The 45,013-nt window shown below is 69.8% G+C and carries 40 protein-coding genes and 2 pseudogenes; 20 read left to right on the forward strand and 22 right to left on the reverse strand.

Annotated features, from left to right (window positions below; all coding sequences use genetic code 11):
• Positions 1 to 221: 221 nt before the first annotated feature.
• The 11 genes and pseudogenes from AB0K21_RS41965 to AB0K21_RS42015 all read right to left on the reverse strand — a co-directional run bounded on the left by AB0K21_RS41965 (position 222) and on the right by AB0K21_RS42015 (position 13,174).
• Entirely contained in the window at positions 222 to 1,124 is a 903-nt protein-coding gene (locus AB0K21_RS41965) for a recombinase family protein (protein WP_355558759.1), read from the reverse strand.
• Positions 1,117 to 1,470 (reverse strand): hypothetical protein, encoded by a 354-nt coding sequence (locus AB0K21_RS41970; protein ID WP_364158315.1) that lies wholly within the window; start codon positions 1,468 to 1,470, stop codon positions 1,117 to 1,119. The genes AB0K21_RS41965 and AB0K21_RS41970 overlap by 8 nt, the downstream gene beginning before the upstream one ends.
• Positions 1,471 to 1,739: 269 nt before the next feature.
• Positions 1,740 to 3,131, reverse strand: a complete 1,392-nt coding sequence (locus AB0K21_RS41975) for a hypothetical protein (RefSeq protein ID WP_364158318.1) — start codon at positions 3,129 to 3,131, stop codon at positions 1,740 to 1,742.
• A 123-nt stretch (positions 3,132 to 3,254) separates the two neighbouring features.
• Positions 3,255 to 4,088, reverse strand: coding sequence for a hypothetical protein (locus AB0K21_RS41980; RefSeq protein ID WP_364158321.1), 834 nt, complete (start codon positions 4,086 to 4,088; stop codon positions 3,255 to 3,257).
• Positions 4,088 to 4,642, reverse strand: a complete 555-nt coding sequence (locus AB0K21_RS41985; protein ID WP_364158324.1) for an RNA polymerase sigma factor — start codon at positions 4,640 to 4,642, stop codon at positions 4,088 to 4,090. The genes AB0K21_RS41980 and AB0K21_RS41985 overlap by 1 nt, the downstream gene beginning before the upstream one ends.
• A gap of 165 nt (positions 4,643 to 4,807) precedes the next feature.
• Positions 4,808 to 5,209, reverse strand: a pseudogene (locus AB0K21_RS41990) (Tn3 family transposase); the annotation flags it as partial.
• 119 nt (positions 5,210 to 5,328) lie between these two features.
• Entirely contained in the window at positions 5,329 to 5,919 is a 591-nt protein-coding gene (locus AB0K21_RS41995; RefSeq protein WP_364158327.1) for a group II intron maturase-specific domain-containing protein, read from the reverse strand.
• Positions 5,920 to 5,990: 71 nt separating this feature from the next.
• On the reverse strand, positions 5,991 to 7,274 hold the full coding sequence (gene ltrA / locus AB0K21_RS42000) for a group II intron reverse transcriptase/maturase (RefSeq protein ID WP_364158330.1): 1,284 nt from the start codon (positions 7,272 to 7,274) through the stop codon (positions 5,991 to 5,993).
• Between the two features lie 552 nt (positions 7,275 to 7,826).
• The gene (locus tag AB0K21_RS42005) at positions 7,827 to 8,744 is read right to left on the reverse strand and encodes a reverse transcriptase domain-containing protein (RefSeq protein ID WP_364158333.1); all 918 of its coding nucleotides are present in this window, start codon (positions 8,742 to 8,744) and stop codon (positions 7,827 to 7,829) included.
• A 496-nt stretch (positions 8,745 to 9,240) separates the two neighbouring features.
• A complete protein-coding gene (locus AB0K21_RS42010) occupies positions 9,241 to 11,982 on the reverse strand; it encodes a Tn3 family transposase (RefSeq protein WP_364158336.1) in 2,742 nt (913 codons plus the stop codon).
• A 46-nt stretch (positions 11,983 to 12,028) separates the two neighbouring features.
• Positions 12,029 to 13,174, reverse strand: coding sequence for an alpha/beta hydrolase (locus AB0K21_RS42015; RefSeq protein ID WP_364158339.1), 1,146 nt, complete (start codon positions 13,172 to 13,174; stop codon positions 12,029 to 12,031).
• A gap of 453 nt (positions 13,175 to 13,627) precedes the next feature.
• Between AB0K21_RS42015 and AB0K21_RS42020 the strand changes: the two genes are divergently transcribed.
• Both AB0K21_RS42020 and AB0K21_RS42025 read left to right on the forward strand, forming a co-directional pair.
• Positions 13,628 to 14,704, forward strand: a complete 1,077-nt coding sequence (locus AB0K21_RS42020) for an RNA-guided endonuclease TnpB family protein (protein WP_364158342.1) — start codon at positions 13,628 to 13,630, stop codon at positions 14,702 to 14,704.
• A 502-nt stretch (positions 14,705 to 15,206) separates the two neighbouring features.
• Positions 15,207 to 15,701: pseudogene (locus AB0K21_RS42025) on the forward strand (ATP-binding cassette domain-containing protein); the annotation flags it as partial.
• A 27-nt stretch (positions 15,702 to 15,728) separates the two neighbouring features.
• Here the strand turns inward: AB0K21_RS42025 and AB0K21_RS42030 are convergent.
• Positions 15,729 to 16,202 (reverse strand): hypothetical protein, encoded by a 474-nt coding sequence (locus tag AB0K21_RS42030; protein ID WP_343963104.1) that lies wholly within the window; start codon positions 16,200 to 16,202, stop codon positions 15,729 to 15,731.
• A gap of 104 nt (positions 16,203 to 16,306) precedes the next feature.
• Between AB0K21_RS42030 and AB0K21_RS42035 the strand changes: the two genes are divergently transcribed.
• Positions 16,307 to 16,861, forward strand: coding sequence for an MFS transporter (locus AB0K21_RS42035; protein WP_343963105.1), 555 nt, complete (start codon positions 16,307 to 16,309; stop codon positions 16,859 to 16,861).
• Between the two features lie 41 nt (positions 16,862 to 16,902).
• Complete coding sequence (locus AB0K21_RS42040; protein WP_343963106.1) at positions 16,903 to 17,646, forward strand: YcnI family protein; 744 nt, start codon at positions 16,903 to 16,905, stop codon at positions 17,644 to 17,646.
• A gap of 87 nt (positions 17,647 to 17,733) precedes the next feature.
• Here AB0K21_RS42040 and AB0K21_RS42045 read toward each other — a convergent pair whose 3' ends face one another.
• Genes AB0K21_RS42045 through AB0K21_RS42055 form a run of 3 tightly spaced genes read right to left on the reverse strand, consistent with a single transcriptional unit; the run spans position 17,734 to position 20,847 of the window.
• Positions 17,734 to 18,693, reverse strand: coding sequence for an ABC transporter permease (locus AB0K21_RS42045; RefSeq protein ID WP_343963107.1), 960 nt, complete (start codon positions 18,691 to 18,693; stop codon positions 17,734 to 17,736).
• On the reverse strand, positions 18,680 to 19,708 hold the full coding sequence (locus AB0K21_RS42050) for an ABC transporter ATP-binding protein (protein ID WP_343963108.1): 1,029 nt from the start codon (positions 19,706 to 19,708) through the stop codon (positions 18,680 to 18,682). The genes AB0K21_RS42045 and AB0K21_RS42050 overlap by 14 nt, the downstream gene beginning before the upstream one ends.
• Positions 19,705 to 20,847, reverse strand: a complete 1,143-nt coding sequence (locus AB0K21_RS42055; protein ID WP_343963109.1) for a DUF2092 domain-containing protein — start codon at positions 20,845 to 20,847, stop codon at positions 19,705 to 19,707. Before AB0K21_RS42055 ends, AB0K21_RS42050 begins: the two co-directional genes overlap by 4 nt.
• 193 nt (positions 20,848 to 21,040) lie before the next feature.
• Here AB0K21_RS42055 and AB0K21_RS42060 point away from each other — a divergent pair, with 193 nt between their 5' ends.
• From AB0K21_RS42060 to AB0K21_RS42075, 4 genes are all read left to right on the forward strand, one after another.
• Positions 21,041 to 21,715, forward strand: a complete 675-nt coding sequence (locus AB0K21_RS42060; RefSeq protein ID WP_030909203.1) for a response regulator transcription factor — start codon at positions 21,041 to 21,043, stop codon at positions 21,713 to 21,715.
• Between the two features lie 13 nt (positions 21,716 to 21,728).
• Positions 21,729 to 23,165 carry an ATP-binding protein gene (locus tag AB0K21_RS42065; protein WP_343963110.1) on the forward strand — a complete coding sequence of 479 codons (1,437 nt, stop codon included), beginning with the start codon at positions 21,729 to 21,731 and terminating at the stop codon, positions 23,163 to 23,165.
• A 59-nt stretch (positions 23,166 to 23,224) separates the two neighbouring features.
• Positions 23,225 to 23,863 carry a TetR/AcrR family transcriptional regulator gene (locus AB0K21_RS42070; RefSeq protein ID WP_343963112.1) on the forward strand — a complete coding sequence of 213 codons (639 nt, stop codon included), beginning with the start codon at positions 23,225 to 23,227 and terminating at the stop codon, positions 23,861 to 23,863.
• Positions 23,864 to 23,996: 133 nt separating this feature from the next.
• Positions 23,997 to 25,415, forward strand: coding sequence for an aspartate aminotransferase family protein (locus tag AB0K21_RS42075; RefSeq protein ID WP_343963114.1), 1,419 nt, complete (start codon positions 23,997 to 23,999; stop codon positions 25,413 to 25,415).
• Positions 25,416 to 25,425: 10 nt separating this feature from the next.
• Here AB0K21_RS42075 and folP read toward each other — a convergent pair whose 3' ends face one another.
• Positions 25,426 to 26,259, reverse strand: coding sequence for a dihydropteroate synthase (folP, locus tag AB0K21_RS42080; protein WP_343963116.1), 834 nt, complete (start codon positions 26,257 to 26,259; stop codon positions 25,426 to 25,428).
• Positions 26,260 to 26,354: 95 nt separating this feature from the next.
• A complete protein-coding gene (locus tag AB0K21_RS42085; RefSeq protein WP_343963118.1) occupies positions 26,355 to 27,224 on the reverse strand; it encodes a LysR family transcriptional regulator in 870 nt (289 codons plus the stop codon).
• A 741-nt stretch (positions 27,225 to 27,965) separates the two neighbouring features.
• Between AB0K21_RS42085 and AB0K21_RS42090 the strand changes: the two genes are divergently transcribed.
• Entirely contained in the window at positions 27,966 to 29,615 is a 1,650-nt protein-coding gene (locus tag AB0K21_RS42090) for an LCP family protein (RefSeq protein WP_343963120.1), read from the forward strand.
• Positions 29,616 to 29,723: 108 nt separating this feature from the next.
• Here the strand turns inward: AB0K21_RS42090 and AB0K21_RS42095 are convergent, their stop codons facing one another.
• Positions 29,724 to 31,778, reverse strand: coding sequence for a spermidine synthase (locus AB0K21_RS42095; protein ID WP_343963122.1), 2,055 nt, complete (start codon positions 31,776 to 31,778; stop codon positions 29,724 to 29,726).
• A gap of 170 nt (positions 31,779 to 31,948) precedes the next feature.
• Here AB0K21_RS42095 and AB0K21_RS42100 point away from each other — a divergent pair, with 170 nt between their 5' ends.
• From AB0K21_RS42100 to AB0K21_RS42110, 3 genes are all read left to right on the forward strand, one after another.
• Positions 31,949 to 33,307 carry a S8 family serine peptidase gene (locus AB0K21_RS42100; protein WP_364158355.1) on the forward strand — a complete coding sequence of 453 codons (1,359 nt, stop codon included), beginning with the start codon at positions 31,949 to 31,951 and terminating at the stop codon, positions 33,305 to 33,307.
• Positions 33,308 to 33,596: 289 nt separating this feature from the next.
• A complete protein-coding gene (locus tag AB0K21_RS42105; RefSeq protein WP_343963126.1) occupies positions 33,597 to 34,088 on the forward strand; it encodes a nitroreductase family deazaflavin-dependent oxidoreductase in 492 nt (163 codons plus the stop codon).
• Positions 34,089 to 34,169: 81 nt separating this feature from the next.
• The gene (locus tag AB0K21_RS42110) at positions 34,170 to 34,403 is read left to right on the forward strand and encodes a hypothetical protein (protein WP_343963128.1); all 234 of its coding nucleotides are present in this window, start codon (positions 34,170 to 34,172) and stop codon (positions 34,401 to 34,403) included.
• Positions 34,404 to 34,520: 117 nt separating this feature from the next.
• Here AB0K21_RS42110 and AB0K21_RS42115 read toward each other — a convergent pair whose 3' ends face one another.
• The gene (locus tag AB0K21_RS42115) at positions 34,521 to 35,264 is read right to left on the reverse strand and encodes an ABC transporter permease (protein WP_343963129.1); all 744 of its coding nucleotides are present in this window, start codon (positions 35,262 to 35,264) and stop codon (positions 34,521 to 34,523) included.
• Positions 35,261 to 36,103, reverse strand: coding sequence for an ATP-binding cassette domain-containing protein (locus tag AB0K21_RS42120; RefSeq protein ID WP_343963130.1), 843 nt, complete (start codon positions 36,101 to 36,103; stop codon positions 35,261 to 35,263). The genes AB0K21_RS42115 and AB0K21_RS42120 overlap by 4 nt, the downstream gene beginning before the upstream one ends.
• Positions 36,104 to 36,179: 76 nt before the next feature.
• Between AB0K21_RS42120 and AB0K21_RS42125 the strand changes: the two genes are divergently transcribed.
• Together AB0K21_RS42125 and AB0K21_RS42130 are read left to right on the forward strand one after the other, a co-directional pair.
• On the forward strand, positions 36,180 to 36,830 hold the full coding sequence (locus AB0K21_RS42125; RefSeq protein ID WP_364158360.1) for a TetR/AcrR family transcriptional regulator: 651 nt from the start codon (positions 36,180 to 36,182) through the stop codon (positions 36,828 to 36,830).
• Positions 36,831 to 36,922: 92 nt separating this feature from the next.
• Entirely contained in the window at positions 36,923 to 37,864 is a 942-nt protein-coding gene (locus tag AB0K21_RS42130) for an ion transporter (RefSeq protein ID WP_343963133.1), read from the forward strand.
• An 11-nt stretch (positions 37,865 to 37,875) separates the two neighbouring features.
• Here the strand turns inward: AB0K21_RS42130 and rpsD are convergent, their stop codons facing one another.
• Positions 37,876 to 38,490 (reverse strand): 30S ribosomal protein S4, encoded by a 615-nt coding sequence (gene rpsD, locus AB0K21_RS42135; RefSeq protein ID WP_364158364.1) that lies wholly within the window; start codon positions 38,488 to 38,490, stop codon positions 37,876 to 37,878.
• An 88-nt stretch (positions 38,491 to 38,578) separates the two neighbouring features.
• On the opposite strand from rpsD, the gene AB0K21_RS42140 reads away from it, so the two are divergent.
• The gene (locus tag AB0K21_RS42140) at positions 38,579 to 39,304 is read left to right on the forward strand and encodes a DUF2470 domain-containing protein (RefSeq protein WP_364158367.1); all 726 of its coding nucleotides are present in this window, start codon (positions 38,579 to 38,581) and stop codon (positions 39,302 to 39,304) included.
• A gap of 451 nt (positions 39,305 to 39,755) precedes the next feature.
• Positions 39,756 to 39,950, forward strand: a complete 195-nt coding sequence (locus tag AB0K21_RS42145) for a CsbD family protein (RefSeq protein ID WP_030909134.1) — start codon at positions 39,756 to 39,758, stop codon at positions 39,948 to 39,950.
• Positions 39,951 to 40,038: 88 nt separating this feature from the next.
• Here AB0K21_RS42145 and AB0K21_RS42150 read toward each other — a convergent pair whose 3' ends face one another.
• Positions 40,039 to 40,344 carry a hypothetical protein gene (locus tag AB0K21_RS42150; protein WP_343963136.1) on the reverse strand — a complete coding sequence of 102 codons (306 nt, stop codon included), beginning with the start codon at positions 40,342 to 40,344 and terminating at the stop codon, positions 40,039 to 40,041.
• A gap of 97 nt (positions 40,345 to 40,441) precedes the next feature.
• Here AB0K21_RS42150 and AB0K21_RS42155 point away from each other — a divergent pair, with 97 nt between their 5' ends.
• The 4 genes from AB0K21_RS42155 to AB0K21_RS42170 all read left to right on the forward strand — a co-directional run.
• Entirely contained in the window at positions 40,442 to 40,807 is a 366-nt protein-coding gene (locus AB0K21_RS42155; RefSeq protein ID WP_343963137.1) for a hypothetical protein, read from the forward strand.
• 422 nt (positions 40,808 to 41,229) lie between these two features.
• On the forward strand, positions 41,230 to 41,496 hold the full coding sequence (locus AB0K21_RS42160) for a hypothetical protein (protein WP_343963138.1): 267 nt from the start codon (positions 41,230 to 41,232) through the stop codon (positions 41,494 to 41,496).
• 298 nt (positions 41,497 to 41,794) lie between these two features.
• On the forward strand, positions 41,795 to 43,327 hold the full coding sequence (locus tag AB0K21_RS42165) for a S1 family peptidase (protein ID WP_364158372.1): 1,533 nt from the start codon (positions 41,795 to 41,797) through the stop codon (positions 43,325 to 43,327).
• Positions 43,328 to 43,699: 372 nt separating this feature from the next.
• On the forward strand, positions 43,700 to 45,013 hold a 1,314-nt coding region (locus AB0K21_RS42170; RefSeq protein ID WP_364158375.1), incomplete at its 3' end, for a S1 family peptidase.

Raw genomic sequence — 45,013 nt, forward strand, 5'->3', positions numbered from 1 at the left:
ATACCGGCCCACGCGAGTTACGGCTTGACGTGATTTATCCTGGCACGTTGGCCGCTCCCTCGCGACGGAACGACGGCTCGGAGTCGCGTTGGCCGCGCTGGCCGTGCCCCCGAACGCGCGGACATATCGACGGGGGACATCGCCCCGAGGTGCCGGTAGCGGACAGGGCAAACGTTGCGAATGACGACGATCAGGCCCTACGGGTGTGGCTGGCGCTGTGATCATTGCCGATCGGCTGGCGCGCTGGTGCCGGTGACGCGGGCGGTGAAGACACGGTGCGCTTTGCGCTCGGACGGCCCGGCGCCCTCGGCGAACGCGGCGCTCTGCGCCAGCGCGGTCTGGTGGAGGGTGAGCGGGGCGGTGAGACGAACGGAGTAGCCGCTACCGCGGCGGACGATCTGCCCGGCGGAGAGGGCCTGGCGGATGGACTGGTCGCCGGCGACGCGCAGATGGTCGACCAGCAAGCCGGGAAGGTCGAGGGTCACGTTCGTGTCCGGGTTGTCGGCGCCTGGTTCAGCGAGCTGGCTGGGGAGGTCGCGAGCGCCCGCGGTGTCCAAGATGCGGCGGATGGTCTTGGGGGCGACCCGGTGCTGGCGGGCCAGGGCCTTGACGGCGGCGCCCTGACGGTAGGCGTTGACGACGTCAGCCGCCTTGTCCGGGGCGAGCGCCGCGGGTCGGCCGAGGGTCTTGCCGCCGGCCTCGGCGGCGGCGACGCCTTCGCGGGTGTTCTCGCTGATCATGTCGCGCTGGAACTCCAGCACGGCGGCCAGGACGGAGACCATCATCTTGGTGCCGGGGTCGTCGCTGGCCAGGTCGATGCCGGACAGCAGCCCGGACTCCACACGCAGGCGCAAGCCTCGGCGGATGAGCACGGGGCGTAGGACCAAGATGTCGGCGACGGAGCGGAACAGGCGGGCGGCGTCGGCGATGCGGATGGTGTCGCCGACGGCGGCCTCGTGCAGCAGCTTGGTGAACCCGGCCCGGTCGAGGGAGAGCTGGCGGCTGGAGGTGGCGGGGTCTTCGTAGACGGGGGCACCGGTAGCCAGCAGGACGGCCAGGGCGTGCCGCTGGCGGGCGTCGGTCTGCTTGTCGGTGGAGTGCCGCAAGTAGATGCGGTCAGCCACGTCCGGCGTCCCCAAGGCGCTCGCTGGTGAAGGCACGAGCGATGAGCAGGGCCCGGCGCGCGCCGGTGGGGGCGTAGTCGCTCTGATCGCGGGTGTCGTCGCGCGCGTCCAGCTCGACCGGCCCGTCGGCCTCGTTGGCCCGGTCGAGCTGCAGGGCTTCGCGGTCCAGGAAGTCGGCGACCTCATCCAGGAACGCCCCGCCCCGCGCGCGCATGGTCGCTACGACGGCGCGGATCTCGCCGAGCTCCGCGCGGACCCGGGCGACGCGCTGCCCGTGGCGGGTGACGTCCGCCGTGGTATAGGGGATCTCCTGATCGTTCCAGTCGGTCTGCTTCAACAGGGCCATCGTGTTCCTCTTCGAGGTGAGCCAGGGGCGTCCGGTGAGTCGCTCCACTCCACCTTAGGGGGCGAAAAAGGGAGGCGTAAGCCTGGATCGGCTCCCATTGGATCGGCGCGCTGTTTCCACAGGTGACGATCGCGTCCTGATCGGATCCTGGCACGGGGGCGGAATCGTTCAATTCCGCCCCCTGCTGCGTTGACCTGACTTCAGCTTCGAGTGGGTGGGTTGAGCGGTCATCTTGCGGAGTTCCTGTCGTGGTACTGCCTGCAGGGCGTTCACCTCCTCCAGATTCCTGACGAAGGGGATTGCTCACCCACTCGGAAAGCGAGGGCGGCAGTCAGGCAGGCGACGGGTATGACAGGCAGCACGTACCGGTGGTCGAAGTCCAAAACCGCGACCGGGCCGATCAGCAGGCCCATCGCCACGGCCCACGGCAGCAGCGCCACGCGGGGCCGCCGGGCCGCGGCGGCCCCGCCCAGGAGAAGGATCAGGCCCAGAAACGGGCCGCGCAGGTAGGCGGCGTACTGGTAGGCGATGAGGAAATCCGCGTACGGGGAGACCGACGACAGGCCGCGGATGTCCGGGTCGTACTCCCGTTTCACCTTGCCGATCAGCGGCTGGTCGGGCAGCTCCCAGTGCCCGCTCTTGAAGCCGAACGCCGGGGTGGTGCGGTCGGGGTGCGGGATCGGGGTCCAGGAGAAGGCGATGGCGGTGTCGCGTGCGACGTCGCCCAGATAGTCCAGCGGCTGGGCGAGGATCGCCTCGATCGCGAACGAGCGGGCCAGGTCGTTATGCGTGAAGCGGTCGCCGGGCAGCAGGTTGAGCGAGGCTCCAGGTGCCCACACGTACTCGGAGGCCGCGTCCACCTTCGTCCCGTTGGGGCACAGGCGCGCGAGATCGGGCGGCGGCTGGATGCGGGCACAGTCGGCGAACGTCATCGTGCGGGCCCACAGGGCGACCCCATCGGCGCCGCTGATGGCGAAACGGCCGTGGTGCTGGGCGTACCAGGCGGCGTACCCGGCCAGGGGCACCGCACCGGCCAGAACCAGCGCAGCCAGTGGCCGCCAGCCCACGCGCCGCACAGCCAGTACGAGCACGACGAGCAGGAGCAATGGCAGCGCGATCGTCCTGGTCAGCGCGGCTGCGGCGAACAGCAGGCCCGCTCCGGCGGCGGCGCGCACGGACAACCGCGGCGACCACATCAATACGGCCAGCCCGGCCACGATCAGGAAGATGAACTGCGTGTCGGACAGGACAGCATGCTCGAGGCGCAGGAAGGAGGCGTCGAACAGCAGCGGCACCGCCGCCGACGCCGCCACCCAGCCGGGCGCCGCCCTGCGGCGCAGCACCGCATAGAGCAGCATGCCGGTGCCCAGGCCGATGACGTGCTGGACGGCCGCGACCAACTCCACGCTGTGGAACGGCAGCAGCGCCCGCAGCAGCAGCGGGTAGCCGATCGGGTGGAACGTCGCCGACGGAACCGGGTGCACTGCGGTGTCGAGGTAGGTGAAGGAGTCGTACCAGTAAAGCGTGACGGGACGGTAGCCGAGCATCGTCACCACCCGCAACACGGCAGCCAGGAGCAGCAACGCGGCGAAGACGCGGTGGTCGGCGAGGGCGGCTAGGCGGCGCTGCGAAGGCAGCGCCACGCGAGTGTCGGTGAGCACGCGAAATCCGATCGTGGGGGCATGACAGGAGTCCGCGCATGCCGAGGACAACACATGGCGGTAATGGTGGCGCGCGCTCAGTAGCGCGCGCCCTGGGTGGAAGCTCTCAGTGTCAGGCCGGGATCAACAGCGAGACTGCGGCACCAGGTTGCGCTGGGTGCTGGGCTCGGCACCGACCAGGAGAAGGGCCTGGCCGTCGGCGCTCATGACGCCGTCGTGCACGTACCAGTCGCTGGGGGCGGAGGGGCCCGAGGGCTTGCCGTAGGAGATGTACGACGGTGTGACGCCCCGCTCGCGCAGCAGGACCGAGATCTCGGTGACGCTCTTGTTGACGTAGTCCACGCAGTGCAGAGGCTCGCCGGGCAGGGCGATGCCGGGCGGCATCTTGTACCTCTCGCCGGGCAGGGCCCGTCTGCCGAGACTGATCTCGGCCTTCTTGTCGAAGTCGACCGGCACCTTCAGGCCGACAGGGCAGCTGGCGAACCGCTCGCACGACCCCGGGGCGTCGATTGTGGTGATCGGGCCGTCGCCGGGTACCGGTTTGCCGGATCTCAACCGGTCAATGTTGTTGATCACGACTATTTGGCCCGTCAGGCTCGCGGAGGTCGGTACCAGGTCGAGCGTGATGTCCAGGCCTCTGGCCCACAGCTCCCGCTGGTACATCTCGGGCTCGGCCAGCAGGTCCTTCACCGTGATCACGTAGTGGTCGTCCACCAGTTCGATGTCGAGCGCGGCGGAGGCGGGCGCCTGAGCGACGCCGAAGGACAGCAGGGCCGCCAGCGTGGCCAGCACCGGCACGGCCGCCCACCGGCACAGCCGTGGAAGGGCGAACCAACTGCGGCGGCGCTCGGGGATGGGGACAGAGGTGATCTCCTCGAGTAGCTCCCTGGCGATCGGCGTCGTGCCAGGACCGGGATCAGGCGCGATGCCGGCCACCAGGCGGTCGATCTCGTGCATCACATAACCCCCTTCGTCATCGCGACGGCACGCAAGCCGATGCGGGCCATGTCGACGCCGGCCGCGTCCAGGTGTCTGGCCAGCCGTTTGCGGGCCCGATGCAGCCGCAGTCGGGCGTTGGCCCGCGAGCACCCCACGACGGTGGCGATCTCGTCGGCGCTCAGCCCCTCCCAGCCGGCCAGCGCGAGGATCTCCCGGTCGTCGGCGCTCAGCCGCGCGAACGCTTCCTGCACGCCCGCCAGGCTTTCGCCGGCCTCGGTGCGCTCCGCCCACACGGCGAGCTGGTGACCGAGCCGCTCCACCAGCTCGCTGCGGCGCGACTCGGCGCGGCGGCCGTTGGCCAGCACCCGGCGGGCCACGCCGAAAAGCCACAGGCGCGCGTCCCGCCCCTTGGGGATGTCGTCCAGCCGACGCCAGGCCGTGGCGAACGTCTCAGCGAGGGCATCGGCGGCATCCTCGTGAGAGTCGGTACGTCGTCGGACATAGGCAAGGATATCGGTATAGCTGGCAACGTAAATCACCTCGAAGCGCTGCTTGCGGTCATGGTGGGTCACGCTGCCTTCTCTCATCCGAAAGATCCGACACCCCGTACCTGTCCGGACCCGCCAGATAGTTTCACCCCGATTTCCCTCCAAAATTGGATGTCCCGCATGTCGGTCACCGCGATCTTCAGGATCTCGTGCGGGCGTGCGGGCGACCAGATAACGATCGGACCCGCTCTACAGGATGTCTTCCTCCCAATCCGGCTCATCGGGGTCGCGCAGTTGCCGGACGCCAGCGGGACCAAGGTCGGGCTGGGCGAAGGAGTAGGTGCCGATCACGTTGATGTGCTGGCGGACGAACGGCGACAGCCGCGCGATGTCTTCCTCGGCCAGCGGGTAGCCCTCGGCTTTGAGGTGGTCGAGAGCGCGGTCCATGTAGAAGGTGTTCCACAGCGTGACGCAGTTGAGCACCAGGCCGAGGGCGCCGAGCTGGTCTTCCATGCCCTTGTAGTAGCGCTGGTAGATCTCGCCTTTCCTGCCGTGGAAGATCTTCCCCGCCAGTGCATGGCGGGACTCTTGCAGGTTGCGTACGCCCTTGATGTCGCGTCGGTAGGGCTCTTCCACGGCGTAGGTGAGGATGGTTGGGTCGGACCGGGGCGCGGTGTCAGCCTCGCGGCTGATCCGTTTCCCCGGCCCGCCCGCCGCACCCGACGTGCCAATCTCTCGGCATCGGGCGCTCCACGTGCCTTACCCGCTGGTCAGCCACCGATCCCGGTGGCTGCGGGCCTCGGAGTCCACGGAGTCGGGATGGTGCTCTCGCGGTAGCGGTAGCGGGTCACTTTGACGCTGGATGCGCCGGTGAAGACGACCCCGTTGTGGACGATCGTCCAGGTTCCCGGTCGGCAGAACCGGCGGCGCAGTTCACTCCAACTGAGCCGGGAGTGTTTATGGTGGATCCACTTGGCGAGGCGATGCCACGCATGGTCGTCCACCGCATGGAACACCTGTTTCGACACCCCGTACCTGAAGTAGTTCGCCCAGCCCTGCATCATCCTGTTCAAGCTGATCAGTAGCTTGTCGAGGTCCAGGTGCAGGGTTGACCTGTTCAGCTTCTTCTTCACCTTGTCCTTGATCGACTGGATCGCCTTCTTGGACGGTTTGGTGTAGACGAAGTACTTCTGCGTTCCTCTTTTCCGCTGCCTGCGGATGGTGAATCCGAGGAAGTCGAGGCCATCGTCCACGTGAACGACACGGGTTTTCTCCGGTGACAGGCGCAGCCCCAGCGGGGCCAGCACGCCTGCCACCTCCTCGCGCAGTGCCTCGGCGCAGTGTCGATCGCCCGACACCATCACGACGAGGTGAGTAGCCGGAGGGGATTTCACCCTCCGGCTCTCTCAGAACCGGACGTGAACCTCTCGACTCATCCGGCTCCCATTGCCCAGCCGTCGGGACGTGCGCCGAGCCGCCAGTGCGCGAACAGCCGTGGAGATCGCCGGGCGATCTCGGCCAGCCATGCCATCGCGCGCCGTTCTCGGCGTTTGAGCCGTTTGTACTTCCGGCCGGCCCACCGCACCAGGTGGTTGTTGAGCCGCCGGAGGAAGTAGAGCAACCGAGACTTGTAGAAGCGCCCGTAATAGTTGATCCACCCCTGCACGATGCTGTTGAACATCAGAGCAAGGTCGTCCAGAGATTTGTCACTGCGCCGGGCCATGTGCCAAGAACGGATCTCCGCGCCCATCGCCTTCATCGCCTCGGTGCTGACCGCGGGCAAGAACGACACGAAGTGCTTGCCGTACTTGTTCTTGGCCAGCCTGGGCCCGAACTCATACCCCAGGAACGTGAACCGGGTGTGCTCAGCCGAGCCCTTGCGGTCCGCGTCCTTGCAGTAGACGATGCGTGTCTTATCCGGATGCAACTCCAGACCGACCCGCGCCAGGCGATCAGAGATCGCGTCCCGCACGAAACGGGCCTGGCGTTCGCTGCCGCAGTGCACCACCACGTCATCGCAATACCGCTCGAATGCGATGGCCGGGAACTCCCGGACCATCCAGGCATCGAGCGCGTAATGCATGAACAGGTTGGCGAGCAACGGTGAGATCGCCGAACCCTGTGGGGTCCCGCGATCCCGGGAGACCAGCGTGCCGTCCCGCCGCTGCAGCGGGGCTTTCAGCCACCGCTCCACATACAGCAGGATCCACCTCTGGTCCGGTGAGATGTGGTGGGCGACCGCCTTGAGCACGAGGTCCCAGGACACGGTGTCGAAGAACGCCCGGATGTCCAGATCGATCACCCAGTTCGCACGCCAGCACCGCCGGCGACACGTTCCGACCGCATCCAGCGCGGATTTGCCCGGCCGATAGCCGTAGGAGTCCGGATGGAAGATCGGCTCGACCTTCGGCTCCAGGTACATCCTGACCACGGTTTGGGCGACCCGGTCGGCGACGGTCGGCACGCCCAGGACCCGAACCCCTTTTCCTCCCGCTTTGGGGATCTCCACCGCTTTCACCGGCGGCGGGAAATACGAACCCGAGGAGAGCCGATTCCAGATCTTATAGAGATTCCGGTCCCGGTCCTGCTCGAACTCCTCGATCGACTGCTCGTCGACGCCCGCCGCCCCTTTGTTGGCCTTCACTCTCTGAAACGCTTCCCAGACCTTCCATTTATCGATCCGAAACGGCTTGTCCTGCTGCTTTGGCTCACTCACCTGGCTCCTCCCGGCCCTGCCGGTTGACCACCAAGCGAACCCGGGCAACCCGGCCCCTTCGCTCCGCCCGCGTTACCGGGTATTTTCGCTACTACGAGCCGGTCCGTCCCTGCGCCCCGCACCGGTACTCGGCCCCTTGCAGTTTCCGCTGCTTGGGGTGCTCCCTTCGGCCGAGCGCTCCAACACGCGCCCGACACCGCCAGGGCGGTAGGTTCCCACGTTCCATACCGGTGCCTGAACCGAGCTCGCGCCACCTTTACGCCGGACACCACCTGGCCAATAAGCAGGCACCCGCCAGATTCGTCCCGGGGCAACAACTGGACCCCGGTTTCGATGTCGTCGATACGCTTTCGACGCTTCATCAGTGGTTCACTCACGTTCGCCTTCTCGGTTCATACCTGACGCCTCTTACGACGCCTTTTCCGCAACGCTCACCACCATGGCTTTTAACCGCAGCAGCTTGCGGTGGTTTGGAACCTCCCCCTGCAGGGCGATTCCGGAGGGCCTACCTCCATCACCGGCACAGCGCCGCTTCCGAAAGTCAGCGATCTTCTACATCACAACCTCCATCAGCGTTCGTGGCGCACAATCATCCGCATAGCGGACGATCCGCCAGTTGCCCAGACCTTTTCTTTTGCGAGTTCGCCGCCGCTTGTCGGTGCTCATCATCTCCCGCCATTGCCGGTCGAAATGTTCGTCCAGCGCCGACAGGGCGATGTTGGCCAGCAGCGGGGAGAGAATCCCGCCCTGGGGTGTTCCCGCCACGGTCTCGTCCGCTTCGCCAAGGGCCGTCATGACCCCGGACTTGAGGAACGCCCTCACCAGCGCACACACCCGCTTGTCCTTGATCCGGCCCCGCAGGCGGCTCATCAGCGCCGTGTGATCGATCTCGTCGAAACACGCCGTGATGTCCGCCTCCAGCACCCAGTGGTAGTTCCGAGGGCTGGAGGCGAGGAAATGAATCTCGGAGATGGCGTCGTGTGCTCGCCGGTTGGGGCGAAACCCATACGAACACGGCAGGAAATCCGCCTCGAAGATGGGTTCGAGCACCGCTTTGAGACTGGCCTGGACCACCCGGTCGGCGACCGTGGGGATCCCCAACTTGCGGAGCTTGCCGCCCGACTTGGGAATCACCACCTGCCGCACTTCGACCGGCTCGAACTCGCCCGATTTCAGCGCGCTGCGAATGCCGTCCAGGAACTCTTCCACCCCGATCCGGGTTTCGATATAGGCCACCGTGACCCTGTCGATCCCCGGCGTTCTTGCCCCGGCGTTGGATGCGACACGCTCCCACGCATGCACCAGGAATGCCGGGTCATGGACGAGGTTGAACAGGTCGCCGAAGCGGTGGGAGGAGTCCTCTCCCGCCCAGCGATGTAACTTGATCTGCATCCTCCGTACCGCGAGATACGCCGAATCGGGGTCCGGCCGTCTCACGGCGCCGGAATTCACCGGCGCGTCTTCGGACATTGCACTCTTCTCCTTAACTGGCACGCTGCCGTCCTTCCCCCTGTACCGGGCTCTCCCCGGCTCCGAGTACTACGACGGCTCCGCCCCGTCCGCGCCTTCGGCAGGCGTCGCGCCTATCCCCACCCGATCCCTCCGGCTGAGGGGCGGATGTGGACCGTACGCGGACGGTTCCCACGTTCACTGCTGTTCGGTCATGGGGTTAGGCACCCGGCTCTGCCCCTGCGGCCTCGCCACGGTTACGCCGTAGTCCTTCACCGTGGCCTCCCAGCTCAGACCTCCAATGCCCAGCCGGGAGTTCTCCGCCCTTCCAGGCGGATGCGCACCGCCACCCAGCCCATATCCGCCGGATTGGAGCTGGTTCAAAATGAAGAGGCTTAATGACACCGGTTCCTCGCGTATACCTTCCCCTCTCGTTCACCGGACCCGGCCCATCCGGCAGTGCTGGACCGACCCGACTTTGTCGAGGCTGCTCCCACCCTCCCCGGCGACCCCCGGCTCAGGCTGCCTCCAACTTCACCTCGCCGCTACGACGGCGAAGCGACGGCGGTCTTTCACCTCCGTCCGAACAGAACAGCGCCTCGTGGCGCACTGCAGGGTCTTGAAAGATCCGGCCGTAGGAGGCGATCGCCTCCCCGAGCGGGGTCGGGTTACCGTCGCGTTGGATCATGCGCATCAGGTCGTAGGCGCGGATCTCGCCGGTGTAGATCGACACCACGACGCGCAGGATGTCGCCCCAGTGGCGTCTGATCTTGTCCAGGTCGATCTTCCCGCGCGCGAACCAGGACAGGCTGCCGTAGTCGGCGTCTTGGATGCGCCAGCCCTTCTGGTCGGGGATGTCGGCCAGTGCGGGCCGGTACTGCATGCCCAGCAAGTGGACCAGGCCGAAGACGACGTCGCTGTAGGAGCCGGTGTCAGTCACCAAGACCTCCGGGCGCGGCCCACCATCACGCCGGAACGCCACGTCGATCATGTGGAGGGAATCGCGCACGGTGCCGGTGACGACCTTCGCCCCAAGCCCCACCCCACGGTCATTGATCATGTTGAGCCAGGTGACCCCTCGTGAGCGGCCAAAAAACTTCTTGTTCGGGCGGGTGTGGATCGAGGGCACCGGGACCACGAATCGCATCCCGTCGATCGCCGCGACCAGCCCGCCACCGAGCACCTGGGCAAAACCGATCTTGCCCTGCTCGTCGATGAGCGGGCCGTTGGCCAGGGTGTAGGTCTCGGCCGACAGGTAGTTCTGCGCCACGTGCGACAGCCGGCCACGCTCCAGCGCGGGCGTCCCGGCTTTCACCACCGGCGCGTACCCGATGTTCAGCGCCTGGGCCGTCAGGCAGGCCGCGACCGAGATGGGGAAGTCGGCCAGCTTGCTCACCCCGCCGGCGACTGAGACGAACGCGGCCTCGAACGCCGGAACCCGGCCCATCACCTCCAGCAGCAGCTCGGGCAAGTCGACCCGCGGCAGCATCGCGAGGATCCGCTTGCGCAGGTCGATCAGGGACGGTGGCTCCGGCAGGGCGGTCAGCTTGGCTACGTGCAGCCGTCCCTCCGCGTCCACGCTCACGTCCACCCCGTCGCACCCGGCCCGGCCCGCGACATCGTTGAGCGCAAGATGCAGTACCAGCGCGTGCTCGGCGAGCAATTGCCCAGGGTCCTCAGGCAGCTGAAGATCCACCAGCGCAGGCCCTTTGGCCGCCTCCCATCGCGCGCCGTCCAGCAGCTGCCCGCGTGGATCCCGCCAGCGTGCCGAGGCCTCGGCGTAGACGTCACGGCGCTTGAGGTGGCGGTGGAACTGGGTGAGCACGCACATGGCGTAGGCGTTCTTGTCCACGGTGCTGCCGTTCGGCAGGCGCTTGAACACCAACCGCTTCCAGGACCCGGTCACCAGCGCGGGATCGATGTCGGCATCGGTGACCTTCTTCTTGTGGCCGTCCAGCAGCCGAGACAGCTGTTTCATCGCCGCCAGCGCCCGCGCGCCTTCGGCGTTGGACCCGAACTCGATCACCGTGGTCAGCGTCTTGAGGAACCCCGACGCGGTCGCGATCCGGGAGGCCAGCAGCGCCCGCATCTCGCCGTCGGAGTCGGCGTCGGGCGGCGGCACCATCTCGGTCACCGCCGCGACCGCCTCCCGCAACTCCCGCCTGGGCACGATGGCGTCGATGACCTCCCACACCTGATCCAGCCGGAGTTCCTCGCCGTACTCGCTGACCTCCAGCAGCATCTCCACCGCCGCGGCGAGCGTGGCCGAGTGCTTGGCCAGCTTCGGATGCCGGCGGGCCCGCTCCTTGTTGGTCGCGCTCTCGGCCTTGCCGAGCAGCTCGGTGGTGACCAGTAGATCCAGCATCTCCAGGCAGTCGTCGACCGCCTTGCCCTCCAGGTAGATCACCGTGGCCAGCAACGTGGCGAGCTGGCGGGAAGGGCCGTGGCGGCGCAGGGTGGTCGCCGTGGCCTGCATGCCGTAGCGGGCCAGGTCCACCATCCGCCGGTGCAGCATCTGCGGTGGCAGCATCATCGCCCCCAGCCTGACCCCGAGGATCTCCGCGGCACGCTCCAGCGCCTTCTCCAGGTTCCTGCCCGAGGGCACCGCCGGGCCCTTGCGCCAGCGCTCCAGGTCCGAGGAACGTCGGCCCTTGGGCACCTCCAGCAGCATCTCCAGGATCACCCGCTGCCGCGGCGACAGCACCCCGCGCAGCGTGTCATAGAGACGGTCGGTGGCCTCATCCCGCACCCGGGCGACCAGCCGGGCCAGCGTGTTCACACCCGGGAGCAGCACCTTGTTGGTGCGCAGCCACGTCACCCCGTCATAGAAGATCGTCTTCTTGCCGTCGCCGGTGTTCCACGCCCGCGCGCTCGCCCACACGATGAAATCCGCTTCCGCCTGGGAGAACTCCTTCAGCGCGTACGCCTTGCGGATCGCCTCCTGGTGCTCGAACGGCGTGCTGCGCCGCTCGGTGTACTGGCTGATCTGCGAGACATCCTCGACACCGAGTTGCTCGCCGAGGTACACCAGCACCTCGTCGGGCACGTCCAGCGGGTCGGTCAGAAAGCGCCCGACGTAGCGGGCTGTCGTCAGCTGGAGGGCGAAACCGAGGCGGGCGTGTGTCCCACGCCGTTCGGCGATCAGCGCCCGATCCGCGTCGTCCAGATAGAAGAACCGCTCCAGCTCCGCCTGCGACGGAGCACCCGAGAAGCGGCCGTACGCGGCCGCCTCACCATCACTCAAGAACTCAACCGGCATAGACGCCGAAGGTAGGGCAGGCCAGGCAAGCAGGACGAGCGGAAGATCAAATAGTTAGCCGAGGGCACCCACTAACGGGACTTTTCGTTCGGATGCTCGTCATGCCCCGCGCCTGCGGGATCCCCGGAGTACAGGCGTCCTCCACGGGAAGCCCGGACACGGAAAGATCCGGAGCCGTGAGGTCCTGGTCGGCGAGGTCCCGGTCGAGTACGTCCCGAGGGAGGGCCTCTCCGGCAGGCCGGTGCTCCTGCGCGGCGGCGAGGAAGCGGGCGATGTGCGAGTAGACCTTGCGCGCCTCGGGGACGATGTCGGCGAGGATGGCGAAGACATGCGGCATACGAGGCCACTCCTCGTACATGACCGGCACTCCGGCCGCGCGGGCCCGCTCGACCACCCGCCGGCCCTCGTCACGCAGGACCTCGGTGGAGCCGGTGACGACCATCAGCGGCGGCAGGCCGGTGTAGTCGCCGAGGACCGGGGAGAGCAGGGGGTCATGGGGGTCGAGACCGGCCGTCCAGCGGCGGGCGAGCCAGTCGACGCGGCCGGCCGGGATCATCGGATCGAGCATCCGGTTGACCCTGCGGGGCGCACCGGTGAGATCCGTCCACGGCGACAGGCACACCGCGGCGGCCGGCAGCGGCATGCCCTGGTCGCGAAGCGCCAGCAGCGTGGCCAGGGTGAGGTGGCCGCCGGCCGAGTCCCCGCCGAAGACGATGTCGGCGGGGTCGTAACCCTGCCCCAGGAGACACCGGTAGGCGGCGATCGCGTCCGCGAGCGCCTCGGCCGGCCTGTGGACCGGCCCCTGGCGGTAGTCGACCGCCAGCACCGGCCGCCGGGTCGCGGCCGACAGGCGCCAGGTGATCGACCGGTGGGTGACCGGGGAGCAGACGAAGTAGCCCCCGCCGTGGAAGTAGAGCAGGACCTTGCGCTCGTCGAGCTCCTCGCCCGCGCGGACCCACTCTCCCGGACACGGCCCGGCCTCGTCGGGTGTCACGCGCACATGGACGGGCAGGCGGAGCGGAACCCGGCCCGCCAGAGCCACGATGCGCGAGGCCGCGACGAAACCGATGTCGGTTCTCAGCAACAGCTGGGAGGCGGGTTTGAAGGTGCCGCGCATGATCGCGTTGAGGGCCGCGGCCTGCCAGCTGAAGGGGTAGGCCGGACTGACGTCCACATTTATCTCATAACGCATGGGGGACCTCCACAAAAGGACATTCCCCTCAGAACATGCTTCTACTGGCGATTGTACATATCGACCAGATTGCAACTATGTATCGCACCGGTATCCAGCACACCGGGGGACATGACCGAATCCACGCGACATCCCAGCGAAAGCCCGCCATCGGACCGGGCCACCACGCGCCGCCCGGATCCCGTGACCGGCTCGCACCCGCTCATCGCCAAAAATCCATTGCCCCTCCCCGGACCACCCAGGAGGATGGGAGGACCGTTCTGACGCCCACCGGGAGGCAGCCTTCCTGCTCTACGCGCGTATCGCTGGGTACGGCTTCCGCCGCCACTCCACCTACCGCGCCGCCGCCGGAGCCTTCACCTGAACTACAGCGTGGAGGCACCGTCGTTCACGGCGGGGAGGAAACGCGGGAAAACGGTGCCGTCCGGTAGCGGTGAGTGACAGGATCGGTGCGTGCTGGTGACGGAGCTGCTGAAACTTGCGCCCTCCCCCGAACAGGGGCGGGCCCTGCTGGCGACGATGCGTGCCTGTAACGCCGCCGCGACCAGGGCCGCCGAGGTCGCATTCGCTCACCGCACCGCGAACAAGATCGCCCTGCAAAGGCTCGTCTACGCCGAGCTGCGCCACGAGTTCGGGCTGTCGGCGCAGATGACCGTTCGCTCCATCGCCAAGGCCTGCGAGGCCTACAAACGCGACAAGACCATCAAACCGGTCTTCCGGGAGTTGGGGGCGGTCGCCTACGACCCGCGCATCCTCACCTGGAAAGGCTCCGAGGCGGTCAGTCTCCTCACGGTGAGCGGCCGGGTCGTCGTCCCTGTCCTCTACCGGGGCCGGTGGCTACAGAGTGCGGGGGCGACCTTGCGGGGGCAGGCGGATCTCGTCTACCGCGACGGGGTGTTCTTCCTCGCCGTGGTCGTCGAGGTCCCCGAACCGTCACGGCAGGAGGAGCCGCAAGGGTGGCTGGGGGTGGATCTGGGGATCGTCAACCTCGCCACCGACTCCACCGGTGAGCCCTACAGCGGCAAAGGGGTGCGGGCGGCGCGGCGGCGCAACGCCCGGCTGCGAGCCAAGCTCCAGGCCAAGGGCACCAAATCGGCCAAGCGGTTGCTGAAGAGGCGCCGTCGTAAGGAGTCGCGGTTCGCCCGGAACGTCAACCATGTCATCGCCAAGAAGCTGGTCGGCAAGGCCAAAGACACCCGGCAAGGGATCGCCCTGGAAGACCTTCAGGGCATCCGGGATCGGGTCACGGTTCGCAAGGCTCAGCGTGCCGACCTGCACTCGTGGGGTTTCCATCAGCTGCGCACGTTCGTGACGTACAAGGCCGCCCTGGCCGGGGTGGTCGTGCGGCTGGTGGATCCGCGCAACACCTCCCGCACCTGCCCCGGGTGCGGCCATATCGACAAACGGAACCGTCCCACCCGGGATGAGTTCTGTTGTGTTTCCTGCGGGCTCGCTGGCCAGGCGGATCACATCGCGGCGATCAACATCGGTCGCCGGGCAGTGCGTCACGCTGCCGACGACGCGGCCTGAACCGTACCTGCCAGGTACGGCGAGGAGCTGCAAGCTCGGTCTCTTTCAGGGCCGAGAAGCTGACCAACACCGTCTTCGGCATCCTCCGCGCCTACGTCCTGATCGCCCTCTGGCAAGCCCGCCCCGGCCTCGCCGGGTACGACCTCGCCGGCGCCGTCACAGCCGGCCTCATCCTGGGGGTGGCCGTCAGCTTCGCCCTGCGCTACCTGGTAGCGCTGTCCGCCTGCTGGATGGTCAACGACCGGGGCGTGCAGTCGCTGTCACAACGCTCTTCTTCAGCGGCTTGGTCCTGCCACTGAACCTCTTCCCGGGCGGCTCGGCACCCTGGCCGAGGCGCTCCCGTGGTCGGCCATGGTGCAGGTACTGCAGGTACCCGCCGACCTCTACCTCGGTAAGCGAGACGTCCTGGAAGCCCTAGGGTTCCAGCTCGCCTGGGCGGTGGCACTACTGGCCCTGGGAACCCTGGCCACGGGCACCGCCCTCAGGAAGGTCGTGATCCAGGGTGGTGTTCGGTCAGCGGACGACCCTGTGGTGGGATCTGCCACTGCGGGACAGTTTTGAACTGGTCCGACATCTTTACAAAGTAGATCAGAAAGATTTCCGGCGGCGGCTGACCGAGCTGACCGAACTCCTCGGCCTCGCCGGCTTCATGGGCACTCCGGTCCGCCAGCTCAGCCTCGGCCAGCGCATGCGCGGCGACATCACCGCCGCGCTCCTGCACGACCCCGTCGTGCTGGTGCTCGACGAGCCCACGATCGGCCTGGACGTGGTCAGCAAGGCCGCCATGCGCGACTTCCTGCTCCGCCTCAACGCCGAGCGCGGCACCACCGTCCTGCTCACCACCCACGACCTGGGCGACATCGAGAGGCTATGCCGCCGCGTCATGCTGATCGACCACGGCAGCCTGGCCTTCGACGGCACCCTCGACGGCCTGCGCGCCACCGCCCCCGGGGAGGTCTCCTTGGAGGACGTGGTCGCCCGCCTTTACTCCGCCTGATCCCCGGGAAGGCCGGTGGCCGGAAGCTCAGCGGTAGTCCTGCTCGCCAGACTCCTCGTACTCCTCCTCGTCCCGGAACCGCGGGGCCCAGCGGGAGGGCATCAGTACCGGCAGGAACAGCAGGACGCCGAGGAGGGCGTAGACACCGGTGGTCAGCAGCAGTCCCATGCCGCGTCCCGCCTGCAGGAGCAGCTGGTGGAAGGTGGGGTCGTCGGGAACCAGGCCCATGGCGCGGCGGACGTCCAGGGCGTAGACCACGGTCCAGGCGAGCAGCACCATCGACGGAACGAAGGTGGCCAGCGGGGAGACACGGCCGGCGACCACCAGGCCGACCAGGAGGCCGATCGCGGCCATCACCCCGAGGGCGATCCAGATCCTCGAGCCGCTCTCCGCGGCAAGGGGCGCCGGCCCCACCCCCGCCTCCTGCACCGCCCAACCGGCGCCGAAGAGCAGCACCGCCGCCATGACCAACCCGACAAGCACCCCGGAAACGTGCCGCATCCCTACCACCTCGGATTGAAGGATCTGTCAGGATCGCGGCAACCATAGCGACAAAAATCTTAAAACGGCAGACACCTCAGCGGCATGAGAACATATGGGGCACCATGCGCGCCCACCTCCCGCTACGCCTCATGCGCGCGGCCGCCTTCTCGGCCGTCTGCGTGACGCTCGCCGCCCTCGGCCACGTGGTCGCGGGCGGTTCCGGCCCGGAGCCGTGGGCGGTGGCGGGCGGCGGAGCCGCGGTCATGGCGGTGAGCGTGCTGCTCGCCGGGCGCGAGCGGTCCACCGCGGCGATCAGCACCGTGCTGTCCGTCCTGCAGCTGTCCTTGCACGAGTTGTTCCTCCTCGGTGACGCCACCGGGATTCCAGTGGCCCCGCACCCGCATGTCAGGGGGCTGGGCGAGAGTCTCGGCATGCTCGTCGCGCACCTCACCGCGACGCTGGTCACCGGATGGTGGCTGGCCCGCGGCGAGACCGCCCTGTGGGCGCTGCTCCGCTCGGCCCGGCACCGCCTCGGCGCGATGTTCCGGCTGCTACGGCTCCCGGCCGTGGCCGCGGCCCCGCCGCGTTCCGCCCGCACCCCGGTCACGCCCGTCCTCGCGCGTGCCGTTCTCCGTCACTCCGTCAGCCGGCGCGGCCCTCCACTCCCCGCCGCCTGACCCGCCCCCGAAATCCTGAAATCCCGAAGTGGAGAACCCCCATGCCGCTTTCCCATGCCCGCCGTCTGGCCACCGTCACCGCCGGTGTCGCCGCTCTCACCCTCGGTCTCGCCCTGCCCGTTCTCGCGCACGTCACCATCAATCCCAGCAGCGCCCAGCAGGGTGGCTTCACCAAGGTCGCCTTCCGGGTCCCGAACGAGCGTGACGACGCCTCCACGAACAAGCTGGAGGTGACCTTCCCCGTCGACCACCCGCTGGCGTTCGTCTCGGTCAAGCCGGTACCCGGCTGGAAGGTCGAGGTGATCGAGGGCAAGCTGCCCAAGCCGGTCACCACCGAGTACGGCGAGCTCACCGAGGCGGTCACGAAGGTCGTCTGGTCGGGCGGAAAGATCGACCCCGGCCAGTTCCAGGAGTTCGAGGTGTCCATGGGCAAGCTGCCCACCGACACCGACCAGCTCGTCTTCCCCACCACCCAGACCTACACCGGTGGCGAGGTCGTCAAGTGGGCGGACGAGCCCAAGGCCGACGGTTCCGAGGCCGAGCGTCCGGCCCCGGTGCTGAAGCTCACCCCCGCCTCCGCCGAGGGGGACGGTCACGGCACCGCCACCTCCACGGCGCCGTCGGCCGCGGCCGCGCCGACCACACCGTCGGTGGCCCCCGCCGCCTCCGCGTCCGAGAGCTCGGACGGAACCGCCCGCCTGCTCGGCGGGGCCGGCCTGGTGCTCGGGCTCGTCGGGACCGTGGTCGGCGCCCTCGGCCTGCGCCGTGGCGGCCGCGCCTCCTGATTCCACGGGACGGCCCCGGAAAGGTCCTTTCCGGGGCCGTCCCGCGTTCATGCGCCAGAGCAGGCCCGGCCCCGCCGGAGCCGGAGTTCAGGCGGTGATGTCCTTGCCGGTGAAGCGGGCCCAGGCGATGGAGCAGAAGACGGCGGCGTAGGCGGCGAAGACCAGCAGGCCCTGCCCCATGTCACCGGTGGCCACCGGGTCCCGCAGCACGCCGTCGAAGCCGCTCCACCACTCGGTGAGCAGGTACGGCTGGAGCACGGACAGCTGCGGAACGGCTCGCAGGACCTGGGCCGCGATGACGATGACCACGGTCGAGGCGATGGCTCCGACGGACACCTCGGTCAGGGTCGACAGGGCCAGCGCGACGGCGGCCAGGGCCGCCATGCCTGCGGTGACGTACAGCACGACGACACCGATCCGCAGCACCCCGTCGAGGAAGGGGATCGTCCCTCCCGACAGCAACGTGATCGGGCCCGCCGGGAACAGCAGCAGGCCGACCAGGAGCGCGGACAGCGCCACCGCGGTGACGGCGGCCAGGCAGAAGACGACCACGCACACGTACTTGACCGCCAGCAGGCGGGTCCGGCCCGCCGGGGCCGCGAGCAGGTAGCGCAACGTGCCGATGCCCGCCTCCCCCGCGATCGAGTCCCCGGCGACGACCGCGACGCAGACCGGCAGCATCAACTGCACCAGCAGCGAGAGCGCGGCGAAGGTGAGGAACAACCCGTTCCCGGTGATCCGCTCGAAGATCACCGGAGCGCCGGCCCCGTCCCCGCCGGTCCCGGCGAACATCCGCAGCGCGATGCCGATCAGCACCGGGATCACGGTGAGCACCCCGAGCATGGCGAGGTTTCTGGGCCGCCGGAACGTCAGGCCGATCTCCGAGCCGAGCAGCCGCAGCCACGCCCTGGGGGCGCTCACCGCCCGCGGCGGGGGAATCGGGCGCCCGGCCGTGGCCTGCCCCGCCGGCAGGGCCGGATCATGGCCGGGGACGGCGCGTGCGACGTTCCCGATGGACACGGCTTCCCTTCCGCTAACCGTCGACATCGAATCCCTCCCCGGTCAGGCCCACGAACACGTCCTCAAGGGTGGGCCGCTGGACGGCCAGGCCGCGGACGGCGACGCCCCCGGTGACCAGGGCGGCGCACACCCGCTCCGGCAGGCCCGCTCCCAGCGCCGCGCTGACGTCGCCGTCACCGAGACGGATCTCCGGCAGGCCGAGCCCGGCGAGCACCGCCGCCGCCTCCTCGACGTCGGGGGTCTCCACCCGGATCCTGACCGTCTCCGATGCCCGCAGGTCGGCGATGGGCCCCTGCGCGACCAGCCGTCCGGCCCGCATGACCGCGACGTGGGAGCACATCTGCTCCACCTCGGCCAGCAGGTGGGAGGAGACGAAGACGGTGGTCCCCTCGGCGGCGATCTCCTTGACCAGGCCGCGCACCTCGCGGGTGCCCTGCGGGTCCAGCCCGTTGGTCGGCTCGTCGAGGATCAGCAGTTCCCTGGGACCGAGCAGGGTGGCGGCGATGGCCAGCCGCTGGCGCATGCCGAGCGAGTAGGCCCGGTAGCGCTTGCCCGCCGCGGCGGCCAGGCCCACCCGTTCCAGCGCGAGCCCGATCCTGGCCGAGACGGTGCGCGGGTCGGCCGACGGGTCGGCGGCGTCGTAGCGGCGCAGGTTCGCCTCACCCGACAGGTAGGGGTAGAAGGCCGGCCCCTCGACCAGCGCCCCCACCCTCGACAGCACGCCGCCCACCCCGCCGGGCATCGGCGCGCCGAGCAGCCGCCACTCGCCCGCCGTCGGCGCCACCAGGCCGAGCAGCATGCGGATGGTGGTGGTCTTGCCCGAGCCGTTGGGGCCCAGGAAGCCGAACACCGACCCGCTGGGCACCGCGAGATCGAGGGCGTCCACGGCCACCTGCCCGCTCCCGAACCGCTTGGTCAGCCCGCTGGTGACGATGGAGAGCTCCGCGCCGGGCGCCTCTCCCCGGGCACCGCCCCCCGGATCCCCGCCGCGGGATCCGGGGACGTCCACCGCGAGCCCGGCGTCTGTCGGCGTCCGGCTCATTTCCGACCGGCCGCCTCGGACAGTTTCTCCGGGGTGACGGCGCCGACCAGCAGGCGGCCGTCGTCGGTCAGCAGCGCGGAGATCAGCTTGGTCTGGATGACCTTGCCACTGCCCCAGGTCCCGCTAATCGGCTTGGCCGACTTCAACAGGGCGTCGCCGATCGCGCCGATGCCCGCTCCCGAGGGGCCCTCGCCCTGGCCAGATCCCTGGCCGGTGAGTTCCTGCTCGGAGACGGGGATCACCGCGACCGTGGTCCAGCCCTCGCCGACGGTGCCGACCTCACCCCTGAGCTTCTCCGCGTTCTCGAAGCCCTCGCCCGGCTCCGGCCGCCGCTCCTTGAGGAGCTCGGCGAGCGACGTCTCCTCGACCTTGGCGCCCGCGGGCGGGGTGAAGGCGAAGTTCTCCGCGGCGGGCGGGGAGAAGGTGACCGAGGTGAAGCCGACCTCGAAGGCGGGCTCGGCCGCGCTCCTGGCGTAGACCTGGACCCGCAGCGGGACCAGGGTCTCCCCGTCCAGCGCCAGCTTGACCTCCTTGACCAGGGACGAGGGGTCCTTGGGGGCGAACGCGAGCTGGTAGGCCGCGCGGTCGGCGACCTTCTCGGTGTTGCTCACGCTGACCACCGTGTCGGCACCGACCCGCCGCAGCAACTGCTGGGCGAGCTGCTGCGGCGTGGTCGCCGTGGGCAGCGCCTCATGGGCGCGGGCCGCCTCCTCGCCCTGTTTCCCGCTCCCGGCCTTGACCCGGGTGGCCTTGTTCTCGTCGCTCTGCCACAGCCAGACCTGGTCGCCGTTGGTGATCAGGTCGGTCTCGCTCATCCGGCCGGGAAGGGCGAAGCGGACCTTGTCCGCCCCTCCGTACCAGACCTTGAGCTCGTGCGAGCCCGAGAGCAGGGCGACGGGCGAGGACCCGCCCATGCCCGGCACCTCCGGCAGTCCGGGCAGCCCGAGTGAGGCGGTCTGCATGACGGTGCCCGACATGGGTTTCAACCCGGCCCGGCCTGCCTGGGCCGCGCTCGCGAGCAGTTGCTCGGCGGTACGCTCGGGCAGGACGGGATCCCCCTGGACGGCGGCGATGACCGGACCGGCTCCGATGGCTCCGGCGATCAGCGCGATCGTGGCGGCCGGCACGGCCCACCTCACCGCACGTCCACGTCTCGCTCGTTCTGACATCTCATTCCTCCACGCTATGCCGTCGGTGCCTGTGAACAGCAGCCTGCGGGACGGCTCCTGTGCCGAGGCTGAGACAGACTGAGAGGGCTCACAGGATTCTCAGCCACCTCTCAGGCCGGGTGGTCGAGGATGGGAGCGTCCAAGGTGGGAGAAGGGGTGGATCATGCGGGTTCTCGTCGTGGAGGACGAGCGGCGGATGGCCGCGGCCCTGCGGCGGGGTTTGCAGGCCGAGGGGTTCGTGGTCGACCTCGCGCACGACGGGGAGGACGGCCTCCACCAGGCCAGGCACGGCGAGTACGACGTGGTGGTGCTGGACATCATGTTGCCCAGGATCTCCGGCTACAACGTCTGCAAGCAGCTGCGGGCGGAGGAGAACTGGGTGCCGATCCTGATGCTGTCCGCCAAGGACGGCGAGTACGACATGGCCGACGGGCTCGACCTCGGCGCCGACGACTACCTGACCAAGCCGTTCTCGTACGTGGTGCTGGTGGCCAGGCTGAGGGCGCTGCTGCGGCGCGGCGCGCACCGGCGCCCGTCCGTGCTGAGGGCCGGGGACCTGGCACTGGATCCGGCGCGGCGGCGCGTCACCAGGGGCGAGACACCGGTGGAGCTGACGCCCAGGGAGTTCGCGCTGCTGGAGTTCCTGATCCGCCACCACGACGAGGTGGTCTCCAAGACGGAGATCCTGGAGCACGTCTGGGACACCTTCGACACCGACCCCAACGTGGTCGAGGTCTATGTCGGCTACCTGCGGCGCAAGATCGACGTGCCGTTCTCCAGGAACGCGCTGCAGACGGTGCGGGGAGCGGGGTATCGGCTGGCCGGCGATGGCGGCTGACGTGGCGGCTGACATGGCGGCTGATCCCGCGCCCCGGCCCCGCCCGGCTCCCCCGGCCGAACCGCCCCCGGCGACCGGCGCGACCCCGGGGGGAAGGGGTCGCGCGGTCGGCCTGTGGCGGCGCCGGAGCCTGCGCTTCCGGCTGACCGCGGTCGCCTCGGCCGTGCTGGCGGTGGCACTCGTGGTCTCGGCGTACGTGATGATCGGCGTGCTCCGCAACGCGCTGCTGAGCACCATCGACGACTCGATCTACCAGCGGGCCAGGGAGGCGGTCTCGCTGGCCGACGCCGAGCGGCTGCCCAACGAGATGACCTCGCCGGACGGCACGCTCCTGCAGGTGGTCGACGGTACCGGGCGGATCACCCACACCACCGCCGGCACCGACAGGCTGGTGCCGCTGCTGAACACCGCCGGCCGTGCCGAGGCGATCGGCGCGGCCGAGGCGCGCTTCCTGGACGGAAAGCCGTACGGCATCCCGCACGTGCTGCGAGTCCGGGTGCTCAGCGCCGACCGGGGAAGGACGGTGATCGCGGCGCGCCCCTTCAGCGAGGTGCAGACCAGCATCTCCACGGCCGGGCACGTGCTGCTCGTCGGCACACCGCTGCTGCTGATCCTGCTCGCCGGGGTCAGCTGGGTGATCATCGGCGGGACCCTGCGGCCGATCGCGGCACTGCGCCGGGGCGCGGAGGAGATCACCGACACCGCCCGCTCCCATCGCCTGCCGGTGCCCGAGGCGCGCGACGAGGTGCACAGCCTGGCCACGACGCTGAACGCGATGCTGGCCCGGCTGGAGAAGGCGGACATCCGGCAACGGGCCCTGGTCTCCGACGCGGCGCACGAGCTGCGCAGCCCGCTGGCGAGCATCCGGCTCCAGCTGGAGGTGGCGCTCGGCCATCCCGAAGGGCAGGACTGGCAGGAGACGGCCGAGGGCGTGCTGGAGGACACCATGCGCCTGTCCCGGCTGGCCGAGGACCTGCTCGCGCTGGCCCGCCTGGACGAGCGCGGCGGCACACCGGCGCGCAGCGAGCCGGTGGAGCTGGACCAGCTGGTCCAGCAGACCGTCGAGCGGTACGGCCAGGCCGTCACCGTGCGGATCGGCGACGGCCCGATGGTGACGACGGGGGACGCACTGGATCTGGGACGGGTGCTGGTCAACCTGGTCGACAACGCGCTGCGGCACACCCGCACCGTTGTGCTGGTCGAGTTGCGGGACGAGGGAGCCGACGCCGTGCTGACCGTCACCGACGACGGGCCCGGCATTCCCGAGCTCGACCGGGAGCGGGTGTTCGACCGGTTCACCCGGCTGGACAGCGCGCGCAGCCGCGACGAGGGCGGGGCCGGTCTCGGCCTGGCGATCGTGCGCGAGACGGTGCACGCCCACGGCGGCGCGGTCCGTCTGGAGGACGCCGCACCGGGTCTGCGGGCGGTCGTACGACTTCCGCTATCTTGACCAAGGATTGTCGATCGCCTCCTTGGTCAGGTGATCGATCAGGATCTAACGTCGCATTCATGACTTCCGGTGACGGCAGCGGGCGAGAGCCGATCCTGCGGGTCGCGACCAGCCTGTTCGCCGCCCTGGGATACGACAGCACGACCACAAGCCAGATCGCCGAGGCCGCCGGGCTGAGCGTCGAGGCCCTCACCGAGGAGTTCGGCGGCAAGCGGGAGCTCTATCTGGAGATCATGGAGCGCACCTACCGGGCCGAGCGGGCGTCGCTGGAGGAGGTACTGACCGGCGCCTCCACCGCGACCCCCGAGCAGACGGCACTGCTGATCCACCGGATCGCCGACCACTACCTCGACTTCTGCCTGGCCCATCCGGAGTTCCCCTCGCTGTGGATGCACAGGGCGCTGTCGGACGCCAGCGACCTCACCGAGCTGGAACGGAGGTACATCCGGCCACAGGTCTCCTACGTCCAGAGTGTGATCACCCCCACCGTCGAGGCGAGGCACCTCGGCCCCGACGTCGACCTGGAGTACGTCTTCTGGTCGATGGTCTGGTCCGTGCACGGCTTCTGCCAGGGCGGGGTGCTCGACGAGAACGGCGACCGTCAGGGTCCCGAGGACCCCGACGCGCTGCGGCGGTTCCGTATCCACCTGCACCGGATGATCCATCGTGCCGCCGCCCTGCCCGGCTCACCTCCCTGACACCTTCCGGCGCGCCCGCGGGGCGAGAGCCCGGCGCCACGATCCGTATGATCCTGGGGTATTCCCCTGCGGCCTCTGCGGGCCGCGTCCCTTCCGGCACGCGAGCCGTGCGAGCCGTCCCCCGAGGAGACCGATGAGCCTGCCTGACAAGGGCCGCAGCACCGAGGAACTGCTCGCCGAGATCACCCGCCTCAGACGGGACGACCTGCCGGTGCGCGGCGGCAAGGTGACCGCGTACGTCTACGACACCGGGCGCCCCGAGGTGCACGAGGCCGCCGCCAGGGCCTACTTCGAGATGCTCGAGGTCAACACCCTCGACCCGACGGCGTTCCCCAGCGTCGTGGAGATGGAGAAGCAGGTCGTCGGCGCGGTCGCCGAGCTGCTCGGCGGAGGTTGGGGCATCTTCACCAGCGGCGGCACCGAATCGATCATGCTGGCGGTGAAGGCGGCCCGGGACTCCGGGAAGACCGCGGGCCGCCCCCGGATGGCGGTCCCGGTGACCGCGCACCCGGCCTTCCACAAGGCCGCGCACTACCTGGGGGTCGTGGTGGACGCGGTGCCGGTGGACCCGGTGACCTTCCGGGCCTCCCCCGCGGCCGTCGAGGCCGCGATCGGCGAGGACACCGTCCTGGTGGTCGCCTCGGCTCCGTCCTACCCCCAGGGCGTGATCGACCCGATCTCCGAGATAGCCGCGATCGCCGCCGCGCGCGGCGTGCCGTGTCACGTGGACGCCTGCGTGGGCGGGTGGCTGCTGCCGTGGCTGCGCGAGGCCGGGGCGAATGTTCCGCCCTTCGACCTGTCGGTTCCCGGGGTCACCTCGCTCTCGTGCGACCTGCACAAGTTCGGCTACTCCCCCAAGGGCGCGTCGGTCGTGCTGTTCGCCGACCCGGCGCTGCGGCGCCGGGCGTACTTCGCCTCGGCGTCGTGGCCCGGCTACACGGTGATCAACGCCACGGTGCAGAGCTCGAAGTCCGCCGGCCCGCTGGGCGGCGCGTGGGCCACCTTCCAGGCCCTGGGCAGGGAGGGCTACCTGGAACTCGGCCGCACCACCCTGGCGGCGGCCCGCACGCTCCGCGAGGGCATCGCGAAGATCCCGGGGCTACGGGTGCTCGGCGACCCCGAGTCCGCGCTGGTCGCCTTCGGCTCGGACGAGGTGGACGTGTTCGTGCTGTCCGACGAGGCCAGGAAGCGGGGGTGGTTCCTGCAACCGCAGCTGTCGTACGCGGGTATCCCGGCCAACATCCACATCACGGTGACCGGGGTGACCCTGCGGGGTGTCGAGGCGATGCTGGAGGTGATCGCGGAGGCGGCGGAGGCGGCCCGCGGGCGCGGCCCCGCACGGTTGCCCGAGGGGCTGGTGGAACTGATCGCGGAACTGGACCTGGACACGCTGGACGACGAGACCTTCGGCGAGCTGGCGGCCTCGGTCGGGGTGGATCTGGGCGGTTCCGGCCAGCCGGAGATGGCCGTGGTCAACGCTGTCCTGGACGCCCTCCCCGCCGACCGCCGGGAGGCGGTCCTGATCCGCTTCCTGTCCGTCATCTACTCCTGACGCGCCGGCGTCATCGCCGGAGCCCGGCGACGGTGGCCAGGGCCGCGCGGGCGGACGCGGCGTCGTGGACCCGGAACACCCGGGCGCCCTGCCAGGCGGAGACCGCCAGCGTGGCCATGGTCCCCGCGTGGCGCTCGTCCACCGGGAGCCCGCCGAGGGTCTCACCGACGAAGTCCTTGTTGGAGACCGCGACGAGCACCGGCCAGCCGGTGGCGACCATCTCGTCCAGGCGGCGGCTGATCTCCAGGGAGTGCCAGGTGTTCTTGCCGAAGTCGTGCGCCGGGTCGATGAGGATCGACTCCCTGGAAACTCCCGCGGCGACGGCGCGTTCGGCGAGGTCGACGGTGTAGCCGATGACGTCGGCGACCACGTCGGCGTAGGCGACACGGTGCGGGCGGGTGCGGGGGGCGACCCGTCCCGCGTGCGCGCAGACCAGGCCGATGCCGTGCTTGGCCGCGACGGAGGCCAGGTTGGGGTCGACCCCGCCCCAGGTGTCGTTGAGCAGGTCGGCGCCCGCCTCCGCGACGACCTCGCCGACCTCCGCACGCCAGGTGTCGACGCTGATGACCAGCCGGGGGTGGCGCCGCCTGACCTCGGCGACCAGGTCGGCCACCCTGCGGATCTCCTCCGCGGGGTCGACCTCGTCACCGGGACCCGCCTTGACACCGCCGATGTCGACGATGTCCGCGCCGCCGGCGACGGCACCGTCCACCGCCTCCAGGGCCGCCGCGAAACCGTAGGTCCTTCCCCGGTCGAAGAAGGAGTCGGGGGTGCGGTTGACCACCGCCATGATCGCGAACTCACCGGGCCGGAACTCACGGCCTCGCAGGTGCAGAGTAGTCATCGAGACCGAGCCTATAGCCCGGTGTCGGAGAGGACGGCGCTCCCACCTGCGCCGCCTCTGGGGGAAACTTGGAAAACTGACGAGCCTCGGGGCTCCTACGCGGCCGACCCACTTTCGGCCACGGACAGGAACTCCTGGGCGATGGCGGGCAGCCGCCGTCGCGCGTGAACGATGGCGATCACCCGGCGGACCGAGGGATCGAGGGTGCGGACCACGAGTCCGGCGCGGGCGGCCTGCTCGGCCATCCCCCGGTACCAGAGCATCGAGGCCGTACCCGAACGGACGGTGTTCAGCCAGTTGCCGCGCTCGTCGAGCTGCGTCGCCGCCACGGGGGCCACACCGTGCTTGGCGAAGAGCGCGTCGAACTCCCTGCGCCGGGTGCTGCCGGGGACCGGCAGCACCAGACGCATGCCGTTGAGTCTCCTCACCGGCACCGGGTCGGGCAGGTCCACGCCGGGCGGGGAGATCAGCACGATCTCCTGGCGCTCCAGCGGGTGGCTGACCAGATCGGTGGGGACGGGCAGGTCCGTCAGGCCGAGGTCGGCCCGCTGGTCCCTGATGGCGCTCACCACGCCGTCCCGTCCGTCACAGCGGACAATCTGAATGCGTACCCCGGGATGTTCCGCGGTGTACGCGGGGAGAAGGCGTCCGGCCAGCCCTGGTTCGAGGCTGGGTATCGAGGCGATGCGGAGCTCCGCCTCGGAGGTGTGGCCGTGCGTGGACAGTGCCTCGATCTCGCGAACGGCATCGAGTGCCTCCCTGGCCAGCTTGACCACCCGGCGCCCCTGTGCCGTGACGACCACGCCACGTCCGGAACGCGCGAACAACGTCATGCCGAGCTCTCGTTCCAGATCCCTGATCGCACGGGAGAGCGCGGGTTGCGCGATGTACAGCGATCTGGCCGCGTCGGTCATGGTGCGATGCTCCGCCGTCGCGACCACATAGCGGAGCTGCTGCAGATTCATGCCTCGAAGCTAGGTCACGAGCCCCGGATCGGTCCGGCACATCGCGGAGATCACCTCGGCTGATTTCGGAATGTAATCGAACGCAGCGACATCCGTGACGGATGATAAATCAGTATGCTTACGCCCCAAATTCGGCAAAGGTCCCGGCCGGTAGCGCGCATCGGGGCCCGGGTTCGCGGGGAGACAGCTTGGCGGCCGGCGGGCGGACCCCCTCCGACGCGGGGTTGGACGGCCCGCGAGGGCGGCCCGGGACCGTCCTCGGCCTTCACCGCACCGGCCCGGTGAGCCCCGCCCCGACCTCCCGGCACCCCCGTGACCACGGCTTTCCGGCGAGCGACGACCGGCGTCCGCACCGGCAGGGAGAAGCGCGGGGCGTGGCGGTGATACCCGGCCGGCACCGACCCCGTACTGGCGTCATAGGTTAAGGGGCCATTTACCGTAGATTGGTCATCTGTCTGTCGTGTCCAGGTATGGGGACTAGAATCCTGGCAAATTCCGTTCAATCGGGGAGCCTTGGCTGTTTTGCCAGGTGGACCGGGGCAAAACGTAGTAGGAAGCGGTGTGACGATGCACCTTGGGCAAGACTCGGGGGATCTCGCCGGCGAAAGCGGGAAACGGCGCCCCCGGCGCCGCGGCGGGAGCCGCGGCGGGGGTCCCGGTGCGGGCTCCGGTGCGAGCCACGGCGGCGCGCAGGGTCCGGCCGAAACGCAGCCTCCCCCTCCCGCGCCCCAGGTCCACAACGTGTCCGACGGTCCCCAGGACGCTCCCGACGGGCGGGGGACGCTCCCCCCACCGGCTCAGCCCGGCACTCAGCCCGGCACGCGAGGCCTCTCCGACGGGCAGGGGACGCCCCTCCCGCAGGCCGGGGCCGCCTCGGGGCCCGCCGGACCGTCCCGCCCGGCCGGGGGACGGCCCCGCTTCGCCAGGCCGCTGACGGTCGGCGCGCTGATCGGCTGGACCGCGCTGTCGGTGATCCTCCCCGGCGCGGCGCACCTGCGGTCGGGACGCCGCCGCGTCGGATACATTCTGCTAACGATCTTCGGTGCGCTGCTGCTCGCCGCTCTGGTCGGCGGGCTCGTCATCAGCAGCGACGGGAACACGGGCTTCGTCGCCCGGGACAGCACGCTGATGACCGGGGCGGCCCTGGCCATCGCCGGCGCGCTCGCCTGGTTCCTGCTGGTGCTCTTCTCCTACATCTCCCTGGGGCCGGAAAGGCTCAGCGGCCGGGGACAGATCGTGTCGGGCATCGCGGTGGGCGTGCTGTGCGTGTCGGTGATGGCGCCGTTCGCGCTGACCGCGAGCACCGTGCTGACCCTCAAGGAGGCCGCCAACACCATCTTCGAGAGCAACGCGGGCAATCCCACCGCCGCCCCGGTCAAGCACGAGGATCCGTGGGGCGGGCGCGATCGGGTGAACTTCCTGCTCATCGGCGGCGACGGGGCCGGGAACCGGGAAGGCGTGCGGACCGACAGCATGAACGTGGCCAGCGTGCACGTCGCGACCGGCAACACCGCCATGTTCAGCCTTCCCCGTAACCTCCAGCACGTCCGCTTCACCCCGGGCACCGCGCTCGCCAAGCAGTTCCCCAACGGCTTCATGCGCGAGTTGCCGAACGGCGGCCTGCTCAACGAGGTCTGGCAGTACGCCGAGGACCACCCCGAGGTCGTACCCGGCAAGAAGACGGGGCAGCGAGGCCCCGCGGCGCTCATGGACGCCATCGGCTACACGCTCAACCTGAAGATCGACTACTACGCCCTGGTGAACATGTTCGGTTTCGCCCACCTGGTCGACGCCATCGGCGGCCTGAAGATCAAGGTGGAGCGCGATGTCCCGTGGGGCGGCCTCTACGGCACCGCCGGGACCATCAAGGCCGGATACCAGAAGCTCTCCGGCGAGGAGGCGCTCTGGTACGGGCGCTCCCGCGTCGGCAGTGACGACTTCTCCCGGATGGCCCGCCAGCGCTGCGTCATCGGCGCCTTCGCCCAGCAGGCCACCCCCTCGGTGGTGCTCACCAACTTCGCCAAGATCGCAAGTGTGGCCAAGAAGTCCGCCAAGACCGACATTCCCCGCGAGTTGCTTGAGCACATCACCGAACTGGGGCTGAAGGTCAAGGACGCCAGGATCGTCAGCCTCCAGTTCGTGCCGCCGGAGTTCTACACCGGCTCACCGGACTGGCAGAAGATCCGTGCCGCGACCGCCAAGACACTGCGCCAGTCGGTGCGGCCCGCCCGCCGCCCCCAGGCCGCGGGGGTGACCGCCTCCCCCGGCGCGAGCGGCGCGACGCCCACCGCCACGCCCAAGCCCTCCAGGAGCACGACGGTCCAGCCGAGCCAGACCCCCACCCAGAACGGCAAGTCCGCCCAGTCGCTGGACGAGGCCTGCGGGTTCTGACCGGTCCGGCGACCACCCCGCGCGCGGCGGCCCGTCCTCCTCGGAGAGGAGGACGGGCCGTGCTTCTTCCTCGACCCCGTGCTCTTCCGGGGCCGTCGCGTCCCCGGCTCAACCGGCCCCGACGGTCCTGGCGGTCCTGGGCAGCAGGGCGAAGGCGCCGAGATAGACCAGGCCCGCCACGATCAGCAGTGCCTGGTAGCCGATGACCAGCGCCAGATACTCCAGGCAGCCGCCGACCATCGCGCCCAGCAGGTTGGCGCCGAAGGACACGGTGGCGTCGGCGGAGTCGGCGAAGCGCTTGGCGAAGACCACGTTGGCCGCGAAGATCGGCAGGAACGCCACGACCACGGCGACCACCGCGCGCAGCGGCAGCGGCAGGCCCAGCAGCCAGGAGTTGGGCACCAGCCAGGCCAGGACCAGCCCGGCGAGCAGCACACCGTACATCACGGGCAGCGACGGCACCCTGAAGCGGCGGGTCACCTCCACCGCGGCGAGCACGGCGATCAGCACCCCGCCGAACACGATCGCGTTCACCACCCAGGTGGTGCCGAACAGCAGCGCGAACCCGGTGACGCTCTTGGTCTCCAGCAGCAGGAACGCCACGCCGAGCAGGAAGAGGTCGGCGTACGGGCGCATCCGGCGGTACGGACCGGCGACGGCGCGGACCGCGAACAGGCTGACGAGCAGGATCAGCCCGAGGGTGATGAGGTAGATCTGCGGGATCGTCCGGTCCTTCAGGTAGAGGAAGGGCCGGTCGTCACCGCTCGGTGGCGGAGTGTCGGCGGTCGCCCCCGCCCACTCGGTGCCGCACGCCTGCGCCTCGGTGGTGAGGCCCGCGGTGATCACCGCCTGCTGCCCGGTCTCGCTGACGATGTCGACGCAGGGCTTGTGGCCGAAGGCGGCCTGCATGGTCGCGCCGAGGCGGTCGACCAGCCAGGTCTCGCGGTAGTAGTTGTACATCGAGAAGGCGCCGCCCGGCTTGAGGTGGTCCCTGGCCGCCTCCATCGCCTGCTGGGTGAACAGGTAGCTCTCCAGTCGCAGCGAACTCGCCCCGGAGACCAGGGTGAGCGAGTCGGGCAGCGCGAAGAGGATCAGGTCGTACTTGCCGGACGTCCTTTCCAGGAAGGCGCGGCCGTCGGTGACGTGGGTGGTGACCCGGGGGTCGTCGTAGGGCCTGTCCGGGTGGTAGGAGCGGCCGAGTTCGAGCAGCTTGGGGTCGATCTCCACCGCGTCCACGTGCTTGGCGCCCTTGGACAGCGCGATCGACACGTCGGTGCCGCTGCCCGCACCCACGATCAGCACGTCGTCCAGCCTGCCGGAGGCGGCCCGCTCGTACGGCAGGGCGTATTGGCGCTCCCACTCCAGACGGCTTTTCGCCGGGGTGGCCTGCTGGTGCGGGATGCCGTTGACGTCGATGTTCATCAGCGGCACGTCGTTCCAGTAGCCGCGCACGTAGGTCACCTTGTAGTAGGGCGACCACAGCGCTCCCGCCGTCAGCGTCTCCGTCGCGAGGGCACCGACGATGACCAGTGACGGGACCAGCAGCGCCACCCGGGCCCAGACCCTGCGGGGCCGGAGCAGCACCGCGTAGGCGATCGCGGTGATCGTCCCCCACACCACCGGGGGTGCGCTGAGGAACGACAGCGCGGTGAACAGCCCGATGCCGCTGAGGCTGCCGATCAGGTCGTAGCGGTAGGCCTCCAGCCGTTCGAGTTCGGGGAAACACCGTCCGACCAGTTCGGCCGGGCCCATCAGCACGATCGCCGCCGCGGCGAAGATCACGGGCAGGATCAGCCAGGGCGGCGGGCCGCTGGCGCTCAGGCTCGTCCAGTACAGGACGCCCTCGGTCTGGCGGTCCACGGTCACCGGGAAGAGCAGCACGACCAGGACCAGGACCGCCAGCACGATCGGCGAGTAGTAGGGCTGCCGGGTGCTGCGCCCCACCCGCAGGAAGCCGAGCCCGATACCGAGGAAGGACCCCAGCAGGACGAAGTTGGTGAAGTAACTCAGATGAACGATGTTCGACCCGGTCCACCGGATCAGGGCCAGTTCCAGGAAGAGCATGAAACCACTGGCCACGATCAGTCTGGGACGGGTACCCAGCCAGTGCGTGTGCCGGACATCGGAATGGGAGGTTGGCGTCGTCTCCGCCGCTGCGGTCATGCCGTCCAACGCTAGTGACCGGCACCCGCTCAGGGAAGGAAATCCAGGCTCACCGTTTGCACCGGTTAAGTGGCTTGGAGCCTGATAGAAGGTGATTTCAGCGGCTGGACGCGCTCCAGGTGGATGCAGGAATGTGGTGGGATCCGATCCCCCGACTCCCGGTGGTGCACATGCGAGTCCTGCTCCAGCTCCGCCCCTCCCCCGACGTCGTCGCGGCCGTCGCCGACCCCGCGGTGAGCACGGCGGCGGCCGACGTCGCCGACCCGCTGCCGGGGGTCGTCGTGGACCCCTCCTTCTCGCCCGTCGTCGTACCCCGCCCGGTGCCCGGCGCCGGAGGCGATCCTCTCTCGCTCAACCAGCCGCTGACGTTCTCCTTCGCCGCCGACGAGGCCTCCGTCCTGGTCCGCGGGGAGATCTCCGACGACGAGCTGTCCACCCGGATCACCCTGCTGCCCACGCTCCGCCCCGACGTCGTGGGGGTCTTCGCCGACCCGACGATCGAGCGGGGCCTCACCTGCGGCGGCACGCCCCCGGTGGGCGACTGGCGTGACGTGGAGCGACTGCTCCACGTCACCGAGCTGGCCGGTGACGGCCTCGACGGCTCGGGCGTCGCGCTCGCGGTGCTCGACACCGGAATCAACTCCGCGCACGTCGCCCGGCACCTCGGCCGCGACGTCACCGTCGACGGGCGGCGCAGCTGGAAACCGTCGGGGGTGCAGGGCAGGGCGGGTGAGTTCCCTGTCGACCACGGCACGATGTGCGCCTTCGACGCGCTCATCGCCGCCCCGAAGGCGTCACTGATCGACGTGCCCGTGCTGCTCTCCCGGCGCCCCGGTGGCTCGGCCCTGGACGGCCTGCTGTCGGACGCGGTGGCGGCCTTCGCCCACCTGCGCACCGTCCTGGAGGCCCAGCCCGCCGCTTCGCGGTCCCTGGTCGTCAGCAACAGCTGGGGCTCCTTCTCTCCCAGCTGGGACTTCCCCGTCGGCCACCCCGGCAACTACTCCGACAACCCGGCCCACCCGTTCAACCTGATCGTCTCCAGCCTGGAGCGGGCGGGCGCCGACGTGTTGTTCGCCGCGGGGAACTGCGGGCGCGACTGCCCCGACGGCCGGTGCGCGTACCCGGACCGGCCGATCACCGGCGCCAACTCCCACCCGCGCGCCCTGTCGATCGGCGGCGTCGACACCCGCGGCGAGCGGGTCGGCTACTCCTCTCAGGGGCCGGGCCGCCTTGTCGCCCGCAAGCCGGACCTGTGCGCCTACACCCACTTCTCCGGCTCCCGGGCCTTCGGCGACGACGAGGCGGACTCGGGCACCTCGGCCGCGTGCCCCGTCACCGCCGGCCTGGTCGCGGCCGTGCGCACCCGGTGGCCCTCCTCCCGCCTGTCCCCCGCCCAGCTGCGCACCCTGCTCCGGCGCACCGCCGACGACCGGAGCGACATCGGCTTCGACCACGATCACGGCTACGGCGTCGTCGACGCCGCCGGGATCCTCGCCTCGCTGCGACGCCGCGCCGAACGCGCGCTGTGAGGTCAGGCTCCTGATCGCCGTACGGCTGCCCGACGCGACGCTCACGCAGGCCAGGCGGTATCTGGAGCCGCCGGAGAAGGAGAACCCGAGAATTCCGTACGGTCCCCCGGCCGGCCTTTCGTCAGGGGGTCTCACGGGCGGCCGAGCCATGCCTGGCTCACGAAGAGGCCGCGAACACCGGGCTCGGGCGTCCTGGTGCCGGACGCCCGGGCCCGAAGGTTGACCTAGCGCTTGCTACGCCTTACGGTGGGGCGCACGCCGGATCGGGGCGAGAGATTGCGAGATCGCTGTGCGCCGACGCCTCATCGGGATGCTCAGGCCGTTCGTCCAGTGGCTGTCGGCGACGGACGCCTTCGCCAGGATCGCGCCCGGGATCGTGCCCAGAATGGACCGGGCCGCGCACCGCCTGACCCGGGGCAGGGTCGTGCTGAGCGACCAGATGCTGCCCACCCTCATCCTCACCACGACCGGCAGCAAAAGCGGCGAGCCGCGCGTCGCGCCGGTCTCCTGCCTGCCCGAGGAGGACGGCGGCTTCCTGCTGGTCGGCTCCAACTTCGGCCGCCCGAACCACCCCGCCTGGAGTGGCAATCTCATCGCGACCCCGGAGGCCACGGTGAGCTTCCGGGGCCAGGTGTCACCGGTCACCGGCCGCCTGTTGACAGGCGACGAACGGGCCGACGCCTGGGCGCGGCTGGTCGGTGCCTGGCCGGTCTACGACCGCTACACCGAGCGGGCGGCCGACCGCGAACTGCGCGTCTTCCGCCTCTCCCCTCGCCTCTGACCGGCCACGCCTACGGCGCCGTCGACACTCCCGGGATCCTCGCCTCGTTGCGGCGCCGCGCCGAACGCGTACCGTGAGGTCATGCTTCTGATTACCGTACGGCTCCCGCCCGACGCGACGCTCGCGCAGGCCATGCGGCACCTGGGGCTGCCGGCGGAGGAGGTCGACACCGGCTACGGCCTGGTGCCCATCGATCCCGATCAGGGCCTGTACGGGCTGCGGGTGACCGAGGCCGCGGCCCGCCGCGTCGACCCCACGGCGGGCGAGGGCCCCTACGCCGATCCGAGGATCGAGCCGTACGGCCCCCCGGCCTGATCCCCGAAGGTCGTCGTGTGCCGGGGCGGGCCGGGGGCGCGGCGCGTGCCGCCAGGCCCGGGTCCGTGGCGGAGGACCGGAAGGCGCGGTCGGCGCGGTATCCGGCGGTCTCGGCGGTCAGGCGTTCTCGCGGTTGAAGACGCGGGTGCCCACCAGGACACAGACCACGGAGAGGACCGCGGTCACGGCGACGCCCGCGACCACGGTCATCGTCGCGTAGCGGCCGACGAACAGCTCGCGTATGGCCTCCAGCACGTAGCGGAACGGCGTGAGGCGTGACAGCGCGTCCAGCCAGCCGGGCGCCATCGACATCGGCAGGAACGCACCGGACAGCAGGACCAGCGGGACCACCGCCGTACTCATGACCGGCGCGAACGCGTCGGGATCCATGACGAGCGCGATCGCGTTGGAGAGCGCGGCCAGGCCGACCCCGAGCAGCGCCATCAGGGCGAGCGCGAGCAGCACTCCGGGGAGCGTCGCGCGCAGACCGAACGCGTAACCCACCGCGATCAGCGTGATCGACTGGATCAGCAGGGTGAGCGAGCCGGCCAGCACCCGGCCGAGCAGCAACGAGACGCGGTGTGCCGGGGTGACCCGCAACCGGTCCAGCACGCCGGCCTGGGCGTCGAAGACGATGCCGAAGCCGGACAGACCCGCGCTGAACAGCCCGACCTGGACCAGCAGGCCGGGGATCAGCGTCTCCCAGGTGCCGATCGTGGCGAACAGCGGGCCGAACAGCACCAGGTAGAGCAGGGGTTGCAGGACCCCGAAGACGATTCCCGCCTTCTGCCGCAGGGAGATCCGGACGTTGTGCCGGAAGATCAGCCAGGTGTCACGGACGATGCCCGTCAAGCCGTTCACCGCTCCTCACCCGCCGCGCCCGGCCCCTCGGTCGTTCCGTCGGCGACCCGGGCTTCGAAAGCCGTTACGCCTGCCGGCCGGGAACCACCGGGCACTTCACCGCCCGGCGGATCGTCTCTCAGAGAGCGGCCGGTGATGGACAGGAAGACGTCGTCGAGGGTGCCGGTGCCCCCCTTGAGCTCGGCCGGGGTGCCCTCGGCGACGATCACACCGTGGTCGATGACGAACAGACGGTCGGCGAGCGTGTCCGCCTCTTCGAGATAGTGCGTGGTCAGGAAGACCGTGAGGCCGGCACCGTCGCGCAGGTCCCTGATCCGGTCCCAGAGAGCGGCCCGGCTCTGCGGGTCCAGGCCCGTGGTGGGCTCGTCGAGGAAGAGCAGTGACGGGTTGTGGACCAGCCCGAACGCGAGGTCGAACCGGCGGCGCTGGCCACCGGAGAGAGCCCCGCCCGGCCGCTCCCGCAGCGCGGTCAGCCCGAGTCGGCCGAGCACCTCGGCGACCCGGTCCCGCGCCTCGGCCGGGCGCATGCCGTAGAGCATCGCGTGGAGTTCCAACTCCTCCCCCACCGGGTTCGCCGGGGCGATCCCGCCGCTCTGGGACACGTAGCCGATGCTCCGCCGCACGCCCTTCGGATCGGTGATCAGGTCGTGCCCGGCGACCGTGGCACTGCCCCCGGTAGGACGGAGCAGTGTGGTCAGCATGCGCATCGTGGTCGTCTTTCCCGCGCCGTTGGGACCGAGGAACCCGACGATCTCCCCGGTCTCCACCGTCAGGTCGACGCCCCGGACGGCCTCGACACCGCCGGGGAAGGTCTTGCTCAGAGCTGATGTCTTGATCATTTGATCGCCTCCATTCGTAAAGTAACACCAAATTTGGTGTCACTGCAAAATTCACCCGACCCCATAGGATGACCTCATGAGCGAGGGCCTGCGTGAGCGCAAGAAGCGGGAGACCAGGGAGCGCATCTCCGACATCGCCACCGGGCTGTTCATGACGCGAGGCTTCGACAGCGTGACGGTGGCCGAGGTCGCCAGGGCCGCCGACGTGTCGGTCAACACGGTCTTCAACTACTTCGGCACCAAGGAGGACCTGCTCTTCGACCGGCGGCAGGAGGTGGAGGAGCTGCCGAGCCGGGTGGTGCGGGAGCGCGGGCCGGGAGAGAGCGCACTGGGCGCACTGCGCCGCGACTTTCTCGACGCGCTCGACACCCGGCACCACCGCTACGGCTTCCACGAGGGCAGCGACGCCTTCACCCGGATGATCGCCGAGAGCCCCTCACTCAACGCCCGGATCAGGAAGATGAACGAGGCACGCGAGCAGGTCCTGGCCAGAACGCTCGCCGACGAGGCCGACGCCGACCCCGACGACCTCACTCCCACGTTCGCCGCCGCCCAGATCTGCGCGGTGCTGCGCGGGCTGACGGCCCACGCCGTCCAGCGCATGCTCGCGGGCGAGAGCCTCGACGACATCGCCCCTGACCTGCGGCGGCAGGCCGAGCGCGCCTTCGAGCTCCTGGAGTCCGGCATCGGTGACTACTGCGTCAGGTCACCGAGCGTCCCGCACTGACCCGGCCCGGCTCCCCTGGCGGAACCGGACCGCCGTCAACGCGTTACGATCTTGGCTTGTCCTCGGCCATCCGATCCCCTCAGGAGCCACCCGTGCCGACGCGCGAGCGTCTCCGCGCCGTGCTGGAAACATCCCGTTTCCAGCACTTCATCACCACCGTCATCGTGATCAATGCGGCTACACTCGGGCTGGAGACCTCGGCCACGGCCGTCGAGCGGTACGGCACGGTGCTCACCGTGATCGACCATCTGGCGCTCTACATCTTCGTCGCCGAACTGGCCGTCAAGCTCTACGCCCAGGGCCCGCGGTTCTTCCGCAACCCGTGGAACCTGTTCGACGCCGCGATCGTGACGGCCTCGCTGCTGCCCACCGCGGGCGGGCTCTCGGTGCTGCGGGCGCTGCGGATCCTGCGGGCGCTACGGCTGATCTCCGTGGTGCCGAGCCTGCGCAGGGTGGTGACCGCGCTGCTCACCGCGGTGCCGGGGATGACCTCGATCGTGCTGCTGCTGGGACTGGTGCTCTACGTCGCGGCGGTGATGGGCACGAAGCTCTACCACGCCACCGCTCCCGAGTATTTCGGTGACCTGCCCACCTCGCTGTTCACCCTGTTCCAGATGATGACCGGGGACGCCTGGTCCGACATCACCCGCGAGGTGATGGACGAGCACCCGGAGGCGTGGGTGTTCTTCGTGGCGTTCATGCTGGTGTGCACGTTCGTGGTGCTGAACCTGTTCATCGCGGTGGTGGTCAGCGCGATGGAGGAGGAGCACGCCGAGGAGTCCGTGCAGGCGACCGCGGAGTTGGGCAGAACGGTGCTCGCCGAGTTGGCCGCGCTCCGGGCCGAGGTGCGGGAGCTGCGAGAGCAGATCCCCGCGGCGCGCGGCAGCGGTCCGGGTACGGCCGCGAACGGCAGGCCGGGAGGCGACGGCGCGGGGAGCAACGGCGCGAGAGGCAACGGTACGGGTGCCAACGGCGCGGGTGCCAACGGCGCGAGAAAGCCCGCCACCCGGAAGGTGGCGGGCCGACGCCGCTGACAGACGTCAGGTCAGCGCGAGTAGAACTCCACCACGAGCTGTTCGTCCACCGGGACCACGACCTGCTCGCGCAGCGGGCGACTCAGCAGGGTGAACCGAAGCTCGGCGTGGTCGACCCCGAGATAGGCGGCGACCCTGTCGTCCGCGTACACACCCTCGGAGGCGGCGACGAAGGGTTGCATCCGGCGTGACTTCTCACGCACCGCGACGACCTGGCCCGGCCTGACCAGGTAGCTGGGAATGTCGACCTTGCGGCCGTCCACGGTGATGTGACCGTGGGCGACGTACTGGCGGGCCGCGTAGATGGACGGGGCGAGGCCGGAACGTAGCACCAGGGAGGCCAGCCGCGTCTCCAGCAGCACCACCAGCTCGGCGCCCGCACGGCCACCGCCGCGCAGCGCCAGGTCCCAGTAGCGGCGCATCTGGCGCTCGGAGACGTCGTAGTACCAGCGCAGCTTCTGCTTCTCCATCAATCGCAACCCGTAGTCACCGGTCTGCCGCCGGTTGGTCTTGCGACCGTGCTCACCCGGCGGGTAGGGGCGCTCCTCGAAATATCGGACGGCCTTGCGGGTCAGCGGCACGCCCGCCCGGCGGGACAGGCGCACCTTCGGTCCGGTGTAGCGCACGCTCGCTCCTCTATGGTTAGGTTTACCTTAGTTAGGCAAGGCTAATCTTATACAGCAGTTTCTCCCCGACCTCAAGGAGAGCCGGTCCATGCAGCCAGTCACCGCTCCGCCGATCCCCGAGCGGGTCCGCACCCTCGCCGCCGGCGCCGCTCCCACCCACGTGTCCGTCGCCGGAGGCGCCAGCCCCGCGATGCCCGCCAGGGGGGGTGTGGACGGCGCCGGCCGGCCGGTGCTGCTCGTCCTGCCGGGCGATCCGCTCCATGGCGCCCGGGATGAGCCCGTGGTGACCGTGGACCTGACGTCGAATCGCTCTCTGGGGGAGCACGAGCTCTCGCGCGGCCTGCTCAAGGTGCAGGGATGGGCACAGCCCGTGCCCGCGGCCGAGGTGCGACGGACCGCTGTGGCGATCGCCGAGCGCTGCCCCGACGAGGCGCTGTTCGAGGTGCTGGAGGGGACTGACGGCCCCAGGCTGCTACGTGTCGACGTCGGCAGGGTGATCTATCTGACCGGCCCCGAGTCGGGTGTGCTGGACGCCGAGGAGTATCTCGGCGCCACCCCCGACCCGCTGATGAGCGAGGCCGAGCGCATGCTCCAGCACGTCAACGGCGCCCATCGCAGGCAGCTGGAGACCGCCCTGTGCTCCCTGCTCGCCGAGCCGGTGCCGGGAGCCTGGCTCTGGGAACTCGACCGCTTCGGCGCGACGGTCCGCTGCGGCGTCGAGGACCCGACCCTGATCCGGCTCCCCTGGCCCTCGCCCATGGCCGACGCCGAGTCTCTCGAACAGGCCGTACGCTGCCTGCTCTGCCACCGCTGACGGAGCGGCCGAGTAGGCCCGGTCAGCGGCTGGAAAAGGCCGGCCGAACGGCCGGGGAAGAGCGAGGAAACGAATACCCGTGACCATAGTCCGGTTCGGAAGCACGAATTCCGTTCGTTCGCTGTGCGCGCTTTTCGCTGGAAGCGGAGAACCGATCGTTTCGTTTTCACGCCGGGGCGGCGGTCTCATTCGCGAGGCGTGGATGTTTCGCCCTCGTCGCGCGACGCCCGAGGGCGGACACGATCCCGCCGCACGTGATGCTCACCACGCCGTCTCCACCCCTTCCCTCAGACCCGCGCCACGGACCGGATTCCAACGGCCCGCCCGTGCCGCGGGGGCGTCGCCACCGGCCGGTCGGCGCCGGGTCCGGGCATCGGACATGTTTACTCCCTTCCACAGCGGAGAAAGGGACTGCGTGGGCTAAATTCCACAAAACGGGAGGAACTACACCATGGGTGCCGACGACAAGCTTTCCAACAAGGCGCAAGAGGCCAAGGGCAAGATCAAGGAAGGCGTGGGCCGCGCCACCGGCGACGAGCGCCTTGAGGCCAGCGGCAAGGACGACCAGGCCGGAAGCCGCTTCAAGCAGGCCGGAGAGAAGGCGAAGGACAGCGCGAAGAAGGTCAAGGACGCCTTCAAGAGCTGACCCACGATCGCCCCGTGGCGGGGGTCCCGGCGTTCCGGGACCCCCGCCGCCATGTCCGGTCCCGTTTCGAGGGGGACGAACCGGGCCTTTAGGAGACGGGGCCGACCTCCGGCTCCGGGGACCCGGACCCGTCCCTGCCCTCCACCTCGTCCTTCGCGTCCTCGACGCCCCGCTCGGCCTGGCTCGCCCCCGCTGAACCTTCTTCTCCCGGGGTACGGCGCACATCGTCCGGGTCCGCCAGAAGCGGCCGCTCGGGGAAGGTGGTGTCCGCTCCCGACCGTTCCGCCACGATCCTGCTCTCGCCGTCGGCGCCTCGTGGACCGGCGGGAGGCAGGCCCTCTTCCGAGACGTCGCGCTCCACCGTGTTCTCGTTCACCTCAGGGTTGTCGGTCATGCCAAACCTCTCCCCTGGCCGGGTCCGAATATGTCGCCGGACAGGACATCGAGCCGGTGAGCGGGGTAGTGGGAACCTCGACGAAGGGAGCAAGGTCATGACAGTCACCCAATTCCGTGATCTGCCGCTGGCCGACCACGACAGGGAGTGGGACAGCGAAGCGGCCGACAGGCGCGTTCGCACGTGGGCCGGCGCGGAGGAGGAGCCCAATGCCCGCTACCGGGAGGCCCACCTCTGGTACGACGGTGACGAGCCGGACAACTTCGGAAGCTACAAGCTTCCCGTCGCCGACGTGATCGGCGGCGAACTCAAGGCGGTTCCGCATGCCGTGCACGCCGCGGCGGCGATCATGAATGGGGCGCGAGGCGGGATCAAGGTGCCGGCGGAGGACGTCGGCAGGATCAAATCCCACCTGGCCAAGTACTACGCGAAGATGGGCGAGACCCCTCCCTGGGAGCACTGACCCTGGGAGCATTGACCCGATCTCGCGCCTCACGTTCGGTTTCGGCCCGGCCCGACGGACACCGCCGCCACTCCGAGTCGGCCCCGGCAGTGCCTTCGACGTACGCGAGGGCGGGTTCGCGGCCCGCTCCGGCCCATGGGCCCATGGTCACCGCGCACGCCCGCCCCTGCCCGGCCTCGCCGGCACCACCGTGACGGCCCGTACGCGCCGCGGCGGGGCATCGGGCCGCGGCGACCGGATCGGGAGCGCGCGTCCGGTTCCGCGCACCGGTGTCCGCCCCGATTCCAGGCGGGTACCGGTGCCGCCCGAATGCCCCGACGGCGTCCGATCCCGCGAAGCCGGAACAGAGCGTGAAATACGAGCCCGGACGCTTGACGAGGCGGTATCCGGGTACAGGGAGCGTCCGCGACCAAGGAGAGAGTGTGACTTCCGAAGAACAGCTGCCCGAAGAGACCTCGGCGACCGGGAAGCCCATGGTCGGTGCGACCCCGCGCGATGTGGTCCACATTCGCCTGGGCTCGTTCGCCCTGGTAGCGGTGATCGCCCTGGGAGCGCTCGGTCTCGTGGCCGGTATCACCTGGCTCACCGTCGTGATGGCCGTACTGGCCGTGGCGGTGGTCGTGGACATCGCCCTCGCGGTGCGCCGCCAGTCGCGCACCGCCCCGAACAGGACGACGGAAGCGGGCTGAGCCGCCGCACGCGATCCGGGGGCCCCGCCACGCCCGACCTCGTGAGGCCGTGCTGACCCATGCGCGGCGACGGCATCGGCCGCGTCCCGGTGACGGCGGACGGCGGCCGCCTCGGCGCAGCCGATGATCAACCGGGCGAACGGGCACAGCTGAAATCACCCTCCGCGTGGCGCGCGGCATTGAGGCCCTGACCGGCAACGGCTGGATTAGCATGGCGTCGCCCACATCGCATGATCAACCTGCGATACGTGGTGCTCTCCCCCCTCACGCCCGGAAAGCCGAGGTCGAGGAGAGACCCATGTCCCGCAGACACGCCATCACCACGGGATGCCTCCTGGTGATCACCGCGCTCACGTCGGCGCCCGTCCCGGCCGTCGCCCAGGTCCGAACCGCGAACGCTCCCGCCGTCCCGGTCGCCTGGAAACCCCCGGCGGGCATGATCGAGGCACTCCAGCGCGACCTGCACCTCACCAAAGAACAGGCCCAGACCCGCCTGCTCAACGAGACCCGCCTGGCGACGGTCGAGGCGGACCTGCGCGGGAGACTCGGTGCGCGCTTCGCCGGCGCCTGGTTCGTCGGAACCGTCGCGCAGCGACTCGTGGTCGCCACCACCTCCGAGGCCGACATCCCCCAGATCGTCGCCACCGGCGCCCGCGCCGAGATCGTGAGCCGCTCCCTGTCGGACCTGGCCGCCATCAAGGAACAGGTGGACAACACGCCGGCCGCCCGCAAGGAGACCGGAGCCGTGCGCTACATCGACGTGCGGAGCAACAAGGTGGTCGTCCTCTCCAAGGACGTCGTGGTAGCCTCGAACGCCCTGGAGGCCTCCGGCGCGGATCCGGTCGCGGTGAAGGTCGAGCCCTCCAACGAGACCCCTCAACTCCTCGACGACCTCGTGGGCGGCAACGCCTACTACATCGGGACCACCGAGCGCTGCTCGATCGGCTTTCCGGTGACCCGCGGAACCCAGAACGGTTTCGTCAGCGCCGGCCACTGCGGCAAGCGGGGCGACACCACGAGCGGCTCCAACTGGACCGCCCAGGGTGTCTTCCAGGGATCGAGCTTCCCCGACAGCGACTACGCCTGGGTCTCCGTCAACGCCAACTGGACCCCCAAGCCCGCGGTGAACAACGGCTCCGGGGGCACCGTGCCCGTCGCCGGCGCCAGGCCGGCCATCGAGGGCGCCTCGGTCTGCCGGTCCGGCTCCACCACCGGCTGGCACTGCGGCACCATCCAGCAGCGCGACACCAGCGTCACCTACCCCCAGGGCACCGTCTACCAGTTGGCCCGCACCAGTGTCTGTGCCGAGCCGGGCGACTCGGGTGGCTCGTTCATCTCCGTGGACCAGGCCCAGGGAGTCACCTCCGGCGGCTCCGGCAACTGCACCGCCGGGGGCGTCACCTACTTCCAGCCGCTCGACGAGATCCTCTCCGCCTACGGCCTGACCCTGATGACCGTGGGCGCCACCACCACCCCTCCCGGCACCACCCCGCCGAGTACGATTCCGCCGGGCGCATCCCCCTGCAACGGCTACCCGAAGACCGTCGCCGGCAAGCTGAACGACGGCCAGTCCGTCTACCAGCCGAACAACAGGTACTACCAGACGGCGGCCCCCGGCCAGCAGTCCGCCTGCCTGGACAGCGATGACAACGTCGACTTCGACCTCTTCCTCCAGAAATGGAATGGCACGAGCTGGGTCACCGTCGCCACCTCCGACAGCCCCGGCCCCGACGAGCAGGTCGGCTACACCGGCACGCGCGGCTACTACCGCTACCGCGTGACCTCCGCGAGCGGCTCCGGCTCCTACACCCTGAAGTACAAGACGCCCTAGAGTCCGTGCGGTGGACGCCCCGTCGCGACGGGGCGTCCACCCGGTGTCCCGCTTCCCGGGAAACCCCACCTCACGGATGACCCGACCTCACCGATGACCCGCGAAGGCCTTCCCCCGAGGAGGAAACGATCGCCTGAACCCGTGTCCGGCGGTCGTCACCTCGGCGCAGCCGACGATCAACCGGGCGAACGGGCCACGAGCGGAACACAGCGACAGACCTCGGCCGAAATCACCCTCCGCGTGGCGCGCGGCATTGAGGCCCTGACCGGCAACGGCTGGATTAGCATGGCGTCGCCCACATCGCATGATCAACCTGCGATACGTGTTGCTCTCCCCCCTCACGCCCGGAAAGCCGAGGTCGAGGAGAGACCCATGTCCCGCAGACACGCCATCACCACGGGATGCGTCCTAGTCATCGCCGCGCTCACGTCGGCCCCCGTCCCGGTCGCCGCCCAGCCCCGGAAGGCGAACACCTCGGCCGCCTGGAAACCACCGGCGGGCATGATCGAGGCACTCCAGCGCGACCTGCACCTCACCAGGGAACAGGCCCAGACCCGCCTGCTCAACGAGACCCGCCTGGCGACGGTCGAGGCGGACCTGCGCGGGAGACTCGGTGCGCGCTTCGCCGGCGCCTGGTTCGTCGGAACCGTCGCGCAGCGACTCGTGGTCGCCACCACCTCCGAGGCCGACATCCCCCAGATCGTCGCCACCGGCGCCCGCGCCGAGATCGTGAGCCGCTCCCTGTCGGACCTGGCCGCCATCAAGGAACAGGTGGACAGCACTCTGGCCGCTCGCGAGAGTACGGGAGCCGTGCGCTACGTCGACGTGCGGACCAACAAGGTGGTCGTCCTCTCCAAGGAGGTGACGGTGGCCACAGACGTCCTGGAGAACTCCGGCGCGGATCCGGTCGCGGTGAAGGTCGAACCCTCCAACGAGACTCCCCGCCTGCTCGACGACCTCGTGGGCGGCAGCGCCTACTACATCGGGACCACCGAGCGCTGCTCGATCGGCTTCTCGGTGACCCGTAGCCCCCAGAACGGTTTCGTCAGCGCCGGCCACTGCGGCAAGCAGGGCGACACCACGAGCGGCTCCAACCGACTCCCTCAGGGCGTCTTCCAGGGGTCCGTCTTCCCTGGCAGCGACTACTCCTGGGTCTCGGTGAACGCCAACTGGACACCCACCCCCACGGTGAACAACGGCACCGGGAACACCGTGCCCGTCGCCGGCGCCAGGCCGGCCATCGAGGGCGCCTCGGTCTGCCGGTCCGGCTCCACCACCGGCTGGCACTGCGGCACCATCCAGCAGCGCGACACCAGCATCACCTACCCCCAGGGCACCGTCTACGGGCTGGTACGCACGGACGTCTGTGCCGAGCCGGGCGACTCGGGCGGCTCGTTCATCTCCGTGGACCAGGCCCAGGGAGTCACCTCCGGCGGCTCCGGCAACTGCCTGGCGGGCGGTGTCACCTACTTCCAGCCGGTCAACGAGATCCTCTCCGCCTACGGCCTGACCCTGACGACCTCCGGCGCCACCCCACCGGCCACCAACCCGCCGGGCACGTCCCCCTGCAGCGGCTACCCGAAGACGGTCACCGGCAAGCTGAACGACGGCCAGTCCGTCTACCAGCCGAACAACAGGTACTACCAGACGGCGGCCCCCGGCCAGCAGTCCGCCTGCCTGGACAGC

The sequence above is a fragment of the Streptosporangium sp. NPDC049248 genome (assembly GCF_040678965.1).
In the GTDB taxonomy this organism is placed as follows: Bacteria; Actinomycetota; Actinomycetes; order Streptosporangiales; family Streptosporangiaceae; genus Streptosporangium; species Streptosporangium fukuiense.

Bases quoted from the DNA above. Each gene is read 5' to 3' on its own strand.
- AB0K21_RS42125 (WP_364158360.1), top strand. From the start codon at position 36,180: ATGAGCGAGGGCCTGCGTGAGCGCAAGAAGCGGGAGACCAGGGAGCGC.
- AB0K21_RS42075 (WP_343963114.1), top strand. From the start codon at position 23,997: ATGAGCCTGCCTGACAAGGGCCGCAGCACCGAGGAACTGCTCGCCGAG.
- AB0K21_RS42015 (WP_364158339.1), bottom strand. From the start codon at position 13,174: ATGCGTTATGAGATAAATGTGGACGTCAGTCCGGCCTACCCCTTCAGC.
- folP (WP_343963116.1), bottom strand. From the start codon at position 26,259: ATGACTACTCTGCACCTGCGAGGCCGTGAGTTCCGGCCCGGTGAGTTC.
- AB0K21_RS42060 (WP_030909203.1), top strand. From the start codon at position 21,041: ATGCGGGTTCTCGTCGTGGAGGACGAGCGGCGGATGGCCGCGGCCCTG.
- AB0K21_RS42150 (WP_343963136.1), bottom strand. From the start codon at position 40,344: ATGACCGACAACCCTGAGGTGAACGAGAACACGGTGGAGCGCGACGTC.
- AB0K21_RS42120 (WP_343963130.1), bottom strand. From the start codon at position 36,103: ATGATCAAGACATCAGCTCTGAGCAAGACCTTCCCCGGCGGTGTCGAG.
- AB0K21_RS42035 (WP_343963105.1), top strand. From the start codon at position 16,307: ATGCGCGCCCACCTCCCGCTACGCCTCATGCGCGCGGCCGCCTTCTCG.
- AB0K21_RS42040 (WP_343963106.1), top strand. From the start codon at position 16,903: ATGCCGCTTTCCCATGCCCGCCGTCTGGCCACCGTCACCGCCGGTGTC.
- AB0K21_RS42155 (WP_343963137.1), top strand. From the start codon at position 40,442: ATGACAGTCACCCAATTCCGTGATCTGCCGCTGGCCGACCACGACAGG.
- AB0K21_RS42065 (WP_343963110.1), top strand. From the start codon at position 21,729: ATGGCGGCTGATCCCGCGCCCCGGCCCCGCCCGGCTCCCCCGGCCGAA.
- AB0K21_RS42030 (WP_343963104.1), bottom strand. From the start codon at position 16,202: ATGCGGCACGTTTCCGGGGTGCTTGTCGGGTTGGTCATGGCGGCGGTG.
- AB0K21_RS42165 (WP_364158372.1), top strand. From the start codon at position 41,795: ATGTCCCGCAGACACGCCATCACCACGGGATGCCTCCTGGTGATCACC.
- AB0K21_RS41980 (WP_364158321.1), bottom strand. From the start codon at position 4,088: ATGCACGAGATCGACCGCCTGGTGGCCGGCATCGCGCCTGATCCCGGT.
- AB0K21_RS42070 (WP_343963112.1), top strand. From the start codon at position 23,225: ATGACTTCCGGTGACGGCAGCGGGCGAGAGCCGATCCTGCGGGTCGCG.
- AB0K21_RS41970 (WP_364158315.1), bottom strand. From the start codon at position 1,470: ATGGCCCTGTTGAAGCAGACCGACTGGAACGATCAGGAGATCCCCTAT.
- AB0K21_RS42100 (WP_364158355.1), top strand. From the start codon at position 31,949: ATGCGAGTCCTGCTCCAGCTCCGCCCCTCCCCCGACGTCGTCGCGGCC.
- AB0K21_RS41995 (WP_364158327.1), bottom strand. From the start codon at position 5,919: ATGGTGTCGGGCGATCGACACTGCGCCGAGGCACTGCGCGAGGAGGTG.
- AB0K21_RS42005 (WP_364158333.1), bottom strand. From the start codon at position 8,744: ATGTCCGAAGACGCGCCGGTGAATTCCGGCGCCGTGAGACGGCCGGAC.
- AB0K21_RS42110 (WP_343963128.1), top strand. From the start codon at position 34,170: ATGCTTCTGATTACCGTACGGCTCCCGCCCGACGCGACGCTCGCGCAG.
- AB0K21_RS42085 (WP_343963118.1), bottom strand. From the start codon at position 27,224: ATGAATCTGCAGCAGCTCCGCTATGTGGTCGCGACGGCGGAGCATCGC.
- AB0K21_RS42095 (WP_343963122.1), bottom strand. From the start codon at position 31,778: ATGACCGCAGCGGCGGAGACGACGCCAACCTCCCATTCCGATGTCCGG.
- AB0K21_RS42140 (WP_364158367.1), top strand. From the start codon at position 38,579: ATGCAGCCAGTCACCGCTCCGCCGATCCCCGAGCGGGTCCGCACCCTC.
- AB0K21_RS42045 (WP_343963107.1), bottom strand. From the start codon at position 18,693: ATGTCGACGGTTAGCGGAAGGGAAGCCGTGTCCATCGGGAACGTCGCA.
- AB0K21_RS42050 (WP_343963108.1), bottom strand. From the start codon at position 19,708: ATGAGCCGGACGCCGACAGACGCCGGGCTCGCGGTGGACGTCCCCGGA.
- AB0K21_RS42010 (WP_364158336.1), bottom strand. From the start codon at position 11,982: ATGCCGGTTGAGTTCTTGAGTGATGGTGAGGCGGCCGCGTACGGCCGC.
- AB0K21_RS42145 (WP_030909134.1), top strand. From the start codon at position 39,756: ATGGGTGCCGACGACAAGCTTTCCAACAAGGCGCAAGAGGCCAAGGGC.